The sequence below is a fragment of the Tranquillimonas rosea genome, assembly GCF_900111315.1.
Lineage (GTDB): Bacteria > Pseudomonadota > Alphaproteobacteria > Rhodobacterales > Rhodobacteraceae > Tranquillimonas > Tranquillimonas rosea.
In genome coordinates, this window is record NZ_FOGU01000007.1 from 172,179 (window position 1) to 227,743 (window position 55,565).

53 protein-coding genes, 1 tRNA gene and 1 pseudogene (2 of these 55 cut by a window edge) are annotated in these 55,565 nt (G+C 64.2%); 22 read left to right on the forward strand and 33 right to left on the reverse strand.

Going from position 1 to position 55,565, the window contains the following annotated elements; all coding sequences use genetic code 11:
* From BMZ25_RS13350 to BMZ25_RS13360, 3 genes are all read right to left on the reverse strand, one after another.
* On the reverse strand, nt 1–1,258 hold the 5' portion of the coding sequence (locus BMZ25_RS13350) for a relaxase/mobilization nuclease domain-containing protein (protein ID WP_092694391.1). Its footprint begins 47 nt before the window's first position; 1,258 of the gene's 1,305 nt are visible here — the first part of the coding sequence; its start codon is at nt 1,256–1,258; its stop codon lies off the left edge, out of view.
* Nucleotides 1,255–1,713 carry a plasmid mobilization relaxosome protein MobC gene (mobC, locus tag BMZ25_RS13355; protein ID WP_092694393.1) on the reverse strand — a complete coding sequence of 153 codons (459 nt, stop codon included), beginning with the start codon at nt 1,711–1,713 and terminating at the stop codon, nt 1,255–1,257. Before mobC ends, BMZ25_RS13350 begins: the two co-directional genes overlap by 4 nt.
* A gap of 305 nt (nt 1,714–2,018) precedes the next feature.
* Nucleotides 2,019–2,585, reverse strand: a complete 567-nt coding sequence (locus tag BMZ25_RS13360) for a peptidoglycan L,D-endopeptidase MepK (RefSeq protein ID WP_092694395.1) — start codon at nt 2,583–2,585, stop codon at nt 2,019–2,021.
* 311 nt (nt 2,586–2,896) lie between these two features.
* On the opposite strand from BMZ25_RS13360, the gene BMZ25_RS13365 reads away from it, so the two are divergent.
* From BMZ25_RS13365 to BMZ25_RS13380, 4 genes are read left to right on the forward strand one after another with little or no spacing between them, the layout of a single operon-like run.
* Nucleotides 2,897–4,507 (forward strand): L,D-transpeptidase family protein, encoded by a 1,611-nt coding sequence (locus BMZ25_RS13365; protein WP_092694396.1) that lies wholly within the window; start codon nt 2,897–2,899, stop codon nt 4,505–4,507.
* A 29-nt stretch (nt 4,508–4,536) separates the two neighbouring features.
* The gene (lpxD, locus tag BMZ25_RS13370; protein ID WP_092694398.1) at nt 4,537–5,628 is read left to right on the forward strand and encodes a UDP-3-O-(3-hydroxymyristoyl)glucosamine N-acyltransferase; all 1,092 of its coding nucleotides are present in this window, start codon (nt 4,537–4,539) and stop codon (nt 5,626–5,628) included.
* Between the two features lie 32 nt (nt 5,629–5,660).
* On the forward strand, nt 5,661–5,930 hold the full coding sequence (locus BMZ25_RS13375; protein ID WP_092694400.1) for an acyl carrier protein: 270 nt from the start codon (nt 5,661–5,663) through the stop codon (nt 5,928–5,930).
* Entirely contained in the window at nt 5,927–7,135 is a 1,209-nt protein-coding gene (locus tag BMZ25_RS13380) for a beta-ketoacyl-[acyl-carrier-protein] synthase family protein (RefSeq protein WP_092694402.1), read from the forward strand. The genes BMZ25_RS13375 and BMZ25_RS13380 overlap by 4 nt, the downstream gene beginning before the upstream one ends.
* Before the next feature lie 98 nt (nt 7,136–7,233).
* Here BMZ25_RS13380 and BMZ25_RS13385 read toward each other — a convergent pair whose 3' ends face one another.
* Entirely contained in the window at nt 7,234–7,893 is a 660-nt protein-coding gene (locus BMZ25_RS13385) for an invasion associated locus B family protein (RefSeq protein ID WP_092694404.1), read from the reverse strand.
* A gap of 328 nt (nt 7,894–8,221) precedes the next feature.
* Between BMZ25_RS13385 and BMZ25_RS13390 the strand changes: the two genes are divergently transcribed.
* A complete protein-coding gene (locus tag BMZ25_RS13390; RefSeq protein ID WP_092694406.1) occupies nt 8,222–8,644 on the forward strand; it encodes a PaaI family thioesterase in 423 nt (140 codons plus the stop codon).
* On the opposite strand, the gene BMZ25_RS13395 is transcribed toward BMZ25_RS13390, so the two are convergent.
* On the reverse strand, nt 8,641–9,108 hold the full coding sequence (locus BMZ25_RS13395; RefSeq protein ID WP_092694408.1) for a disulfide bond formation protein B: 468 nt from the start codon (nt 9,106–9,108) through the stop codon (nt 8,641–8,643). The two genes, BMZ25_RS13390 and BMZ25_RS13395, sit on opposite strands and share 4 nt — an antisense overlap.
* On the reverse strand, nt 9,105–9,683 hold the full coding sequence (locus tag BMZ25_RS13400) for a YqaA family protein (protein ID WP_092694410.1): 579 nt from the start codon (nt 9,681–9,683) through the stop codon (nt 9,105–9,107). Before BMZ25_RS13400 ends, BMZ25_RS13395 begins: the two co-directional genes overlap by 4 nt.
* Nucleotides 9,684–9,809: 126 nt before the next feature.
* Here BMZ25_RS13400 and BMZ25_RS13405 point away from each other — a divergent pair.
* A tRNA-Leu gene (locus tag BMZ25_RS13405) sits at nt 9,810–9,895 on the forward strand.
* A gap of 79 nt (nt 9,896–9,974) precedes the next feature.
* On the opposite strand, the gene BMZ25_RS13410 is transcribed toward BMZ25_RS13405, so the two are convergent.
* The 4 genes from BMZ25_RS13410 to BMZ25_RS13430 form a co-directional block, all read right to left on the reverse strand.
* A complete protein-coding gene (locus tag BMZ25_RS13410) occupies nt 9,975–11,069 on the reverse strand; it encodes a tyrosine-type recombinase/integrase (protein ID WP_092694412.1) in 1,095 nt (364 codons plus the stop codon).
* A 634-nt stretch (nt 11,070–11,703) separates the two neighbouring features.
* On the reverse strand, nt 11,704–12,114 hold the full coding sequence (locus tag BMZ25_RS13420; RefSeq protein WP_143071537.1) for a hypothetical protein: 411 nt from the start codon (nt 12,112–12,114) through the stop codon (nt 11,704–11,706).
* A 53-nt stretch (nt 12,115–12,167) separates the two neighbouring features.
* Nucleotides 12,168–12,578 carry a hypothetical protein gene (locus tag BMZ25_RS13425; protein ID WP_092694416.1) on the reverse strand — a complete coding sequence of 137 codons (411 nt, stop codon included), beginning with the start codon at nt 12,576–12,578 and terminating at the stop codon, nt 12,168–12,170.
* 222 nt (nt 12,579–12,800) lie between these two features.
* Nucleotides 12,801–13,085, reverse strand: coding sequence for a hypothetical protein (locus BMZ25_RS13430; protein WP_092694418.1), 285 nt, complete (start codon nt 13,083–13,085; stop codon nt 12,801–12,803).
* Nucleotides 13,086–13,740: 655 nt separating this feature from the next.
* On the opposite strand from BMZ25_RS13430, the gene BMZ25_RS13435 reads away from it, so the two are divergent.
* A complete protein-coding gene (locus BMZ25_RS13435) occupies nt 13,741–15,441 on the forward strand; it encodes a plasmid recombination protein (RefSeq protein ID WP_092694420.1) in 1,701 nt (566 codons plus the stop codon).
* 117 nt (nt 15,442–15,558) lie between these two features.
* Here BMZ25_RS13435 and BMZ25_RS13440 read toward each other — a convergent pair whose 3' ends face one another.
* The 5 genes from BMZ25_RS13440 to BMZ25_RS13455 all read right to left on the reverse strand — a co-directional run bounded on the left by BMZ25_RS13440 (nt 15,559) and on the right by BMZ25_RS13455 (nt 19,530).
* Complete coding sequence (locus tag BMZ25_RS13440) at nt 15,559–16,248, reverse strand: DNA-binding protein (protein ID WP_092694422.1); 690 nt, start codon at nt 16,246–16,248, stop codon at nt 15,559–15,561.
* 147 nt (nt 16,249–16,395) lie between these two features.
* Complete coding sequence (locus tag BMZ25_RS13445; RefSeq protein WP_143071538.1) at nt 16,396–16,653, reverse strand: hypothetical protein; 258 nt, start codon at nt 16,651–16,653, stop codon at nt 16,396–16,398.
* A 385-nt stretch (nt 16,654–17,038) separates the two neighbouring features.
* On the reverse strand, nt 17,039–17,581 hold the full coding sequence (locus BMZ25_RS20505) for a hypothetical protein (RefSeq protein ID WP_143071539.1): 543 nt from the start codon (nt 17,579–17,581) through the stop codon (nt 17,039–17,041).
* A 110-nt stretch (nt 17,582–17,691) separates the two neighbouring features.
* On the reverse strand, nt 17,692–18,633 hold the full coding sequence (locus BMZ25_RS13450) for a hypothetical protein (RefSeq protein WP_092694426.1): 942 nt from the start codon (nt 18,631–18,633) through the stop codon (nt 17,692–17,694).
* A 264-nt stretch (nt 18,634–18,897) separates the two neighbouring features.
* The gene (locus BMZ25_RS13455; protein WP_092694428.1) at nt 18,898–19,530 is read right to left on the reverse strand and encodes a tyrosine-type recombinase/integrase; all 633 of its coding nucleotides are present in this window, start codon (nt 19,528–19,530) and stop codon (nt 18,898–18,900) included.
* Nucleotides 19,531–19,731: 201 nt separating this feature from the next.
* On the opposite strand from BMZ25_RS13455, the gene BMZ25_RS13460 reads away from it, so the two are divergent.
* The gene (locus BMZ25_RS13460) at nt 19,732–20,145 is read left to right on the forward strand and encodes a DUF1801 domain-containing protein (RefSeq protein WP_235859872.1); all 414 of its coding nucleotides are present in this window, start codon (nt 19,732–19,734) and stop codon (nt 20,143–20,145) included.
* A 256-nt stretch (nt 20,146–20,401) separates the two neighbouring features.
* On the opposite strand, the gene BMZ25_RS13465 is transcribed toward BMZ25_RS13460, so the two are convergent.
* From BMZ25_RS13465 to BMZ25_RS13490, 5 genes are all read right to left on the reverse strand, one after another.
* Nucleotides 20,402–20,905 (reverse strand): anthrone oxygenase family protein, encoded by a 504-nt coding sequence (locus tag BMZ25_RS13465; protein WP_092694430.1) that lies wholly within the window; start codon nt 20,903–20,905, stop codon nt 20,402–20,404.
* An 87-nt stretch (nt 20,906–20,992) separates the two neighbouring features.
* Complete coding sequence (locus BMZ25_RS13470; RefSeq protein WP_092694432.1) at nt 20,993–21,421, reverse strand: DUF4345 domain-containing protein; 429 nt, start codon at nt 21,419–21,421, stop codon at nt 20,993–20,995.
* Nucleotides 21,422–21,445: 24 nt separating this feature from the next.
* The gene (locus BMZ25_RS13475) at nt 21,446–22,273 is read right to left on the reverse strand and encodes an NAD(P)H-binding protein (RefSeq protein ID WP_092694434.1); all 828 of its coding nucleotides are present in this window, start codon (nt 22,271–22,273) and stop codon (nt 21,446–21,448) included.
* A gap of 110 nt (nt 22,274–22,383) precedes the next feature.
* Nucleotides 22,384–23,424 carry an AraC family transcriptional regulator gene (locus BMZ25_RS13480; RefSeq protein ID WP_235859873.1) on the reverse strand — a complete coding sequence of 347 codons (1,041 nt, stop codon included), beginning with the start codon at nt 23,422–23,424 and terminating at the stop codon, nt 22,384–22,386.
* Between the two features lie 485 nt (nt 23,425–23,909).
* A complete protein-coding gene (locus BMZ25_RS13490) occupies nt 23,910–24,815 on the reverse strand; it encodes a LysR family transcriptional regulator (protein WP_092694440.1) in 906 nt (301 codons plus the stop codon).
* A 94-nt stretch (nt 24,816–24,909) separates the two neighbouring features.
* Here BMZ25_RS13490 and BMZ25_RS13495 point away from each other — a divergent pair, with 94 nt between their 5' ends.
* Genes BMZ25_RS13495 through BMZ25_RS13510 form a run of 4 tightly spaced genes read left to right on the forward strand, consistent with a single transcriptional unit; the run spans nt 24,910 to nt 29,380 of the window.
* Nucleotides 24,910–25,872, forward strand: a complete 963-nt coding sequence (locus tag BMZ25_RS13495; protein WP_092694442.1) for a TAXI family TRAP transporter solute-binding subunit — start codon at nt 24,910–24,912, stop codon at nt 25,870–25,872.
* Between the two features lie 4 nt (nt 25,873–25,876).
* Nucleotides 25,877–27,736, forward strand: coding sequence for a TRAP transporter permease (locus BMZ25_RS13500; protein ID WP_092694444.1), 1,860 nt, complete (start codon nt 25,877–25,879; stop codon nt 27,734–27,736).
* Nucleotides 27,733–29,061: an acyclic terpene utilization AtuA family protein gene (locus BMZ25_RS13505; RefSeq protein ID WP_092694446.1), complete on the forward strand. Its 1,329-nt coding sequence runs from the start codon at nt 27,733–27,735 to the stop codon at nt 29,059–29,061. Before BMZ25_RS13500 ends, BMZ25_RS13505 begins: the two co-directional genes overlap by 4 nt.
* Before the next feature lies 1 nt (nt 29,062).
* Entirely contained in the window at nt 29,063–29,380 is a 318-nt protein-coding gene (locus BMZ25_RS13510) for an AtuA-related protein (RefSeq protein ID WP_092694448.1), read from the forward strand.
* A gap of 231 nt (nt 29,381–29,611) precedes the next feature.
* Here the strand turns inward: BMZ25_RS13510 and BMZ25_RS13515 are convergent, their stop codons facing one another.
* The 9 genes from BMZ25_RS13515 to BMZ25_RS13555 form a co-directional block, all read right to left on the reverse strand.
* Nucleotides 29,612–29,935 carry a hypothetical protein gene (locus BMZ25_RS13515; protein WP_092694450.1) on the reverse strand — a complete coding sequence of 108 codons (324 nt, stop codon included), beginning with the start codon at nt 29,933–29,935 and terminating at the stop codon, nt 29,612–29,614.
* A gap of 186 nt (nt 29,936–30,121) precedes the next feature.
* A complete protein-coding gene (gene iolB, locus BMZ25_RS13520; protein ID WP_092694452.1) occupies nt 30,122–30,931 on the reverse strand; it encodes a 5-deoxy-glucuronate isomerase in 810 nt (269 codons plus the stop codon).
* Between the two features lie 231 nt (nt 30,932–31,162).
* Nucleotides 31,163–32,089, reverse strand: a complete 927-nt coding sequence (gene iolE, locus BMZ25_RS13525) for a myo-inosose-2 dehydratase (protein WP_092694454.1) — start codon at nt 32,087–32,089, stop codon at nt 31,163–31,165.
* 101 nt (nt 32,090–32,190) lie between these two features.
* Complete coding sequence (gene iolD, locus BMZ25_RS13530) at nt 32,191–34,023, reverse strand: 3D-(3,5/4)-trihydroxycyclohexane-1,2-dione acylhydrolase (decyclizing) (RefSeq protein WP_092694456.1); 1,833 nt, start codon at nt 34,021–34,023, stop codon at nt 32,191–32,193.
* Nucleotides 34,020–35,933: a bifunctional 5-dehydro-2-deoxygluconokinase/5-dehydro-2-deoxyphosphogluconate aldolase gene (locus BMZ25_RS13535; protein WP_092694458.1), complete on the reverse strand. Its 1,914-nt coding sequence runs from the start codon at nt 35,931–35,933 to the stop codon at nt 34,020–34,022. Before BMZ25_RS13535 ends, iolD begins: the two co-directional genes overlap by 4 nt.
* A complete protein-coding gene (locus BMZ25_RS13540) occupies nt 35,933–36,754 on the reverse strand; it encodes an ATP-binding cassette domain-containing protein (protein WP_092694460.1) in 822 nt (273 codons plus the stop codon). Before BMZ25_RS13540 ends, BMZ25_RS13535 begins: the two co-directional genes overlap by 1 nt.
* Nucleotide 36,755: 1 nt before the next feature.
* Nucleotides 36,756–37,862, reverse strand: coding sequence for an ABC transporter permease (locus BMZ25_RS13545; protein ID WP_092694461.1), 1,107 nt, complete (start codon nt 37,860–37,862; stop codon nt 36,756–36,758).
* 80 nt (nt 37,863–37,942) lie between these two features.
* On the reverse strand, nt 37,943–38,869 hold the full coding sequence (locus BMZ25_RS13550; protein ID WP_092694463.1) for a sugar ABC transporter substrate-binding protein: 927 nt from the start codon (nt 38,867–38,869) through the stop codon (nt 37,943–37,945).
* Between the two features lie 133 nt (nt 38,870–39,002).
* Nucleotides 39,003–39,833: a MurR/RpiR family transcriptional regulator gene (locus tag BMZ25_RS13555; protein WP_092694465.1), complete on the reverse strand. Its 831-nt coding sequence runs from the start codon at nt 39,831–39,833 to the stop codon at nt 39,003–39,005.
* Nucleotides 39,834–39,915: 82 nt separating this feature from the next.
* Between BMZ25_RS13555 and BMZ25_RS13560 the strand changes: the two genes are divergently transcribed.
* The 5 genes and pseudogenes from BMZ25_RS13560 to BMZ25_RS21400 form a co-directional block, all read left to right on the forward strand.
* Nucleotides 39,916–41,031, forward strand: a complete 1,116-nt coding sequence (locus tag BMZ25_RS13560; RefSeq protein ID WP_092694467.1) for a Gfo/Idh/MocA family protein — start codon at nt 39,916–39,918, stop codon at nt 41,029–41,031.
* Nucleotides 41,032–41,057: 26 nt separating this feature from the next.
* A complete protein-coding gene (gene iolG / locus BMZ25_RS13565) occupies nt 41,058–42,059 on the forward strand; it encodes an inositol 2-dehydrogenase (protein WP_092694469.1) in 1,002 nt (333 codons plus the stop codon).
* Between the two features lie 3 nt (nt 42,060–42,062).
* Nucleotides 42,063–42,836, forward strand: a complete 774-nt coding sequence (locus BMZ25_RS13570; RefSeq protein ID WP_092694471.1) for a TIM barrel protein — start codon at nt 42,063–42,065, stop codon at nt 42,834–42,836.
* Nucleotides 42,837–43,342: 506 nt separating this feature from the next.
* The gene (locus BMZ25_RS20900) at nt 43,343–43,486 is read left to right on the forward strand and encodes a hypothetical protein (protein ID WP_177190464.1); all 144 of its coding nucleotides are present in this window, start codon (nt 43,343–43,345) and stop codon (nt 43,484–43,486) included.
* A pseudogene (locus tag BMZ25_RS21400) lies at nt 43,486–43,956 on the forward strand (IS3 family transposase); the annotation flags it as partial. The gene BMZ25_RS20900 and the pseudogene BMZ25_RS21400, both read left to right, overlap by 1 nt.
* Before the next feature lie 386 nt (nt 43,957–44,342).
* On the opposite strand, the gene BMZ25_RS13580 reads toward BMZ25_RS21400, so the two are convergent.
* From BMZ25_RS13580 to BMZ25_RS13590, 3 genes are all read right to left on the reverse strand, one after another.
* Nucleotides 44,343–46,544, reverse strand: coding sequence for a TRAP transporter permease (locus BMZ25_RS13580; protein WP_092694475.1), 2,202 nt, complete (start codon nt 46,542–46,544; stop codon nt 44,343–44,345).
* 81 nt (nt 46,545–46,625) lie between these two features.
* The gene (locus BMZ25_RS13585) at nt 46,626–47,600 is read right to left on the reverse strand and encodes a TAXI family TRAP transporter solute-binding subunit (RefSeq protein WP_092694477.1); all 975 of its coding nucleotides are present in this window, start codon (nt 47,598–47,600) and stop codon (nt 46,626–46,628) included.
* A gap of 122 nt (nt 47,601–47,722) precedes the next feature.
* Nucleotides 47,723–48,658 (reverse strand): LysR family transcriptional regulator, encoded by a 936-nt coding sequence (locus BMZ25_RS13590; RefSeq protein WP_235859874.1) that lies wholly within the window; start codon nt 48,656–48,658, stop codon nt 47,723–47,725.
* 176 nt (nt 48,659–48,834) lie between these two features.
* Between BMZ25_RS13590 and BMZ25_RS13595 the strand changes: the two genes are divergently transcribed.
* The 4 genes from BMZ25_RS13595 (at nt 48,835) to BMZ25_RS13610 (ending at nt 54,192) form a co-directional block, all read left to right on the forward strand.
* Nucleotides 48,835–49,911 carry a tartrate dehydrogenase gene (locus tag BMZ25_RS13595; protein ID WP_092694479.1) on the forward strand — a complete coding sequence of 359 codons (1,077 nt, stop codon included), beginning with the start codon at nt 48,835–48,837 and terminating at the stop codon, nt 49,909–49,911.
* Between the two features lie 41 nt (nt 49,912–49,952).
* Entirely contained in the window at nt 49,953–51,173 is a 1,221-nt protein-coding gene (locus tag BMZ25_RS13600; protein WP_235859875.1) for a glycerate kinase type-2 family protein, read from the forward strand.
* 27 nt (nt 51,174–51,200) lie between these two features.
* On the forward strand, nt 51,201–52,628 hold the full coding sequence (gene pyk / locus BMZ25_RS13605; protein WP_092694483.1) for a pyruvate kinase: 1,428 nt from the start codon (nt 51,201–51,203) through the stop codon (nt 52,626–52,628).
* 448 nt (nt 52,629–53,076) lie between these two features.
* On the forward strand, nt 53,077–54,192 hold the full coding sequence (locus tag BMZ25_RS13610) for a TauD/TfdA family dioxygenase (protein WP_092694486.1): 1,116 nt from the start codon (nt 53,077–53,079) through the stop codon (nt 54,190–54,192).
* Between the two features lie 501 nt (nt 54,193–54,693).
* Here the strand turns inward: BMZ25_RS13610 and BMZ25_RS13615 are convergent.
* Nucleotides 54,694–55,263 (reverse strand): helix-turn-helix domain-containing protein, encoded by a 570-nt coding sequence (locus BMZ25_RS13615; RefSeq protein WP_092694488.1) that lies wholly within the window; start codon nt 55,261–55,263, stop codon nt 54,694–54,696.
* A 69-nt stretch (nt 55,264–55,332) separates the two neighbouring features.
* Between BMZ25_RS13615 and BMZ25_RS13620 the strand changes: the two genes are divergently transcribed.
* A protein-coding gene (locus BMZ25_RS13620) for an MFS transporter (RefSeq protein ID WP_092694490.1) crosses the window boundary here: on the forward strand, nt 55,333–55,565 show its beginning. Its footprint extends 916 nt past the window's final position; 233 of the gene's 1,149 nt are visible here — the first part of the coding sequence; its start codon is at nt 55,333–55,335; its stop codon lies beyond the right edge, outside the window.

Genomic DNA, 55,565 nt, shown 5'->3' on the forward strand with positions numbered 1-55,565 from the left:
GGTCGTGATCTCGTCCCTTGTCACGCGACGGGCTTGCATCCTTGCGCTCCTGCATGTCCTGATAGCGGGCCACATCTGCACGGAGCTGCATCAACTCGGCTTGCTGGTGGTCCCGCTGTGCTTTTATCTCAAGCTGTAGCGCGCGGCGCTCTTCGACTTGTTCCAGGATCAACGCGTCCTTTTCCGTCTGGTCGCGCAGATGCGCTTGCCAGGTTTCGCTCTCGTTCAACTGTCTGATCTCGGCATAGCGGCCCGTAATCCGGTGCCAGATGCCTTTCATACCTTTGGGCAAGCGGGCAGCCCGCTCATTTGTCTCGGCGACCCAGCGCTTTTGCTGGTGCTGGTTGAGCTGCGCCCGTTCTTCGCGATGGCGTCCGCTCAGCTCGCTGCGCCGGAATTCCAGTGACGCGCTGCGCTTGCGCGCGTCGGCGTCTACCTCCTTAATGAATTTCAGAAGCGCTGTTGTCATTCGTCCTGCGAGGCGGTCTTTGATCTGATCGACTGAGGGCAGGGCGTCAGGATTGGCGATCCGCTCCTTCACGTCTTTCGCCCGAACACCCGACCAACGGGCAAGTGCGTAAACCTCGCCACGATAGTCGACGGCAACCACGCCGCGACGGTCACCCCGTGCGAGCCAGAAGCCGCGCTCTTGTAAGGCTGTCCCGAGCGCGGGGGCTGTATCGGAGCGCTCCCAGCATTCCTTGAAAAGCGCCCTCAGTTCGCGCGGATCGAGCTTTGTCCGCTTGGCCTGTTGCCACTCAGCGCGTGAGAAATTCAGGGGATCACGCAGCGCCGGATCGTGAAGCCCGCGCGGCATCTGCCATCCATGTTCCAGGTAGAGGTCTCTGGCGACTTCGGAGAGCTTACGCTTGTAGAATGGCAAGTTGATCGCGGTCATCCGGTTCGTGTCGATCCGCGACCAAACGCAGTGCGCATGTCGCCGTCCTTCCTTCTCGTGGAAGATCACAGCGCGAGGTTGGCCCTTCAGACCCAGCTTGCCTTCGATCTCGGTGATTGCGGCCTCGAACGCCTGTGTCGAGACAGGTTCTGCCTCGGGCGGGTTGAGGCTCAGCGAGAACAGATATTGACGGCAGCGCGTGCCCTTGCTGACGGCCTCGATCTCGCGAAGCGCCTGCATCACATCGTCCGACGCAAACCCACGCAGTTCGTGGACTGTGACGTGTTCGTTCTGATCACGCCGGAGAAGGTGCCGCGCGAGGTTCGCGGCACCGCCTCTCTGGTTTCCTTTCAGGATCACGGCTTGAGCTGCGGGCCGGTGCCCGCGTTCGTGCCGGACTCGTGCAGACCTAGCGCAAGCAGCAAGTCGCGGCGCATGGCGTTCACGTCGCTGCAAGCCTGTTTGATTTCTTCCTCCGTTTCCGGCGTCACTGGCAGCGAGCCGGTGTTCACGGCCCTGGCGATCTGGTTCAGGTTGTTCGCGAGCCGCGACTGACCGAGCGCACCGAGCACGCGTCCAAGGGCTGCGTGGTCCTTCACCGGAAACTTGCCGCGTGTCTGGCGCGGGGTTTCCTTGTCGCGAAACAGTCGTTGCCGGATATAGGCACCTACAGGAAGACCGGCGGCCTCGTTTTCGAGTCGTGCTCGCTCTTCAAAGCTCAGACGCAGCGAGAACGGCACCGGAAAGGTCGGTTCCCGCTCCGGCGGCTTCTGTGGGTTGGTTATCTTGTTGAAATCATCGGTTGGGTTCTTCATCGACGCACCTCCGACCTTCACGGTCTAGTTGCGTGAGATGCCGTTCCCATTCCTCAAGCACCTCGAAAAGAGTGTTCGAAGTTTCTCCTTCGAGGCGCGCCAACTCTCCAAGTCCCAAGCAGCCGGCGATCAGGTCGGGGCGACCGCAGCGTGTGCGCGACCCGTCCCGGCAAGGCGTGTGGGCACCAGGCTCACATCAGGCGCCAGACCCTCGGAAAAATCTCATAAAAAACGGCGCCCGGGCGGAACCGCGGGCGCCGATGAAGCATTTCCGAGGTGCAATTCGCGACCCGTATCGAGCCGTCTCAGCTTCCCCAGCTGCGCACAGGACCACAATCCATATGCACGAAGTTCGAGCTCGTATAAGTTCCGACGCCACCGCCTTTGCAGGCGCTGGCAGCGCGGGCCATCTGCGAGACCGAGCGGCTGCTGAGCCGCAGGTCCGCGGCCTCACCGCGCAGGTGACGCGACTTCTTCGCAACGCCGCTGGAGCGGCTGCGGAGCATCGCGTTGGTCTCGGGCGAACGGTAGCCGGAGATGAGCATGTAGGGCTCGCTCGTCTCCATCAGCTTGTGGGCGGCAGTGGCGATATCGATCGTCCGCGTGTCGATATCCTTCACCTGGCCGTTGCGCCAGTCGCGCATGAAGAGAGAGATCTCGTCGACGGCTTCCTTGATGTATTCGCCCTCGATCCAGTAGATCGTGTCGATGCTCTCGCCCGTGCGGCCGTTGTACATCTTGATGCGGCGTACGTCGCCGGCCCCGCGAAGGAAGCCGAAGGCGTTGGCGTAGGTCGGTGCGGCCACCACCGGAGTTGCTGCAAAAGCGCGCAAAAGCGCACGCCGTGAAAGGCCTGAGTGCTGTTCAGTCATCCTGCGTCCCGTTTCGTTACCTGTCACCGCGTTGATCGCGGCTTTTCTGCCATCTCATCCCCAGATGCATGACTCGTATCCCACAGACTGGCGGCTCGACCAAGGGGGCTAAGCCATCCGGTTCCCAGATTGTGGTAAACGAGCAAAAAATTGCTTAACGGTGTCAATTTACATACATCGTCCGATGCCGCGGCTTCCGTGCAACAGGCGACCCCCTTGCCGGCTTGTGATTGGACTTGGGAGCGGAAGTGGGAAACATTTCCGGACGCAAGTGCATTGATCGCAACATTTAACAATTGCCGGACTGTCCAATGTTTCTCCGCACGACCAGAATCGTCCCCCTGCGCCATGCCGCGGCGCTCTGCGTGGCGGCATGCCTCGCGCTGCCGGCGGCGGCGACCGCCCAGGTAACGGCCTTCAAGCAAGCCATTGCCGAGACCGCGTCGCGCGATGGCGAACTGGCGGAATTTTACCGGTCGGCGGAATACGCGCCGCTCTGGGTCGGCGGTGACGAGGCCAGCCGTGCGCGGCGCGAGGCGCTTCTGGGCGCGGTCTCGACGGCGGCGGCCCATGGCCTGCCGTCGCGCGACTACAGCCCCGACCGCGTACTGCGCCTGCTGCGCGAGGCCGAAAGCGAACGCGACCGCGGCCGGGTCGAGGTCGAGATGAGCCGCATGTTCCTGAAATATGCGCGCGACCTGCAATCCGGCATCCTGGCCCCGAACCGCGTCGTCAGCCACATCAAGCGCGAGGCGCCGCGCCGCGAGGCGGACGAACTGCTGCGCAAGCTGGCGGACGAGCGGCCGAACGCGCTGTTCCGCAGCCTGGCACCCACCTCGCCGGAATACCGCCGGCTCGTGCGTGAGCGTCTGACGCTGGAAGAGCAGCGTCGCATGGGCGGCTGGGGCCCCCGTGTGCCCGGCGGCCGGCTGGAGCAGGGCGATTCCGGCGAGCGTGTCGTGGCGCTGCGCAACCGGCTGATCGCGATGGACTATCTTCGCCGGTCGCCCACCGCGCAGTACGACGCCCGCATGGCCGAGGCCGTGCAGGCGTTCCAGCGCGACCACGGGCTCAAGGTCGACGGTATCGCGGGCGAGTCCACGCTGGCCGAGATCAACCGTCCGATCGACGATCGGATCGGCCAGATCCTCGTCGCCATGGAGCGGGAGCGGTGGCTGAACTCTCCCGACCGGGGCAAGCGGCACGTTCTCGTGAACCTCACCGATTTCAAGGCGCGGATCGTCGACGGGGGCGAGGTCACGTTCGAGACCAAGTCGATCATCGGCAAGGACGTGCCCGACCGCGAGACGCCCGAGTTCTCGGACACGATGGACCACATGGTCGTCAATCCCAGCTGGTACGTCCCCCGCTCGATCGTCGTGAACGAGTACCTGCCGCAGCTCAGGCGCAACCCTTACGCGCTGAGCCACATGAAGATCGTCGATCGCAACGGCCGCTCGGCCAACCGTAATCGCGGTTTCGCACAGTACAACAAGAGCAACTTCCCGTTCTCCATGCGCCAGCCGCCGGGGCCGAAGAACGCGCTGGGGCAGGTCAAGTTCATGTTCCCCAACCGCTACAACATCTACCTGCACGACACGCCCGCGCAGAGCCTCTTCACCCGTGACCGCCGCGCCTTCAGCCACGGCTGCATCCGGCTCGACGATCCCTACGAGTTCGCCTACGCGCTGCTCGAACGCCAGGAGAGCGATCCGCAGGGCTATTTCCAGAACATCCTCAACACCCGCTCCGAGCGCCGCGTGAACCTGGACCAGCCGGTGCCGGTCCACCTGATCTACCGCACCGCATTCTCCAAGACGACGGGCGGCATGGAATACCGCAACGACATCTACGGCCGTGACGCGAAGATTCTCGCCGCGCTGCGGTCCGCCGGGGTGGCGGTCGACGGGAAGGCCAGCTAAGTCTCGGCCCCGAACGAAGGGGGCCTGCGATGATGCATCGACTGGACGAGGTGGCCACCGCGCTCAGCGCGCGACTGGAAGGCGACGGCAGCCTGAAGATCGGTGGCGCGGCCGAGCCCGCGACCGCCGGGGCGCAGGACCTCGCCCTCGCCATGTCGCCTAAATTCGCCGAGGGCCTGTCCCAGGGGCAGGCCCGCGCGGCGATCCTCTGGGAAGGGGCCGACTGGCGGGCGCTGGGGCTCGAGGCCGCGCTGTTCGTGCCGCGCCCGCGCTACGCGCTGGCCGGCGTGACCGCGATGCTCGATCCCGGCCCCGAGATCCCCGCCGGCGTCCATTCCACCGCCGTCATCGACCCCTCGGCTCAGATCGGCGCGAACGCCTCGATCGGGCCGTTCTGCGTGATCGGCCGCGACGTGCGGATCGGGGCGAATGCCCGCATCGCCGCCCATTGTTCCATCGGGTCCGAGGCGCGGATCGGCGACGATGTCCTTCTTCATGCCGGTACCCGCATCGGCGCGCGCGTGGCGATCGGGGACCGCTTCATCGCCCAGCCCTCGGCGGTGATCGGGGCCGACGGTCTGTCCTTCGTCACGCCCGAAACCTCGGCGGTAGAGCAGGCCCGCGCCACCTTGGGCGACACCGGCGACGCCAAGGGGCAGGCCTGGACCCGCATCCACAGCCTCGGCGCGGTGGTGATCGGGGACGATGTCGAACTCGGTGCCAATGCCTGCGTCGATTCCGGAACCATCCGCCCCACGCGGATCGCCGACGGCTGCAAGATCGACAACCTCGTGCACATCGCCCACAACGTCGAGCTGGGCGAGCACTGCCTGCTGGCCGCGCTGGTGGGCATCGCCGGATCCACGCGGGTCGGCAACCGCTGCGTGTTCGGCGGACAGGTGGGTGTGTCCGACAACATCTTCGTCGGCGATGACGTCATCGCCTCGGGCGGGACCAAGGTGCTGTCGAACGTGCCGGCGGGACGTGTGCTCATGGGCTATCCGGCCGTGAAGATGGACACGCATGTCGAAATCTACAAGGCGTTGCGCCGGTTGCCGCGACTCCTCGGTGAGGTCCGGGCACTTCAGAAAGCGGTTTCAAAGCCCGGCGCGAGCGACTAAATCGCCAATGAAGCGAACAGGTTGAGGCGGACATGGCCGACGAGACGATCAAGACCAGGGTAATCGACATCCTCGCCCGCCAGGCGGTGCTCGAGCCGGATGACGTGACCATGGATCAGTCGCTGGACGACCTCGGCATCGACTCGCTGGGTCTGGTGGAGTCGATCTTCGCCATCGAAGAGGCGTTCGACATCCAGGTCCCCTACAACGCGAACGAGCCCGAGGCGTCGGATTTCGACATCTCGTCCGTGCGCGCCATCGTCGAGGCCGTCGAACAGCTGGTGAGAGACCAGAAGGGATGAGACGTGTCGTCGTCACAGGCGCCGGCACGATCAACGCGATCGGCCACACGGTGCCCGCGACGCTCGAGTCGATGCGCGAGGGGCGCTGCGGGATCGGCCCGCTGGACTTCCGCGACGTCGACCGGCTGTCGATCCGCATCGGTGGGCAGGTGCGCGACTACGATCCCGAGCAAGAGTTCAATCGTCAGCAGATCGCGCTCTACGACAGGTTCACCCAGTTCACCCTGATCGCCGCGCGCGAGGCACTGGCCCAGTCGGGGCTGACCTTCGCCGGCGACCTCTCGGCGCAGACGGGGGTCGTGCTGGGCACCGCCGGCGGCGGTCTGAACACCCACGACGAGAATTACCGCGCCGTCTACGAAGAGGGAAAGAACCGGGTACATCCCTTCGTCGTGCCCAAGCTGATGAACAACGCGGCGGCCAGCCATGTCAGCATGGAATACAACCTCAAGGGCCCGTCTTATACCGTCGCCACCGCCTGCGCGAGCTCGAACCACGCGATGGGCCAGGCGTTCCACATGGTCCGCTCGGGCATGTCCGACGTGATGATCACCGGCGGCTCGGAATCGATGATGTGCTTCGGCGGCGTGAAGGCGTGGGAAGGGCTGCGCGTGATGTCCAAGGACGCCTGCCGGCCCTTCAGCCTGGGCCGGACGGGGATGGTTCAGGGCGAGGGTGCCGGCATCTTCGTGTTCGAGGAATACGAGCATGCGCGCGCGCGCGGCGCCGACATCCTGGCCGAGGTGATCGGCTTCGCCATGACTTCCGACGCCGCCGACATCGTCATGCCGTCGAAACACGGCGCGGCCCGCGCGATGGAGGGGGCACTGCGCGATGCCCGGCTCGATGCGTCCGAGGTGGGCTACATCAACGCCCACGGCACGGGCACCGCCGCCAACGACAAGACGGAATGTGCGGCTGTGGCCGACGTGTTCGGGCATCACGCGGACAACCTGCTGATGTCGTCGACCAAGTCGATGCACGGTCACGTCATCGGCGGCACGGGCGCGATCGAGCTGCTGGCCTGCATCATGGCGCTGCGCGACGGCGTGGTCGCCCCGACGATCGGCTACGAAGAGCCCGATCCCGAATGTGCGCTCGACGTCGTCCCGAACGAGGCGCGCGAGGCCGACATCTCGGTCGCCGTCTCGAACGCCTTCGCCTTCGGCGGGTTCAACGCCGTACTGGCCCTGCGCCGCGTCTGAGGCGCGGATCGGCGACGTTCAAAATGTGGGGAAGATCGTCCGGCGTCACGGCGCCGGGGCAGGGCGCGCCGCCAGGGGCGCGCCCGAGAGGCCACCGGTTACTGGCGGACCTCCTCGTTGTGGGCCTTCACGGCCTCGTAGCCGTCGGTGAAGCCGATCAGCGACACGGTCAGGTCGACGGTGTCGTCGGGTGCGGCCGCCGGCACGATAGACACGGTCGCGTCGGCGCCGCGCTTGAGCTGCGTGACCTCCTGCGGGGTGAAGCCGATCCGCGCAAAGCATCCGACCTGCGAGCAGAAGGTATAGGGATAGCGCCGCGCCTGGCTGTCATCGACGCTGATCGTCAGCTGCTGGGTCAGCAGCGTCTCGAGCGGGGTGATGATCGTGGCGCCCGCCGCGGCCTGCTGGCCGTCGGGCAGGGCAAAGACGCTGATCTCGGCGACCGAGTTGCCGTTGCCGTCCTCCAGAAGCTGATACAGCTGGCAGGGGTCGTTGCCGTCCTCGGTCCGCACGCAGCGCTGCTGCCAGTCGCCGTGCTCGGTCTCGATATAGGTCGAACCGACGCCGCCTTCGCCGCTGCCGTCGGCGCTCTGGCCCATGGACAGCTCGCCGGCCTGCGGCTGCATCTCCTCGACAGGGGATTGCTCTTGCTGCTGCGGCGCTGCGCCGTCCTCGGCCTGATCCTCGTCCTGCGCAAGCGCCGGAGCGGCGAGGGCGAGGCTGGCGGCAAGAGCGAGCGATAGCGGTCGGTGGAACATGTTCGGTCCCTTTCTCGGTGCGTTCTGTCGGCTGGACGCCTAGCACGCAGGTTCGGGCATGTCAGGCCCGATTTCACGGGCGGGGGCGCATCAAAAAAAGGGCCCCGCATGGGGGCCCTTCCAGAGTTTCGCATCTCTCCCTGCCGGACTGGCCGACTTATTGAAACAGGACGCTACGGTCTTTCCCCGATGGGGTCAACAGCGTATTTTTCAAGCCTGTCAACCAGTTCGCCGGCGGAGTTCGGCAGTACGTTGCCGATATGCCGGCGGCTTGCCACCGTCGGCAATTGCGGCAACATCTCGGGCGGAGGATCGGGAAGGAGACGGGATGGACATCAAGCTGGACGCCGCCGCGCTCGAGGCGTTCCTGCGGGCGGAGTTTCCGCAGGTCGCGGGCGAGTATACCGTCGACCGGCTCACCGAGGACGGGCTGGTGCTTCGGATGGACGTGGCCGAGCGGCATCTCAGGCCGGGGGGCACCGTGTCGGGGCCGGCGATGTTCTCGCTCGCCGACGTGGCGCTGTATCTCGCCATCCTGTCGCGGATCGGGCCGCAGGCGCTGGCCGTGACCACCAATTGCGCCATAGACTTCATGCGCAAGCCGGCGGCCGAGGGGTCGATGACGGCCGAGGCGCGGCTGTTGAAACTGGGCCGCGTGCTGGCGGTGGGCGATGTACTGCTGCGCTCGGACGGGCAGGCGGCGCCGGTGGCGCGGGCCAGCCTGACCTACTCGATCCCGCCGGCGGCCTAGCGGCTGGCGCGGCGCAGCGCCAGCACCCAGACCATTACCAGCAGGGCCGAGAGGATCGCGTTCCAGCTGGCCATCGACAGGCCGGCGAACGCCCACGCGACCTCGTCGCACATGATCACACCCGACGCGCCCTCGGTCGACAACAAATCGGCCCCGGACATGCCCGACAATCCGCCACCATCGCCGGTGCACGAGGTGGGGCCTTCCCACCAGCCGCGCTCGACCCCGGTGTGATAGACGCCGAACAGGGACGTGGTCGCGGCGGCCAGACCGCCCAGACCGGCCACCCATCGGGCCGGCACGAACGTGCCGACGAGTCCCAGCAGGATCGCCGCGGCATGGGGCCAGCGCTGCCACAGGCACAGCTTGCACGGCGGATAACCCAGCGCCTGGAACACGAACGCACCGCCGAGCAAGAGCGCGGAGCCAAGCGCGGCAAGCTGGATCAGGCGTTTGGCGGTCATACGTACCTCACGACGGCGACGCCGCCGACCAGCAGCGCGATGAACACGGTAAAGACGAGTCCCAGCCGCCTCTCGATGAACTCGCGGATCGGCGGGCCGAACCTCCACAGAAGCGCGGCAACGATGAAGAAGCGCAGCCCGCGGGCGATGATGCTCGACAGCACGAAGATCGGCAGCGACAGCCCCGTCGTGCCCGACAGGATGGTGATGACCTTGAACGGGAACGGCGTCACCCCGGCGATCAGCACCGCCCAGGCGCCCCAGGCGTTGTAGCGGACCGCGAACTCGTCGAAATAGGCGTCCTTGCCGTAGAACTCCAGCACCGGCCGCCCGACGCTCTCGTACAGCGCGGCGCCGATCCAGTACCCGAAGAGCCCGCCCAGCACCGAAGCGACCGTGGTGATCAGCGCGATCCGCCAGGCCTTGTGCGGCGCGGCCAGGATCATCGGGATCATCAGCACGTCGGGCGGAATCGGAAAGACCGAGGACTCGATGAACGAGACGGCGGCAAGCACCCATAAGGCGTGCGGATGGTCCGCCAGCGTCAAGGTCCAGTCGTAGAGCCTGCGGATCATGTATGCCGTCCCGTGTACGTTCGGTGCACCCCCGGTGCACGCCATGCATCACGCCCCCGACGGCCCGTCAAGCCGCGCTTTCCCTCTTTTCCCCTCCGCCCGGAGCCGCTAAACGAGGCGCCACAGGCCCGAGTGGCGGAATGGTAGACGCAGGGGATTCAAAATCCCCCGGTGGCAACATCGTGTCGGTTCGAGTCCGACCTCGGGCACCAATGATATCAATGGCTTGCAGGGTGCGCAGCGGTTCTCCGCTGCTCGGTCGCGTCGGGACTCCCACAGACGACTCCCACATCAGTGTTCGGCACGCCTTTTTTGCGCGGAACGAGAGAGCTTCTTCCTGTCCGCCTCTCTCCGATACTTGGCGACCGTTTGAAGGCTCTGACCGGTCACAGCCTGGATCTCGGAGTCTGAGCAGCCAGCCTCGGCAAGTTCGACACATGCGCGTTTACGTAGGCCATGCAGGGAATAGCGCGTGATGTCATCGTCGTTCTCGTTGGCCCGATCTGAAAGCGACGCGCGCCATGCCCTGAATGCTTTCTCAACATCATCATAAGAGAGATGTTCGAGTTCGTTTTTCGCAAGAACATGACGCTTGCCGGGGGGCAGGTTTTCGATGAGGACACGCAGTCTCTCAGGACAGTAGATATCGAAGGTGGAATCACCTTTTTCGTCTACCACAGTGATCCATTCGTCTTGCAGGGCAGAGCGCGGCGTCTGGATTGCCGCTGAGGGTCGCTGCCCTGTTCCTTGGATCAATTCTGCGGCTATTCTCACGTCATCGGGAGCGAATTCCACTTCTTCGAGGAGCCAATTGGGCCATGTCGGAAATTCGCGTTGGGGGCCGTATTTTTCTATTCCTCGCGTTGGGTTCTCACCGAGATTCCAGTCGAGGGTGTCGTTCGCGTAGTTCCAGAGAATGGAAACGACTTGCAGCATCCAATCAGCAGCGCGAGGGGTCGCCGACATCGCATTGTGCTTCTTCCTTATTGCCGCCTTCGAAGTGGAACTCATCCTTTTTTCTGCGTTCTTTTCGAGAATTTTATTGAACTCTCGACTGTAGGATTTCTTCGTTCCAGAAGATAGGTTCATCTGCTTTTTGGCGTCCCCCTGCCATTCGCGGATGCACTCACCCCAAGTGTGTTTTATAGGCTTGCGTTGCGCTGGATGCCTTCCGGCCTCTGCCGCCCAGTATTCTGTATCCAGTTTCTCGAGATCTCCCTGCCAGTCCAGCTTGATGCTTCGCTCCTTTCTTTTGCCGGAACTGTCGGTCCACGTAACTCGATGGTAGGGCACCCATCCACTACCGTTGCGGGGCCATACCCATTTAAGGCGCTCGCGTTTGATTTTGGGCTTTTTGGGTTTCTTTTTATTCGAAGTCGTCGTCATCTTCTGGCGTTCTTTCGTTACCGTTCAAAATCGCCTCCAGATCCGCCACACGCCAACGAGACACTCCGCCGATCTTGCACGGGGGAGGCAGAGCGCCACTCCCGACGAGCCGACGAAACTGCGCCGCCGTCATGTCGAGCATGACGGCCGCAGTTCCTTCCTTGACGGCGATCGGTCGGTGGTGGGCAGGCATTCTGAAGCTCCAAGCCTTGGAGATCAGGAGATCGGATCGCATCGCGGGGATCGGAAATGATGCGACGTCGACCGTGCGAGCGAGCGAATCCGAGACCGATGGCAGCGCCTCCGCCGAGTGTCGCAGTGGTCCACCAGGCCGGTGAGGACTGCGCGAAAGATGTCGACCATCTGCCGGTCGCCACTCAGGCAGCTCTACATCCTTGGGAAGGATGAGGTTGGTTCGTTGCGAGGGTCCCGGAAAATCCGTCAGTCGGTGGGCTGATCTTGCGGTGGATGGGGGCATGCGCCCACTGGCGCTGTGCCGTTTTTCGTCAAGGGCGTGCCGATGGGGCAGCAGTCGGAGCGGGTCCGGCACGCCTGCCCGCGGTGATCCAGCCGCGGGCGTGGGTCTTGCGACCCTCAAGCTGACGGCGCCCGAGGGGGCGGGCGCCGTCTCTTCTCAGCTCTCGATCAACGCGCCGGTTTCTCTTACTGCGCGGGCGGCCGAGAGAGTCGCGAGGATGATGTCGGCGAGCAGCGCCAGCTCAGCCGCCGAGTTCGCGAGTTCGCGGGCCTCGGATTCGCGGTGAACGGCTTCGTAGCCACCCCGCACGTGATTGTCGTCGCCCTGCCAGTAGACGTGTGTTCCAGCGTCGATTTGCTGGGCGAGAATGTCGCTGAACGTCTCGAGGTCGCGAAGGGCTTCCTCCTCCAGCACCGTCCCGCGCTCTATGCGTCGCGCAAGGCTGGCGGCGAAGCTCCTCTTGGCGGCAGGCAGAAGTGGGATGACGACGTCGTGGAGTTCGTCTGCCACGATATGCGCTTGCATGAGCGCAAGAGCCGCGAGCCGAGCAACGAGGTCCGGGGTCATCTCGGCCCCTTCAACCAAGTCCGAAAGGCGGGGCAGGGTGCGGAGTTGTTCTCTCATGCCGCCGCCCTCCGACCGCTGCATTCGTCGACGGCGTCTGCCTCGCGGTAGGTATCGAGCAAATCGCTCAATTGATCGGCCAGCAGACAGATCTCCTCGACGCAGGTGCTGGAGGGATCGATCGCCGCGAACAGCTCGGCCTCGATGCTGGATGGGTCATGGACGTGATCGAGCCTCAGCAGCTCGAGAAGTTCGTCGAGTGCCCGCATCGTCCGCCGCGACGGCTTCGCGGGCTGCGCCAGCCCGTCGAGGACGATATGAGCGATCCGGAGGCCGGCGCTGCCACCAAGTAGGCCTGCCGAGTCGAGCAGCGCGTCCTGGCATGCGCCGGAGAACGACCGCAGCTCGCCGAGCGGGGTCGAAGGAACGACGCCGAAAGCAGTGACGTCTGGAGTGGTGTCGAACATGGTATCTCCCGGGTTCGGGGGTTTCCGGATCGATGTCCGGGTCAAGGTTGGGTGTTCGAACACCTTTGATTTCGTTTGGAGCGCTCCGGTGCGTCCCTCGGCGGCGGCTTTCACGAAGAAGAGCCGATCCCGAGGGATGCCGCTGGGCGAGCCATCACTGTCCTTATCTTCCCCTGCCGGCCGTCGAAGGGAGGGGCAGCTTGCCGCCAGGTCCCTCGACAGTCAGTCAGATCGGAAATGACCGAGGACGCTGACAGTCGAAGCGTCACTTGAAGCGGCGTTGGATGCGACCGCCATTGCAAGAAGGTCCATGCGCTCGTGCGCGGACATGCCTTCCACGACCTCGAGAAGGCGGACCAGGGTCATCGCGAAGAACCCGGCGACCTCGTCGGCGCTGCCGGGTTCCGTCGGCACGGTCGACCAGAGGTGCGCTCCGCCGAGCCAGGCCTCCAGTTCTCGGGTCTCGAGGTTCGAAACGATGCTGACGCCTCTTCTGCCATTATGCATCTCGCTGATTCCTCCCTGACCATTGTTTCTGCGAGGCGACCATCGGATGTGCTGCCCGCCCGCTGACCGAGAGGAGCACAGGTGTTGGGTCGATGCTCTCCCGCGACCTCGGCGCGACGCGTCACTTCGCGCGCACCGCGACAGCTCCACCATCGCCAAGCCGTCCATGCCTCTCATGATCGTTCAGCCTTCCCTTCAGGCTCGGCGCTTATCCAGAGGCGTCGGATCTGAAGGGAGGGCTGTCGGCGACTGGCAGCGATCCATCCCCGCCGGAGGCTCTTGAATGATCGAGCGGCGGTGAAGTCGTCGGCTCAATGGGAGAGGTCGAGGAGAGGGCTGGCCCACTCCTCGCCGGGGCCGGGGAGGCCCGAGCAGGTGGGGTTCGGGGAGGAGTGCGGAACGACGCTCCCCGGGCCGCCGGAGGCGCAGGAGCGCGCGATGTGGGCTCCTGTCGGCCGTCCGCCCAGGACCGCCCGCCGCGCAGGCGCCCCGCCGGCGGCGCGGGGTCCCGGGGCAGCGCCCTGGGCGAAGGAGGAAACTCGAACGCAGGCGCAGCCGCAGTGCGAGTTTCCTACTGAGTATCGAACCCGCCCCTTCAGGAGCGGACGCAGGTTCGAGGCGCGATCTCCCCACCGGATGGTGAGGAGATAGGTCCATGTCAGAGAAGAAGAAGCACCCGATCGTGTTCCGGTTCGCGAGCGTCTATCCTGCCGCGCTTGCGCGCATCGAGATGCATGCCAAGCGCAGTGGCGGCCCGCTCGAAAATATCGAGCTCCAGTTCATGCACCGCAACAAGGTCTATGTCGGCCCGACGTTCGCGGAAGAAATGCGGGCGGAGATCCGCGCGATGAAGCAGCAGAACTTCGACGAAGAGGTTGCGGCGTGTCGCGCTCGAAAGCGGAAGAAGGAGGCCGCGGCGCGCGAGGAGGCCGGGCTGATCGATCCCTGGCATGGCAATTCTCAAGGTCCGATCCGCGAGGCGATCGTCACCGCCCACTGGGAGTATTTCGAGGCCGAAGACCGATCAGACCCCAACGACCTGTTGACCACATACGGGGTCGACAAGAACGGCGAGGAGGTCGTGCACGTCCTGAGCAAGGCAAAGATCGAGGCGTTTGAGAAGGCGACCTTGGCGTTCTTCGATGAGTATTTCCCGGGGTCGGTGCGGCACCTGCGCATGGACCTCGACGAGGAGACACCGCATTTTCATGCGGTCATCTTCGAGACCGCCGAGAAGACCAACAAGACGCGCGGAACGCAGCGGCTCATTCAACCATCGGCGCACCCGCTGCTGGCCGACTACGAATTGTTGCAGGACGTCGCCGGAGAGCACTACGCCTCGATCGGCCTCGCGCGCGGACAGAAGCGCGCACAGGAGGTGCGTGAGGCGAAGGAGTCCGAGCTTCCGCTGCCAGACGCTGTCCGTCATGTTTCGCCGCGCGAATATCGCAACGGGCGCGCCCGCGCGATCCGCGCGAAGGAGTTGGGCGTCAAGCAGCAGGAACGCGACCTGGACCTGCGTGAAGCGAACGTGTTCCTCGACGAGGTTACTGCCGATGCAAAACGCGCTGGAGCGGCAGCCGCCGAGCGAGAGGCTGCCGAGACGAAGGATGCGGCAGAGGTGCACCTGAAGCACGCCGTGGGAAAGATGGCCGAGGCCAATGCCTACGTGGATGCGGTGAGCGAGGGGCTGGAGGCGATCATCGGGCATGAAGTCGACTACGAACCGGCGGAACAAGACCGCCCCGAGCGCCTCGGAGATGGACCCAAGGCGCGGAACGGCGAGGAACAGGAAGGCCTCTGGTCGCGCATCCAGCCGGCCTACGAGCGCCTTGTCACCTTTGCGAGACATGCGTTCCGGCTGAGGCATAGGGTATTTGCCGCCCGACGCTTGGAAGCCGACATCGCACGTCGCGCCAAGGCAATGGCCGAGGCGGAACGCGCCGCAGGCAGGCCCGTCGGAGTCGAGTTGTCCGCCGTGCTGGGGGCGACCGAGGAGCTCGCCTACGAGGTCGACGATTTCCCTGGAGCCTGGGCAATCCCGAAGAAATCCGATCACGAAGCGGTAGGGACGCGGCTCGACGAAATGTCCAACAAGGCCTTGCGAAGCTGCTACCTCGCCACCCGGGATGCGGCGGACATCTCTGAGGAGCAGCTGGAGGTGCACGATCCTTTCGATCGGGGCCGGCGCGTGTTGGAACTCGAGGCAGGACGGCGCGGGCTCAATCTCGAGACTGGCCGGCATGATCCGAAGTCTGCATCGGACCCGAAGAGGGCGACGCTGCACACGGATCAGGATACTCAGACGATCAAGGTCATGCGGCGGGACGACCAGCAACAGCGCGTTCGACGCTGATCAATCGGGGCCGGGATGTATCGCATGAAGGACTGGAAGGCGTGCGCGGTCCGCACAAGAAGCTGAGTGTGGAAGAAGAGAAGAGCCGAGGCGAGTCCGCGCCTCGGCTCTGACTGCTCATGCCGCCTCGTCGTCGAGATCGCTGTCGTCTTCATGCTCTCGCTCAAGGGCGCCGTCCTCAGCGCGGCCGATATCGTCGGAAAGAGGAAGGCCCTCGTCGCCCGCTGGATCGTCGAAAAGTGGCATCTGGCGCGCATCCTCGGCGTCGGACGACGCCTTCTTGTCCCCCTTGGCCTCTGCCGGCGCGGCATCCTGGCGGCCGAGAAGTCGGCCTTCCAGGCCGGCGATGACGACTCGCAGATCGGCGATTTGCCCCTCGAGCTCCGCTTTCGCTGCCTCGGCCACCTGGGCCCGGGACGTCATCGACTCCAGCTCGTCCTCGACGGTGCCGACGTCCTTCTCCCATTCTTCCAACTGACTTCGGAGATCGGCCACCTCTTCTGCGTGCGCACGCCGGCTGGCCGCGGCCGCCTCATCAGCGGCGCGGAACGCGGCCTCCCAGAGCGCGGTCGTAAGTTCCGCGACCTCTTCGGGCATGTCTGGAACCGCGCTCTCCGCCTTGGCGCGCGCCTCCCTCTCGGCCTTGATCGCCTTGACGATCGGAGTGAGATCGCGGAACGAACAAGGTCCGATCTGTTCGCGAACATTCGAGTTCGTGATGGGTTTGCCGAGCTTGTCGAGCTCGATCGCTGCCGCCTTGGCCTTCTTCTCGAGGGCGGCATTCGTCTTCTGGGTTTTGGTCGCCATCTCCGGCTCCTACCTCTGGTAATGGTAAGCGCCGGTATTACCGTTACCCGCGCTACCACCCCGGCGGGGTGGCAGAAAGGAATTGGGTTCAAGTGCGAGGCGCGAAAAAGAAATCGGCATCGGCTGCAAGAATTCTTCTCTCGTAGGTCAGACGCATTCGAACCAGGCACCGTCGATGCGCACGCGCTCGACCATTTCGGTTCTGACGCCGAGACCGTTCTCGTTGAGAAGCTCGCACATCCTGTCACCGTCGATTAGATCGATGGCGACGTCCCGGGTTGGCTCCTCCTCTGTCGGGCGGCTATCCGTGTCCCCGGTGCCCACTTCGGCGCTGCCGAGCACCTCCTGCGCCGGTTCCCTTAGGTTGTGCTTCTTCCTCGCCTTCTCATGCTCCCCTGCCTGCACGGCTACTACTATGGCAGTGATAGGCGCGCGGTTACGGATCGCGCTACCCGCCTCGGCGATGGTCCAGACGCCGGGCGCCGCATTCTCGACCGTTCCGCCATGCCGGACTTAGGTGCGCTCCGAGGCGAGACAGCAGTTTATCTTCAGGCGCCGCTCGTTTTCGCATCGGGATCGTCTGCCAGAATTCCGAAGAGACGTCGAACCCGACAACTGTTTCGTCGATCTCTTGGACCGACGGGCTGCCAGATCGCGTCGACGGTGGCTCCCATCGTTTCCGGCAGGGCCGGCAATCCATCTGGCTCGGCGATGAAGCGGCGATCAGATATCACAGCGGCCCTTGTCGATCATCTCGGCCATGCCGCGGCCATCAATCGGAACTCGTATTTCACTCCGGCCGGACGCGCTCCAGCGGATAAAAAATTTGTCGACGTGCAAAATCGATCTCTCCCTGCTGGTGCGCAGGTTGCACGTAAGGGTTGGTTTCGACGACGATTTCGTTCAGTCGACTACCGATCGGTGGCCTGATCCTCTCCACCTGCGTCGCCCGCGCCGGCCGGGTGTGGCTGCTGGGGCTCTGGATGGGGGTGGGGGCATTGGCGGAGGGGCTTTGCCCCTCCGCCGGCGCCTTCGGCAGGGCAGAGCCCCCTTGTAGCGGGCACGGACCAGTCTCATTGTCTTCGGTCGTTGCAGGCTTCGTCGGCTCGATGATTTGGCCTGCTCTTAGTTTGCGGTAATAGGTGCTGCGCGACATGCCGAGTTCGACCCACGGCTGTCGTCGTTCCCGGCTGTTTTCTTGGAGCCATGCCTCGCGCGGCACCGATCCGGCAGCCCGACGTCGCATGCGCTCACGCTCTGCTTTGCGTCTCGCGCGTTCCTCCCTCGGCATGATCTGCTCGAGCCGGAGTGTCCGTGCCCCCTTGTCAGTCACTCCGAGCAGCTCTGCGACGGTGGCCCCAGAGTAGTGGTATCGGCCATCAGAGATGGGTGCGCCAATACGAGGCAGAGCCGCATGGCGGGCGGCGGTCTTCGCGATCCCGTTTATTCAGAAGGCGACAGGCCGGGCGTGGCTTCGGTGGCCATGCTCCGGACGAGGTCGGGGATCTCTCTTTCGTTAGATGTGTGGGACAAACAGGTCGCATAGAGGTGCAGCCAGATGTTTCGGACGCCCTTTGGCACCCGTCCGCCCCAGGACAGACGCAGCCGTTCGAGGTCCTGCATCACCACCTTGAAGCGAACCGCTGTTGCCAGGCCGCCGGAATGCTTCCTGGCCGTGGCCTTCTTTCGCCGCTTCTTCTGGAGGCTCAGCTGCTCGCGCGTCGGGCGCCCGGCAGCAATGTAGATGTCGTCGGCAAACCGATCGAAATCGTAGCGCTCGAGGCTGCCGCCGATGATTGACGCGATGGTCTGGCTCTTGGTGTTGAGTGATCCCGGCAAGCGCGTCACGCGCGCAGCATCGCAGCAGGCGGGATCGGCACCGAGAGGCTTGAACATTTCAATCAGAGCATTCTGGGCGCTCTGCCATCGCGGCAGAGCCTGAGGAGGCAGCGGATTGATGAGCCAGATCGCGGCAAGGCCGCGCCCCGTCGAAAGAATTACGGAAGGTTCAGGCAGGTTCAGTGACACAAGGCGCATCAGGAAATCGAGCGACCACGGCCCTGGAGACTTTGTGGCGCCCACAGGCAGCCTATCGGTGTCGAGGTCAAGAAACAGGCCGTTCAGGGCGGCCAGACGGCCTACGCAGCGTGGCCCGTGAAACCGGTGCAGGGACATGTAGCCGTCGCTGTCCAGAAAATTGTTGGCCCATAGCTGTGCGTCACGCAGCCGGTATGTCTTCGAGTGCATCGCGTCGGACCGATCCCTTGCCATGAGGGTCGTCTTGCCGATTGCGTCCGTCGGATGCAGCAACCGAACATAGTCCTCCGTGGTGAGCAGCGACGCTTCGGAGGGCGTCTCGAAATGGGATTGGCCGTAGTGTTTCATTTCGAGGAACTGGTGCGGAACGCACCCGCCTCAAAACGCGGTCACTCTTCCAAATTCCTGGCTGACGAGCCTTCGTGAGAATTTCTCCGCGGTGACGTAAGGGCACGGCGTATTGCCGGAATCCATGTGAACCCAATTCCCGTTCAGACCGGGCGTCCCGTCCAGTCGGAAACACAGGATGAACACATGATCTCGAAGAACGACAAACTGCCCAGCCCCCTGAACGAGCCGTACGGGCCGGGCGCTACCGTCCGGCCCGCCTTGTCAGAGTTCCACCGCTTCCGCGATGGCGAGTGCATCTTCGAGCTCGACGCCGAGATAGCGCACCGTGCTATCCATCTTCGTGTGGCCGAGCAGGAGCTGTACCGCGCGGAGGTTGCCAGTCTTGCGATATATCTGCGCCACCTTGGTACGCCGCATGGAGTGGGTGCCGTAGGCGCTCGGTTCGAGACCAATCGAGGTCACCCAGTCACGAACAAGGCGGGCGTATTGCCTTGTCGAGATGTAGCGGCGTTCGTGAAAGCGCCCCGGCCAGAGATGCTCTGACCCGACCATCAGCGGGGCATCGAGCCAGGTCGCGATGGCTATTCGCGTCCCCTCGGTGATCTCGAAGCTGACCGGCGCCCGGGTCTTGCTCTGTACGATTGATGCGCGGTGCTTAACCTGTCCGGCCGCATAGACGTCGGCGACCTTCAGCTTCACCAAGTCGCATCCGCGCAACTTGCTGTCGATGGCGAGATTGAAGAGCGCCAGCTCACGCGTCCGCTGAGCAATCTCGAGGCGGACCCGGATCGCCCATACATGCTTCGGCTCAAGCGGACGCTTCTGGCCGACGATGCGGCCCTTGTTCCAAGCGGGACGGCAGGCGCGGATGGCCGGTAGGTTTGTAGTCGGCATGGTGGTTCCTCCGATCCACCGCATCCGCCTCGTCTTCGGCACCACGCCGACGGTAGAGCATAGCAAATTTACCGCGCTACCACGCGATTCCGACTGGGCGAGCCTGCCGCGCTGCCGCATGTCCGCTTCGAGCCCAGACCTACCAAGATGCCGCGAGATGATCGATCTCGGCTTTGGTAGGCCTTCATGCTAAGGTCCGGCATGAACGATGCCGGGAAGCCCACGCATTCATCGAGTACGAACCCCTACATCCCCAAGGGTGACGGCGACAAAGCCGTGCAGGCGTACATCTCCGCAATGCCCGGCTGGAAAAGCGCCCTCGGCAAGGAGATCGGCGCAACCGTCGAAAAGGCCTTCCCCGAGGTGCGCAAACAGGTGCGATGGAACACGCCGTTCTATGGCAAAGACGACGGCTGGTTTCTCGCGATGTACTGTTTCAAGAACTACGTTCAGATCACCTTCATGACCGGGTCGTCGCTCGATCCGGTGCCGCCTAAGGCGTCCAAGGTAGAAGGCACTCGGTATCTGGACATTCTCGCGGATGAGGCCCTCGACAGAGAACAGCTTGCAAGCTGGGTTCGCCAAGCGCTGGAGCTTCCGGGGCGGCAGATCTGAAGCCGTCATGCGAGCTGGTATGACGAACTACGGCTTTGTCCGCGTAGTGTGAGTTAGTCTCGGCATCGATCTCGCGTACACGGCGAACGGCCGGTCCGGTGAACCGCATTGCAGTGGGCAGCCCTCGCGCGAAGGTCCGGTTAGGTGAAGGTTTTCTGATGCGGGTCGCGATGGAACGCTGCGCACTGGCGCGACCAAGACCCGCGTTGGAAAACCTCCCAAGGAGGAAGGTCGGCCACGTTGTGCGTCCTTTTCGTTACGGCTGCTGGGCCTGGGACAGCGCGGTCAGCCCGAAGAGCAGCAGCGCCGCCGCCAGTCCGCAGGCGATGGTTCGGACTGTGTTCCAGAAGGTCCAGCGCGGCAGGTAGGTGCCGGTCCAGTAGCTTTGCGTGGACGTCTCGGCCAGGTCCAACCCGGCCAGCGCCTCGTTCATCGGCACGTTGAAGACGACCGTGACCGCAAAGCAGCCGAGCAGGTAGACGAGGCCGGCCGTTGCGATCAGCATGGCCGGCGCGCCGTCGAGCCAGATCGCGGCATGGAGGACCAAAACCAGCGACACCGCCGCCAGGCCGAGGAAGAGGGTCATGAAGACCCAGCGGAAGACCTCACGGTTGATCACCTGCATGGCCTCGGCGCCGCCGTGCCCGCTGATGAGCGACAACGAACGCATGATGAAGTCGGAGAAGGCGAGGAAGACGCCACCGACCAGCGCATAGGCGAGAACGGCGACGTGAGCGAGATAGTAGACGAGGGGCGACATTGGGCAGGCTCCTTTGTACGTGAGGGCCGGCGCGGCCGGGGGGACCGCGCCGCGGGAGTGGTCATCGCGCGGGACGCGCGTCAGCGATCAGCGCGCGGGATGCGCGGCGGGGACCGGCGAGGCCGGCTGCCAGAGCCGATGGCGGAACGCGGCGATGAGAAGTGCCGCGATCGCGAGTTCGACGGCAAGGGCGGCGATCACGCTTCCGGATGGCAGGCCGTCGAGGGCCAGCCCGATCAGTCGCCCCGTCGGGAAGGAAACGAAGACCGTAAGGGACATGGCCACCGAGACGGACAAGAGTGCGCGTCGCCGGATGCCGAGCAGGATGAGGCCGCCGGAGGCGGCGAGGCCTGCGCCGGGCGCGCGCAATTCGCTCAGTAGGTTGGCGTCATCGCCGAGCGTGATGCCGTAGCTGGCGTAGAAGGCGTTCGGCGCGAACAGGATGGATGCGCCGATGGTGAGCGCAGTGAGGCCGGAGAGACCGAGCGCGATCTTCTCGAGCAAGGTGAGTTTCATGTCACGTTCCTCTCATGGGTGGTGTCAGGCGGCGCTCGTCCAGGCTCCGGCGCGTGCAACGGCGTGCGCGAAGTCGGCGAAATCACGGGGCGGACGTCCGAGTGCCCGCATCACGCCGTCGGTGATGTGGGCGTTCCGGCCGTCGAGCGTCTCCCGGGCGATGCTGGTGAAGACATCGGCGACGAAGTCCCCGCCGGCTTGCGCGACATTGGCATGGAAGTCCTCGAAGCTGATCGGCAGGTGCCGGATCTCCCGCCCCGTGGCCTGCGAGAGTGCGGCGGCCATCTCTGCGAAGGTCATCAGGCGCGGGCCCGTCACCTCGTAAAGCTCGCCACTGTGGCCGTCCTCGGTCAGCGCCGCGACCGCGACGTCGGCGATATCCTCGATGTCGATGATCGGCTCCGCGATGTCCCCGCCCGGCATCGGCAGGACGCCCGCAAGGATCGGGTCGCGCAGGTAGCCTTCGGAGAAGTTCTGCGCGAACCAGGCCGCGCGGACGATCGTGAAATCGACGCCCGAGGCGCGGACCACGTCCTCGCCCAGCCGGGCATGGTGCTCGCCCCGGCCGGAAAGCAGCACGAGGTGCTCCACTCCGACGTCCCGTGCCGTCTCGCAGAGCGACTCAAGCTTGTTGACCGCGCCAGGGAAAGCGAGGTCGGGGAAGTATGTGACGTAGGCGGCGCGCACGCCGGTCAGGGCTGGCCCCAAAGTGTCAGGCGCCTCCCAGTCGAAAGGAATGTCGGAATTGCGTGAGCCTCGGCGGACGGCGATGTCGCGGGCCTCGAGGCGGCTGGCGACGCGGCGGCCGGTCTTTCCGGTGGCGCCGATGACGAGGATGGGTCGGTTTTGCATGGGGTCACTCCCTGGGTGTCCGTTTCGGTAGCCATGGGAATAGCCGGACGAGTCCCGCCCGATCTTGACCGCGCCCGCCAGGTTTTTGACCCTCATCGCCAAGGGGGATCTCAGGCTCCCGCGCGCGCCTTGCGGTAGCTCGCGGGTGTCGTGCCCAGCCAGCGCTTGAAGGCCCGGGTAAATGCGCTTTGCTCGGAAAAGCCGGTGAGGAAGGCGATTTCGGCCAAGGAATGCCGGTTTTCGCGCAGGAGCCCCTCGGCGAGATCGCGGCGCGTTTCCTCGGTCAGGGCGTGGTAGCTCATCCCGTGTTCGGATAGGCGCCGATGGAACGATCGCGCGCTGAGGCCCAGACGACGCGCGATCTCCGCCATCTTCGGAGTTCCTTCGCTGAGCGCCTGCGCAATGGCATCCTTTGCCTGGCTCACGACCGCCGGGGCGTCCGAGATGCGAGACAGCTCCGCGTCGAGATGCGAGATCAGGTAGCGGGATATCCCCTCGTCGCCGAGGATGTTCGGCTGGGCGAGCGCCTCGTTCGCGAAGAGAAGCGCGTCGAGATCTGCGCCAAAGCGGACGGGACAGCCGAACCACTCCTCGTGAGCCGCGACGAAGCGCGGCGCGGCATGCCGGACCAGCACTCTGACGGGTGAGACCGGCACCGGACTGACCTGCCGTGCAATCGACACGGCGCTCGCAAGAGTCGCCTCGTTCGACAGCCGCATCCCGAGGCGCCGTTCGCCCGCCCGATGCAGGATGAAGAATGTGCCCCCAGTCGCCGGTCGCAACTCGTATTCGACGACACTGGTCCAGAGCCGAGCATATCGCTCGGTCCGCGCGTAGGAAGCGCCCAGGGTCGTCGCCGCCTTGAAGGCCAGCCCCAGCGCACCGTATTCGTCGAGCCGCATCGACGCGCCGCACCGCACGGGAAGATCAGTTACGTCGGTCCGCTCTGCCATGCGTTCGAGCATGTCGTAGTAGCGCTCCGCCGGAATCATCTGTCCAGTGTCCCAAGGTCCCGCGGGGTCGATCCCGACCGAGGTCAACATTTCGTCCGCATCGACGCCGTTCCCAGCCGCGGCCGCCATCTTGCGAGCAAAGAGCGACGTCACGTAACCCATGCTCGGCAGTTTATGCTGCGGCTCGTGAGCGGCCAAGTTCGACGCGTTGCGAAGCCTGCTGACGATCTCGCTCTGATCCTTGCAGCCCTATGCCCCGATGAAGTCGGATCGGCGTTCGATCAACGGGTCACACAGGTAGTCCACGAACAACCTGACCCGGCGGACCCGCCGCAGATCGGAATGCAGCAGGACTCCGCGCGCCAGCGAAGAGAGCCTTGGCGCGTAAGGGGCGCTATGTCTAACCGGTGCTGAGCCTGGGCCTGCTCGGGGCCGCGCGCCGCACCGCACTCTTCGGCACGCGCGCAGCCCGGTTCGCAGCGACCGGCATGGTCAAGCCCGAAAAGATGCCTCGCATCTTCTGCAAGCCGCGAAGGTCCGCTTCCGAGAGGCGTCGCCGCAGCAAACGCAGCGACGCGCGTGGCAGCTCTGAGCCGCCAGCGTCTACCGCACGTAGCTACCGGCGCACGTCAGACCTTCTGGCCTGAAATACACTCCTCACGAATAGGCTTCGTCAGGACCCTCTATCGCACAAGTCGACTGCGCTTCACGAGTTCGGTGAATGCCGCCGCGGGTGGGGAAAGCGTCCTGCCGGTGCGGCGCACAAGACCGATCCGCCTCTTTGCGCCGAAATCGGTGATCGGCCGCTGGATGAGGCTCGCCATGTTGAGCACCGGGAGCGTCATCGTGGGAAGCGCCGTGACCCCAAGCGCCGCAGAGACAAGCGCGCCTGCGGTCGCAAGGTGGGCGACCTCGAAGCGGGGCGAAAGCGAGGTTCCGTGGCGCAGGCAGGCGCCATCGATGAGTTCGCGCACGCTGGTTCCCTCGGCCATGGCGATTATTGGCATCTCGAGGATCTCGGCCCAGGCATAGCCCCGGTTTTCGGCCAGCGGGCCGTCCGGATGACCGATGGCCACGAACTCGTCGTCGAAGAGCGGTTCGAAATGCATGCGGCTGCGCGTCGAGACGGTACCGGCCGCGAAGCCCAAGTCGGCGATACCGCTTTCGACAGCCTCCAGCACGCTCCCGGACAGGGCATCGAGGATGCGCAGGTCGATGCCGGGGTGCTCCACCGAGAAGGCGCCGATCAGTCGCGGTAGCAGGCCGGCGGTGACGGAGGGCAGCCCCGCGATCGTGAGGCGTCCCTGGCGGCTCGACACGTAAGCCTCGAACTCTGCCATGCCGTCTTCGACGGTATAGAGCATCCGCCGGGCCACCCGCCCGAAGGCCTCGCCAGAGGCCGTCGTGTGCACATTCCGCGTGTCCCGGTCGAAAAGCCTGACGCCAAGGCGCGTTTCCAGGCCGGTGATCTGGCGCGATAGCGCAGAAGGAGAGAGGCCGAGCCTCTCCGCTGCGCCACGAAAGGTGCCCGCGTCGATCAGAGCCATCACGGCCCGGAAATCCGACAGGGTTGTATTGGTGAGTTCCATGCATCGATAATCAACAAAAGTGCACTTCACGCAACAACGACTTTTCCTTCACCCTTGTCTCGGGTCCGACGGGCCCGCGACTTTGGGAGGAATCATGAAAACCATTCTCGGCGCCCTGACGGGCGCAACTCTTCTGGCCGGGCCGGCGCTCGCGCAGGATCAGGAACTGCTGATCGGCTCCACCTCGGCCTCGTCGAGCCACTACGGCTACTTTGTCGCAGTGGGACAGCTCATTAACGAGAACGCGGAAGGGCTTTCGGCCTCCGTGGTCGAAACGGGCGCCACCCTTGACAACATCAAGCGCATGTCGCGCGACCAGGTTGACCTCGGCCTCGTCACCACCAACACGGCCCAGCACGCCTATGCGGGGACCGACGATTTCGAGGGAAACCAGCAGGACCTTCGGATGCTTTGGGTCTACACCAACGCGCCCCAGAACGCGATCGTCCGTGCCGATGCGGGTGTCGAGGACCTCGAAGGGCTCGAAGGGGTGCGCTTCAATCCCGGTATCCGCGGCTCCTCCACCGAGGCCACGACCGAGGCGGTCTTCGACACTCTCGGCCTGAGCGCCGACTTCGCACGGGGCTCGACCACGGACATCGTCAGCGCCATCAAGGACAACCGCGTCTCGGGCTACGTGAAGTCCGGCTCCGGGCAGAAGCTCGACGGCTCCACCATGGACATTGCCACCGCCACCGACATCGAAGTGCTGGGGCTCAGCGACGAACAGGCCGAGACCCTGCGCGACGAGATGCCGGACCTGTCGGTCGTCGATATTCCCGAGGGCGCGGCCGAAGGCGTCCCGGCCTACAAGACCTGGGCCTTCGGCGTCGGCGTGGCCGCTCCGGCTTCGATGGACGAGGAGGCGGCCTACAAGATCGTATCCGCAATCATGGCCGACGAGAGCGCGCAGTCGAATGCCATGGCGAGCATCGGTGACGCCAACCTTGCCCAGATGACCCTCGACTACGGCACGATCCCGCTGCATCCGGGCGCCGCACGCTGGTTCGAGGAGAACGGCTACGACATCCCCGAGAAGCTCCAGCCGGAAGAGTGATCCCGTGAGCCTCGAGCGCCTCCAGAAGGCACTGGCCGTTCTCGTCGGTGCCTTCGTGTTTTACACCGCTGCGACCGGTCCCTTCGAGGGGCTGGTCCAGCGGGCCATCTTCCTGGCCCTGACTTCCTGTCTCGGCTTCGCCCTCTATCCGCTCGGACGTGGTACGGCGTGGCGGCCCATCGGCGTGGCCGTCGATCTCGGGCTGGCAGCGGTCACGATAGTCGCCTGTGGCTACGTGGTCTGGAACTACGAGACCATCATGGGCTCGCTTCCCTGGGCCACGCGGCTCGACATGGCGCTGACCATCGGGCTCGTGGCGGCGGTGCTCGAACTCGGGCGACGCACGGTCGGCCTCATCTTTCCGGTGCTCGTGCTGCTGGGGCTCGGCTATGCGCTCTTCGGCGACATGCTTCCAGGGGCCTTGGGCCATCGCGGGTTCGACGCGGCCTTCGTGACCGAGACGATCTTCCTCGGTGATCTCGGCATCTGGGGTATGTTGACGGGCGTGGCGGCCACGGTGATTGCGGCCTTCGTGCTCTTCGGTGCGCTGCTGCTGCACACGGGCGGCGGCCAGGCCTTCATGGATTTCGCCATGCGCGTGGGCGGGCGCCAGCCCGGCGGCGCCGCCAAGATCGCGACGATCGCCAGCGGCCTCTTCGGGATGATCTCTGGCTCCGCGGTGGCCAACGTGGCGACCACCGGCAATTTCACCATCCCGATGATGGTCCGGCTCGGCTATCCGCGCGCCTTCGCCGCCGCGGTTGAGGCCGTGGCCTCCACCGGTGGCCAGATTGCGCCGCCGATCATGGGGGCAGCCGCCTTCGTCATGGCCGAGATCCTGGGCATGTCTTACTGGACGATCATCCTGGGCGCGGTCCTGCCCGCTATCCTGTTCTACGTCTCGGTCTTCATGACCGTCCATTTCGTCGCCCTGCGCCGCAACCTCGCGCTGCTGCCCGAGGATGAGATGCCGAGTTGGCGGACCGTTGGCGCGCCGCGCCGGGTCCTGCCGATCCTGCTGGCCCTCGGCGGGCTGGGCGTTGGGATCTACCTCGGCCGCTCGATCGCGACCTCTGCCTTCTACGGGGTGGTCGGCCTTCTGATCGCCTTCTTCGCCACCCAGACCGGGCGCCTCAGCGCCCGCGACATGGCGGGGCGGCTGCTCTCCGGGCTCGAGGACGCGGGCCGCGGTATGGTCATCATCGGCGTGCTTCTCGCCGGCGCGCAGGTGCTGGTCTCGATGATCAACCTGACCGGCATCGGGGTGACGCTCTCCTCCTTCATCGTGAGCTGGGCGGGGGACTCCACGGTGCTCGTCGCGCTGATCGTGGGGGTCGTCTGCCTGATCATGGGCATGGGCCTGCCGACGACGGCGGCCTATGTCCTCGTCGCGGCGGTCCTTGCGCCGGCGTTGACGGCGGTGGGCGTCGCTCCGCTCTCGGCGCATCTCTTCGTCTTCTACTTCGCCACGATCTCGGTGATCACGCCACCCGTTTGTGTGGCGGTCTTCGTGGGCTCGGGAATCGCCGATACCAACTGGCTGCCGGCGGCGGGTGAAGCCGTGCGACTTGCGGCGGTCACCTATGTCGTCCCCTTCCTGCTGCTGCTCTATCCCGGCATGACGATGCAGGGCGGAGCTTTCGCAATCGGGGAGGCTGTCTTTGCCGGCATCGCGCTCGTCATCGCCATACCGGCGCTGCTGTCGGGGGCGCGTCTGACGGGCCATCGGCTGGCCGACACGCTCCTCCTCATCCTGGTAATCGCTCTGGCGATCTGGCCGCAGCCGGTCACGCCCTTCCTGGCGCTGGCGATCCTGGTCGGGGCCCGGGCCTTCGGCCGTTCGAAAGGGGAGGCGCTGGCATGACCGTGCGTATCGGAGCAGGGGCCGGCTTTGCCGGAGACCGGATCGAACCGGCGGCGGATCTCGCCGAACGCGGGAAACTCGACTTCCTCGTCTTCGAGTGCCTGGCGGAGCGGACCATCGCGCTCGCACAGCAGGCCAAGCTCGCCGATCCCGCGGCTGGCTACGACAGGATGCTTGAGCGCCGCATGCGCGCGGTGCTGGAGCCCTGCTGGCGCAATGGCACGCGGATCGTGACCAACATGGGCGCGGCGAACCCCGAGGCCGCCGCTCGTGCCGTGAGGGAGGTGGCCCGCGACCTCGGCCTCTCCGGCCTGAAGGTGGCGGCGGTGACGGGGGACGACGTTCTCGACTGCGTGGCGGACCTGCCGCTGGCGGAAACCGGCGGGACGGCAGGCGAGCTCGGCGAGAGACTGGTCTCGGCGAACGCCTACATCGGCGCCGGCGCGATCGTCGAGGCGCTCGACGCGGGGGCCGATGTCGTGATCTGCGGCCGCGCCTCCGACCCCTCCCTGTTCCTCGCGCCGCTCGTGCACAGCTTCGGTTGGGCGATGGACGACTGGACCCACATGGGGCGCGGCACGCTCGTCGGGCACCTTCTCGAATGCGCCGCGCAGATCACCGGCGGGTACTTTGCGGACCCCGGCTACAAGGAGGTCCCCGACCTTGCGCGCATCGGATTCCCGCTGGGCGAGGTCGAGGCTGATGGAAACGCGGTCATCACCAAGCTCGAGGGAACCGGCGGCGCCGTGACCCGGTCGACCTGCATCGAGCAGCTCCTCTACGAGATCCACGATCCGAGCGCCTACATCCAGCCCGACGTGGTTGCTGATTTCTCAGGGGTCAGTTTCGAGGAGATCGGCTCGGATCGCGTTGCGGTGAGGGGCGGCGACGGCCATCCCGCCACCGGTAAGCTCAAGGTCTCGGCCGGATACCGCGACGGCTGGATCGGCGAGGGGCAGATCTCTTATGCCGGACCCGGCTGCGTGGCGCGGGCACGGCTGGCCATCGACATCGTCGCCGAGAGGCTGGCGCCCCTTGGGGACGAGATCGACGAGCACCGGGGCGACCTGATCGGCTATGACGCCGTGACCGGCCTTCCCGAGCAGCAGGCCCCGGAGCCTCCGGAGATCCGCATGCGATATGCCGCCCGCTGCCGCTCGTGCGAGGGGGCGGGCCAGGTCGGCGAGGAGGTCGAGGGTCTCTACCTCTGCGGGCCCTCCGGAGGGGGTGGCGTGACGGCTCGGGTCCGCGAGGTTATCGGCGTCGCATCGGGCCTTCTGATCGCGACCGAGGTCCGTACTTCCATCCAAATATTCGAGGCCTGAGATGAAGCTGCGCGAGATTGCCCACGCCCGGACCGGCGACAAGGGCGATATCACCAATATCGCCGTGATCGCCTATCGCGCCGAGGACTGGGCCCTGCTCGAAGCTGCGCTGACCGAGGAAGCGGTCGGCGATTTTCTTGGGGCCGGGGCAGGGAAGGTGCGCCGCTACGCCCTGCCACAACTGCATGCCCTCAACTTCGTCATTGGGGACGCCCTCACGGGCGGTGTCACTCGGTCTCTCGCTCTCGACGCGCATGGCAAGTGTCGAGGCGCGTCGCTTCTCGATATGCAGGTGCAGGTTGATCCGACCGCGCGGTAGTCATGCCGGCAAGGGGACAAGCGCAAAACGGGGAGCTTTGCGGGGGCGGCGGAACGAACCTGCCTCCCGCCCAGAGCCGCAAGCCTTCGAAGGCCGCCGCCGAGAAGGGGCCCTGGAGATGGGGTCCCGCCGGTCAGTCGACAGACCCCATCTCGCCTTCGGCTCCGGATGAGCGACTTCAACCCAAGGTCGTCTGGGCAAGCGGGCGATCCGCCGCGGCGACCCGAGTGCTCACTTCGTCAGCCGGACCGCGTCCGGGGCGACCTCGCTCAGGACGTCGCCGCTGAAGTGGTCGGCGAGAGACTGGGCGGTCGGTGCCTCCGCGTTGATCACCCCCTGGTCGACGATCCATGCGCCCTCCGAGACCAGCAGGTCGCGCAGGCCGTCGTCGAGCTTCAGGCCCAGGTCGACGTCCTCCCACATGGTCGCCAGGGCCTGCTTGGACATGGCGCCCTGCATCGAGGTCGTGACCGCGTCCATCGCTGCCTCGGGCGCCTGTGCCACCTGCGCATCCGCCTCGGCGAGCGCGCCGAGGCGCGCGCATTCGTCTGCCATCGATTTCTGCGCTCGCGAACGGGGGTTTTTCCACAGAAGGGCGGATTCCGGACTTTCGCTGCAAACGAACGGAGGCCCCAGAATTCTGCCAAAACCCGACGCTCAGCACCAAGCCAAGTCTATGTCGCGGACGGAATTGCCAAGGCCAATTAGCTTGACAGCATACTAATAAGACACGGAGAGCATTCAGCTATCTCGCTCCATGATCCACTCGACCTCCGGCGCCGGGAGGAAACGCCACTTGCGCAGCGGGCCGGCCATGACGTTGAGGTAATACATCTCGATCCCGTAGAGTGCGCCGCAGGGATGGTGACCGCGCGGGACGAGCACAACGTCGCCGTCGGCCACCGCCATGGTTTCGTCGAGTGTTCCGTCGTCGGTGTAGACTCGCTGGATGCCGAAGCCCGAGGCCGGGTTCAGGCGGTGGTAATACGTTTCCTCGAGGTAGGTGATACGCGGGAAGTCGTCCTCGTCGTGGCGATGACTTGGGTAGGACGACCAATGGCCAGCCGGCGTGAACACCTCGGTCACGAGGAGGCTGTCGCAATAGTCCTCGTTCTCCATGGCGATATTGTTGATGTGCCGGGTGTTGGTGCCGCGGCCGCGCTCGGTCAGGACAATGCCATCAGGGCCGATCCGTCGGGCGTCGTGGCCGCCTTGCCCCGGTGCCGAGCACACCGCGATGGTGCAGTCCGTCTCGGCCACGGCCTCCCAGTCGCTGTCGTTCGGCACGTAGATGCAATGCGGTGGGGTCATCTCGAATACGTTCATGCGCTCGCCGAGCACACCCCAGTCCCGGCCCGCACCGTTGAGCGCGGCCTTGCCCTCGACCATCACCAATATGACCTCGCGGTTGCCGGTGGTCTCGGCCACCCGGTCGCCGGCCCGCAGGCGGTGCAGCGCGAAGCCGACATAGCGCCAGCCGGCGCTCTCGGGTGTAATGCGATGCACTTCTCCGTGAGTGCCGAAGGGTCTGCGGTGCAGGGGGGATGTCATCTCGGGTCGTCCTCATTTTCGTTGTGCTTGGCCGCGCGTGTGGCGACGGTTGTGGCGTCCCAGACCACGAGGAACTGGTAAGCGCACCAAAGGCCCGAGGCTCCGAACAGCGCGGCTCACAAGTGTGCTCCGTTAGACAGCTCCACGAGCGCCTAACCGAGTGCCACGACGGTAATGGCGATGCGCCGCCAGAGCGGCGCGAGCCATAGACTTTGCAGATCGAACACCCGCTCAGCCCTGCGACGCCGGCACGCGATCTTTGACCTCGAGACCCGCTCGCGCGCAGAGGTCCCGGATCGTGTCGTAGCCCAGCTTGGATGCGTCGTAGGGTGTGACCTTGGCCGGGTCCTGTTCGGCTTCGACCACGATCCAGCCGGTGTAACCCATCTTCGCGAGACGGTCGGTCACTGCGGCGAAATCGATCGAGCCCTCAGCATCACCTGGGACGGTGAAGGCGCCGGCGATCACAGCGTCGAGGAACGACCAATCCTCAGCCCGGGCCCGCACCGCGACGTCCGCACGCACGTCCTTGTAGTGCACGTGATGAACCCTGTCGCCCCAGCGATCAAGCGTGGCAAGCGGATCGCCACCGCCAAAGACCAGGTGGCCGGTGTCATAGAGAAGCGTGACCTCGGGGCTGGAGCCCTCCATCAGCCAGTCGATCTCGTCCGGGTGTTCAATGATCGCGCCCATGTGGTGGTGGTAGGCCAGCGGCACACCTTGGCCTGCCGACCATTTGGCGATCTCCGTGAGCTTGCGCCCGTAGGCCATCACCTCCTCGCGGCTGAGCCTCGGCCGGGCATTCACCGGCGTGCTTCGATCGCCCTGCACGGTGTTGGAGCATTCGGCGTAAACAATGCACGGCGCTCCCAGCGCCGCGAACTGCTCAACTTGTTCGGTGATCGCCGCCTTCTCTGTCTCGATGTCGTTCGCCAGAAGATTGCCCGAGCACCACCCACCACATAGAGCCATGTCGTGGGACCCGAGGAAGCGTTTCAGCCCGGCCGTATCGGCCGGCATCCGGCGGCCGCGCTCGGCGCCAGTGTAGCCGATCTGGCGCGCTTCACGCAGCGCCTGCTCCATCGTGTAGCTGGCGGTTAGGTCCGGCAGGTCGTCGTTCTGCCAGGCGATAGGGGAAATGCCGATCTGGACGCTCATGAACGACTCCTCGCTGTTGGGCGCTGCCGCGCGGAATGGGATCAGGGACGGGGCCCCGCATGCAAGGGAGGGTGCATGCGGGGCGCGCGGGTGCAGGCGCGTCAGTTGAGCGCGCGCGCCTGGACCTGCGCCTCGTAGGCGCGCCGCTTGTCGCGCACCTCTTCGCGGGTCGAAACCTCCGGGACGGCGACGTCCCACCAGTGACCACCCTCGGGTGTCGACGGATACGGGTCGGTGTCGATTACTACGACGAACGGCCCGGCGGTGTCGCGACGGCGAGCAAGGGCCGCTTCCAGCTCGGCGATTGAGGACACGTCCACGGCGCCGGCACCCATCGAGGCCGCGTGGGCGGCGAAGTCAATGTTCGACGGGTTCACATGATGCGAGAGGTCGAGGAGGTTGTTGAACTCCGCGCCGCCGGTGCCGATCTGGAGCCGATTGATGCAGCCGTAACCCCGATTGTCGAGGATCACGACGGTGAGGTCGATGCCGAGCATGGCGGCCGTCGCGAGCTCGGAATTGGCCATCATGTAGGAGCCGTCGCCGACCATGCAGATCACGTCGCGGTCCGGATGGGCCATCTTGATGCCCATCGCGCCCGCCACCTCGTAACCCATGCAGGAATAGCCGTATTCCATGTGGTAGGCGCCCGGGCGCGGAGCTTTCCAGAGCTTGTGCAGCTCGCCCGGCATGGTGCCGGCGGCGCACATGACGACGGTATCCTCACCGGAGGCCCGCTGCACCGCGCCGATGACTTGCTGGTCGGTGGGGAGCGTGTTGCCGTCCTCCTCGGGCGCGACTGTCAGCGGGTCAACTGCACCGAACCAGTCGGCCTTGAGCCCCGGATCGGGTGCCGTGAACGCATGCTCGCCGAGCGCGGCGGATATCGCCTCGACTCCGACGCGGGCGTCGCAGCAGAGCGGTTCTGCCCCGTGCTTCATCGCGTCGTAAGCCGCCACGTTCAGCGAGACAAGCCGCCGTGCGGGGTTCTCGAAGAGGCTCCAAGATCCTGTTGTGAAATCCTGAAAGCGGGTTCCGACGCCGAGGACAAGGTCCGCCTCCGCACAAATGATGTTGGCGGAGGAGGCGCCCGTGACCCCAACCGGCCCGAAGTTCATCGGGTGATCCCAAGCCAGAGCGGATTTGCCAGCTTGGCTCTCGACCACGGGAATCCGATGCGCCTCGGCGAAGGAGGCGAGGGCATCGCATGCGCCCGAGTAGTGAACGCCGCCACCCGCAACGATTACCGGTCGTTCGGCTTTCTTCAGCATCTCCGACACCGACTGCACTTCCTCGGGGTCCGGATACGGACGGCGCAGGCGCCACACCTTCGGCGCAAAGAAGCTCTCCGGCCAGTCATACGCTTCGGCCTGAACGTCCTGGCAGAACGACAAGCAGACGGGACCGCACTCGGCTGGATCGGTCATCACCCGGAAGGCGCGTGGCAGCGCGGTGAGCAGTTGCTCGGGCCGCGTGATGCGGTCGAAATAACGTGTCACCGGTCGGAAGCAGTCGTTGACCGAGACCGTGCCGTCACCCCAATCCTCAACCTGCTGGAGCACCGGGTCCGGTCCGCGATTAGCGAACACGTCGCCCGGGATCAGCAGCAGCGGGAGCCGGTTCACATGCGCCAGCGCCGCGGCGGTCACCATGTTGGTGGCACCCGGCCCGATCGACGACGTCACGGCCATTGCACGGCGACGTCCGGACTGCTTGGCATAGGCGATGGCGGCGTGCGCCATGGTCTGCTCGTTGTGGCCGCGATAGGTCCGAAAGCTCTCGCGTTCGGCGTAAAGCGCCTCGCCTATGCCCGCGACGTTGCCGTGGCCGAAGATCGCCCAGATCCCCGAAAGGAAAGGTTCTCCGTCTTCCGTCATCTGCGCAGCGAGATACTTCACCATCGCCTGTGCGGCGGTCAGTCGGATTACACTCATGCCGCATCCTCCCGTTCAATGCCGCGCACTTCGTCCCAGACCCGGCAAAGCCGCGCGTAAGTTTCGCTCATCTCCTGCACCGCCTCGGCGTCGCTCAGCTCGCCCGTCATCCAGGCCTCGGCCGGGGCGCCGAAGATCGTGCGCCCGACGGCAAAGCCCTTCACCAGCGGGAAGCGCGCCGCGATACGGAAACTCTCAGAAAGCGCCGCCTCGTCGGCGGCGAGCCCCAGCACGACGATGCCGCGCGTGTGGCGATCGTGCTTCTCTATCGCCGCGCAGGCAGCCCGCCACGCGGCATCGCTGCGCATCGGCTCCAGCTTCCACCAGTCAGGGTAGACACCGATTTCATAGAAGCGCTCGATCACACGGGCCGTGGTGTCGGCGCTCACCTCCGCCACCTTCGACGGAATAACCTCGAGCAAGAATTCCAGCCGGTTGCGCCGGGCCGCGTGGAAAAGCCGCCTGACGGTGTCCTCTTGCGACGCGCGAGTTTCTGCATCGTCGTCAGGATGATAGAAGCACAGACACTTGACCACATGGTCGGTGGGCCATTCTAACAGCCCCCCCAAATCGGGGCCGAGCTCGGGTTCGAGCGTGAGCGGACGGGATCCCGGCCATTCGACCGGGCGGCCGATCCAAAGTCCTTGCCCTGCGGCGCGGTAGAGCGCGTCGCGGCCCAGCCGTCCATCGCAGAGCAAACCGTATCCGGGCCGCCCGCCTGACACATCGAGACAGGCGTCGAGGCACAACTCCTTGAAGCGGCCGATCCGCTCGGGTGACGCGCCGGGGAGTTCCTCGATCTGCATTCGATGATCGAAGGCAAAGACGCGCATCGTGCTCCAGTCGCCCTTGCGATTGGTCGACCAGTGCACCTGTTCGAGCGCGGCATCCTTGCGAAGGGCCGGCTCGCGCACGCCCCGTTCGAGAAAGACGTTCAGCTCCGTCAGGGAGGGATAGGCTGGCGTGCAGCCGTGCCGCGAGACCGCGAAGGCCCCGCAGGCATTGGCGTATTCGAGCGCGCGCGGCCAGGCCTCGCCATCGAGCCAGCCTTTCAGCAGCCCGGACATAAAACCGTCGCCTGCGCCGAGCACATTGAACACCTCGATCGGGAAACCGGGACCGGACTGGCCGTCGTCGAGGTTTTCCGGGATATCGCCTTCGAAGGCGACGGCTCCGGCCGCACCGCGCTTGCAGACGAGCGTCGCGGCAGAGACCGCACGCACGGCGCGAAGAGCCGCGATCGTGTCGGTCGTCCCGCCGGCGATATGAAACTCTTCCTCGGTGCCTACGATCAGGTCGAAGAGGTGAAGCGTCGATTGCAGCTTGGTCGTGACCTTTTCGGAGGCGACGAACCGACTTTCGCCCTCGCCGTGCCCGGCGACGCCCCAGAGGTTCGGCCGATAGTCGATATCAAGTGCGGTCTGCGCGGCCGAAGACCGCGCGATCTCGAGCGCCTTCAGCACTGCCGCCTCGGTGCGCGGATGCGACAGGTGGGTCCCGGTCGCAACGACGGCCTGGGCGCGGGAGATAAACTTCTCGTCTACGTCCTCGACCGACAGTGCCATGTCGGCGCAGTTCTCGCGGTAGAAGATCAGCGGAAAGCTGTCCTGATCGCGGATACCCAAGAGCACCAGCGCGGTCAGTCGCTCGGGATCGGTAATAACGCCCGTGGTGTCGACGCCTTCACGCGCCAGCTCCTCGCGGATGAAGCGCCCCATATGCTCGTCGCCGACACGGGTCAGGAGGGCCGATTTCAGACCGAGTCGCGCGGTCCCCGCCGCCATGTTGGTTGGCGATCCCCCGAGATACTTCTCGAAGGACCGCATGTCCTCGAGCCGTCCGCCCACCTGCGCCCCGTAAAGGTCCACGGACGAGCGCCCGATCGTGATTAGGTCGAGATCCTTGACCATCAGACCGTGCCCTCGAGCGAGCCCTCGAGCTGCGCCATTTCCTGGCCGCCAGCCATCATGTCCTGCAACTCTTCGGGGGTAATCTCTCCGCGCGTCGCCGTGCCGAGCGTCTTGCCGCGATTGAGCACGGTGAAGCGGTCGCCTACGGCAAGGGCGTGCCGCACGTTGTGACTGATGAACACGACTCCCACGCCCTGCTTACGGACTCGGTCGATCGTGGCGAGCACGTTGGAGGTCTGGCGCACCCCGAGCGCGGAGGTCGGCTCGTCGAGGATCAGCACCCGCGCGCCGAAATAGACCGCCCGGGCGATCGCGACGGTCTGCCGCTCCCCGCCAGAGAGGGTTCCAACCGCCTGATCGGGACCACGAAGGTTGATGCCCATCTTGTGCATCTCCTCAACCGCGGCTTCATTCATCGTCTGGATGTCCATCCGCTTGAACGGTCCCGAGCCGATCACCGGTTCACGTCCCATGAAGAAGTTGCGCGTGACCGACATCAGCGGGATCATGGCAAGATCCTGGAACACTGTTGCGATGCCCGCCTCCATGGCGTCGCGCGGGCTCGAGAAGTCCATAGCCTGTCCGTCGATGGTGATGGTGCCTTTGGTCGGCTTGTGAACGCCCGACATGGTCTTGATGAAGGTCGACTTGCCGGCGCCGTTGTCGCCGAGAAGGCAGTGGCACTCTCCGGGGCGAACGTCGAAGCTGACGCCCGCAAGCGCGATGATGTTGCCGAAGTGCTTCTCGATGTCGTGCATCTCGATAATCGGCTTGGCGTCCGCAGCAGGCGTGCCGTGGTGGAATTTGGTTTCCTGGTCCATGTTACCGCTCCCCCGTCACGCGCTTGCGGATGTAGTTGTTGAAGAGGACTGCGATCAGCAGCATGCCCCCGAGGAACACCTGGAACCAGTCCTGGTCAAAGTTGGTGTAGGTCAGGCCGATGGTGACCATGCCGAAAATGATCGCGCCGAAGAAAGCACCGATCGCGGAGCCGTAACCGCCGGTCAGAAGGCATCCCCCGATCACCGCGGCGATGATTGCCTCGAATTCCTTCATGAAGCCCCGGCGCGCGTCGGTTGAGCCCGAGTCCATCACCGTGATGATCGCCACCAGCGCGCCGCAGATCGCGGCGAACATGAACAGCGAGATCTTGACCTTCCGCACCGGCACACCCGAGTTGGATGCCGCGTTTCGGTCGCCGCCGGAGGCGAAAATCCAGTTCCCCTGCGGAGTGCGCAGCAGAACGAAGGTCGCGATCAGCGCCAGCAGGATGAACCAGAGGATCTCGACCGGAATACCGGGGACCTTGGGCGTGCCGTTGTTGAAGGTCTCCACGACCCCCACCTGTGCGAGCCACGCGAAGATCGGACCGAAGGCGTCCCCCGAAAAAAACGGAGCCAGCCAGTCCCCCTCAACGGCATCCCGAACGCCACGCAGCTGGGTCGACCCACCCGAGGCGAGTTTCAGCCCCACGAGAGATGCACCGCGCAGGATGAAAAGAAAAGCGAGCGTCACGATGAAGGACGGCAATCCGGTCTTGAGCACAATGGTGCCGTTGACCGCGCCGATCCCCGCCGCGACAGCGAGCGTCAGCGGGATCGCGAGGAGGAGCGGTAGGCCGAGCGTGACCGTGCAGGCCCCGAAGATGAGCCCAGCAAAGGCCACCATCGATCCTATCGACAGGTCGAACTCGCCGCCGATCATCAGCATCGCCGCGCCGATCGCCAGGATGCCGAGCTGAGCGGCAGGGGTCATGAAGTTCATGATGCCGGACAGCGTGAACATCGCGCCGTCGGCTGTGATCAGGAAGAACAGTGTTACGAGAACCACGCCGGCGATGGCGCCAAGCTCGGGGCGCTTAATGAGCCGCGCGCCGATCCCCTCTTTCTTCAGCCGTTCGTCCAGCACTATTTGAGGCGTGTCCGCCATGGTCTCCTCCCGTTTGGAAATGGGGGCCGGACGCTCTTTTGCACGCCGCGGCCCCTCGCGGTCCGATCAATCGGATCAGGTCAGCGGATGCCTTGAGCCGACAGCTCTACGACCTGGGCAGCCTTGTCCTGGGTGATCAGGTTCGGGCCCGAGGGCACGTTTCCGCCAGGAACGAGGCCGTAATTGGCGTTGAGGGCCAGAAATGCTACCGGCAGGTAACCTTGCAGAAATTGCTGCTGGTCTATGGCGAACGCCGCGTTGCCCTCTGCAACCGATTCAAGGAAATTCGCCGACAGGTCGAAAGTCGCGACGTTGACCTCTCCCGTCCGGCCCACGGCTTCGACCGCAGCGACGGCCGGCTCTCCTACGAGCGACGCGCCAAGGCCCATCACGGTGTCGATGTCGGGGTTTGACTCGAGCGCCGCCTGCACCTTGGATTGCACCTCGGCGGGATCGTTGCGGGTCGGGATCACCTCGACCTCGCCTCCGAAGCCCTCGGCGAAACCCTCGCAACGCTGATCGAGCGCGACGTTGCCGACCTCCTGATTGACGCAGATGCCAACTTGGCCGCCCATTTCGGCCAGCCTTTCGCCGGCGACCTTACCGGCGGTGAACTCGTCCTGACCGACATGCAGCAGCGCCCCGAGCTCCTTGGACACGTCTGAACCGGAGTTCATGGAGATGACAGGGATGCCGGCCTGGACCGCGCGCTCGATCGACGGCCCGAGCGCGTCCGCGTCAGGGATCGAGACCACGAGCCCGTCCGGCTCCTGGTTCACAGCCGCGTCGATGAGCTGGCTCATCTGCACCATGTCGAAGGTCTCGGGCGAGCGGAAATCGACGTTGGCGCCGGTATCCTCGGCCGCTTTGTCGACACCGTTCTTGACCACAGACCAGAACGGGTCGTTGGCCTGCCCGTGGACCACCACGAGAATATCCTGCGCCAGCGCGGGTGCTGCCACGGTCATGCCGGCGACAAGCGCAGCGGTGTAAGTGAATTTGGTCATGAGTCCTCCCCTTTGACCGATCCGGCCGGGACCTCCCGTCCCGGCGATATCCGGCTGAGCCGAATGTCAATGCCCCGAGGCCTCGCCTCATTTTGGAACATTTATTCTATAAAGGTCGAATCGGCACCGTGAGTCAATGTTTTTCACGCAGGGCGCCGATCGCGACGGCGAGCGTGGTGGTCAGCGTGATCGAGGCGTTCAACGCTCGCAGCGCACCCACCTCATCCTCCCGCGCCAAAAGCAGTTCGTCCGCCACGCTGACCAGCGGGCACTCTCCGGTATCGGTCATGCCAAAAACGGGAACGCCCCTCTCCGAGGCATCGGATGCGAGGGACACTGTCTCAGGGGAAAACGGTGCATAAGTTATCGCGAAGACTGCGTCTCCAGGCTGGATCACAGCACTCCCATCGAGAAGACCGCTGCCGCCGTGCAACACGGACGCGACACCCATCTTGCCGAACAGATAGGACATCGAACTGGCCACAGCGAAAGCGCGTCGCAGTCCGATGACGTGGATAATGCGCGCACGCGATAACCCCTGCGCAGTTGCCTCAAGGGCGTCACTTGTCACCGTATTAGCGAGCGAAAGTAGTGATTTGTGCCCGGACTCTGCAAAATCCGCCAAGAGCCGGCCGACGCTCTCAGAACCCGCATCTACAGCCGCGAGCCTTTCCTCATAGCCTGGGCGAAATTCCGTGAACTGCGTGCGAAACAGCGCCTGCATCTCGGAGTAGCCCTTGAACCCGAGAGCCTGACAGAACCGCATGTAAGCCGAAGCCGCGACCCCGGAGGCTTCCGCCATCTCCGCCACGGTCGAGACCGCGATGAGATGCAGGTGCCGACGGGTGAACGTCGCGCATTGCCGCAACCGCTTGGGAAGCTTCTCCGCGTCGGCATCGAGCCGCTCCAGCAACTCCGTCACGCTCGTCGGCGCGGTCGCGCCTTGGCTCTCGATTTCGGTCATCCTTTAGCTCCTGTCTTGACAGCTTCACGCTAACCACTCATCACAAGATATGGAATAGAAATTCCATTATGGGAGGAGAATCATGGCGATCGGTATTGGCCTGATCGGAACCGGCTTCATGGGCAAGGCACACGCGTTGGCCTATCGCTCGGCGCGCGCAATCATGGCGGACGTGCCAGAGGCTCGCCTTTCCGTGCTGTGCGACATGCCCATGGATCGCGCCGATGCGATGGCCTCCCAGCTCGGCTTTGATCGCGCGACCGATGACTGGACTGCACTCGTCGCCGATCCTGATGTCGATATTGTATGCATCACCACACCGAACGGTTTGCATCGCGAGATGGCACTCGCCGCCATCGCTGCGGGGAAGAATGTGCATTGTGAGAAACCGCTGGCGCTGAGCCTCGAGGACGCCGAGGTGATGGCGGCTGCGGCCCGCGAGGCCGGCTCCTCCACGCTCGTCGGCTACAACTACATTCACAACCCGGCGGTCACCCACGCACAGAGGCTGATCGCGGACGGGAGGATCGGACGCCCTGTGCATTTCCGCGGCTGGGTCGACGAGGACTACCAGGCCGATCCCGAGTTCGCCTGGACATGGCGCTCGACCCGGTCCGAGGCGGGCCTCGGCGCGCTCGGCGATCTCGGCTGCCACCTGGTGTCGATGTCGCACCTTCTGATGGGCCCCATCGAAAGCGTCCTGGCCGACACCCAGATCGCCCACGCGACGCGCCCCCTGCCAGATGGGTCTGGCCGCGGCACCGTCGAGAACGAGGACACAGCCTCAGCGTTAGTTCGTTACGCCTCCGGGGCGCAGGGCACGCTTTGCACCTCTCGTTCAGCTTGGGGTCGCAAGAATAAGCTCGACTGGGAAGTGCACGGCACGCGCGGCATGATCACCTTCAGCCAAGAGCGGCTGAACGAGCTACGCCTCTACGTGAACGACGGACCCAAGGCAGAGCAGGGCTTCTGCACGATCCTGACAGGCCCAGATCACCCGCCTTATGGCGCATTCTGTCCAGCGCCGGGGCATCAGCTCGGTTTTGGCGATCTCAAGACCATCGAGGCCACCGCCTTCTTACGCGCGATCTCCACGGAGACGTCAGCCTATCCCGACTTCACCGACGCGCTCGCGTTCGAACAGGTCATCCACGCCATCGACACCTCGGCCCGCGAAGGCCGGCGCGTGTCCCTCTAACGCTTTATCCGGAAAGGACATGAACCATGAAAGTCGCACTCTTCGGCGCCGGCCGTATCGGCAAGGTGCATGCCGCCTCGATCAAAATGGACCCGCGCTCCGAGCTCGTCGCCGTCGCGGACGTGATGACCGAGGCTGCGGAAGCCTTGGCCAAAGAGCACGGGATTCCCGCCCGTGGCGCAGACGAGATCCTCGCGGACGCGTCTGTCGACGCAATTCTCATCGCGTCATCGACCAACACCCATGCTGACCTGATCGCCGCCGGCGTGAAAGCCGGAAAGGCCGTTTTCTGTGAAAAACCCATTGATCTCGATCTCTCTCGCGCGCTCGAGATCCGCAAGATCACGGCCAACCACGACAAGCCGATCATGATGGGCTTCAATCGCCGCTTCGACCCGAACTTCGCCCAGGTGAAGGCCGCGCTCGAAGGTGGTGAAATCGGCAAACCGACGATGCTGTCTGTGACCTCCTTCGATCCCGCCCCGCCCCCAGTGAGCTACATCAAGGTCTCGGGCGGGCTCTTCCGCGACATGATGATCCACGACTTCGACATGTGCTCCTTCCTCTTCGGTCTGCCGGAAACGGTGATGGCGCACGGGTCATGCCTGATCGATCCGGAGATTGGCGCCGCGGGCGATATCGATACAGGCGTCGTCGTGCTGACCTATTCTGACGGGCGGATCGCGACCATCTGTAATTCGCGGCAGGCGCCGTACGGCTACGACCAACGCGTAGAGGTGCTCGGCGCGGACGGAACGCTCGCAGCTGAGAACGAGATTGAGAACACCGTGGTCAAGTCTACCGCTGCGGGCGTCGTCTCGGCCAAGCCCGTGTTCTTCTTTCTCGAGCGCTACACGCGTGCCTACGCAATAGAGTGGTCGGCCTTTGTCGACGCCGTGATCGAGGGCGCGCCGGTTCCCGCCGGCGTGCAGGACGGCGTCAACGCACTCGCACTCGCCGAAGCCGCGAACCGCTCTCTCGCTGAGGGCCGTCCCGTGGCCGTGACGACCGACATGACGGGGGGCTGAGCGATGGCGTTTACCCTTGCCGCCTGCGCCGAGATGCTGTGGCGCGACCGCCCCATCGAATGGCGCTGCGCCCAGCTTGACGAGATGGGCTTCGAGGTCGGGCTCTGGAACTGGGTCGATCACGACCTCGCAAAGCTCGAGGCGTCCGGCGCGAGGTTCTCGATCATGAACGGGTATCTCGAGGGCCGGCTCGCCGACGACGCTGGAGCGGAGGCCTTGCTGGCCTCGGCACGCGAAACTGCCGAGGTCGGAAAGCGCCTCGGCGTGGCGCGGCTGAACCTCCACGGAACCGGCCTTGGCGACGGTGGTCGACCGAAGCTGGCCGAGGTCGCGACGCCGCTGAAATGGGTGAAGGCCCGCGACACACTCCACCGCATATGCGATCTCGGGGAAGAGCTGGGCGTGACTTTCACGCTCGAGAACCTGAACCTGCCCGCAGATCACGCCGGCGTTCCTTTCGCCCGGGCGGAAGAGACGCTTGCCCTGGTCGCTGCGGTCGATCGGCCGCAGCTCCGCCTCAACCTCGACCTTTACCATGCGCAGATCGGCGAGGGTAACTTGATCGAACTCTGCCGTGCCTGTCTCCCCTGGATTGGCGAGATCCAGGTCGCCGATGTGCCAGGTCGTTGCGAGCCCGGCACGGGCGAGATCAACTATTCGAGCATCGCGCGGGCCCTCTCCAAGATGGGGTATGACGGGCCAGTTGGCCTCGAAGCGTTTGCTTCCGGCGACGATATCGCCGCCTTGACCGCGTTTCGCGAAGCCTTCCAGCAATAAATCGGACAGAGTGCCAGAAACACCGATACTTCGCTGAAGGATCTGCTCGACCGTGGCCTTCTGGATCGGTGCGCCACGCGCATCGAGCCCGACGACGTGAAACACGGTCTTGCCGATGTCGATCCCGAACACGGCACAGTCTCTCGGTTGGTTGCGGTTCATGTCATGATCCTCCTTTACTGACCGCCCGTATCATCGGGCTTGGAGGCAGGGCGGATCATCTCATTAACGGTGACGCCCGCCGCGAGTCGGCTCGCAGTCGCCTGTCTCATGGACCGCCATAGGATGAGCGAGCGGCGGGCGTGTCACCTCATCGGCGCTGACCTGTCGATGAACCAGTATTGCGCCGAGCCTCCGGATGATGATCTATTCCGGGAAAGGATGCGCGAACTTGCCGGGGAACGGCAGCGGTTCGGTTATCGGCGGTTGCACGTCCTGCTGCGCCAAGAACGGCGAGTGAGAACCCCAAGAACACCGAGCGTCTCCACCGCGAAAAAGCGCTGTCGGTGAAGCGCAGGCGGGGGCGCAAGAAGGCCACCGGCACGCAGGCGCCCCTCGTCGCGGGAGCGGTGCCGAACGCCCGCTGGTCGGTCGATTTCTTGCAGGACCAGCTCGTCTCCGGCCGGCGCCTGCGCATCCTGAATGTGTGACCTGCTGGAACCAAGACGTGGTGCGCGGCACCTTCCTCATCGACGCCCACGACCGCGAGATCATCTCTTGGCGGGCAGTGGCAAACGACGGGATCAGCGGCTCGGACCGGGGAAAATGCTCCTGAAAGCCGTCGAGCAGCGCTTTGGGACCTGCCTGGCGCCAGCCCCCATCGAGCTTCTGACGGACAACGGGGCATATACCGCCGAGGAGACGCGCATCTTCGCGCAACATCTCTGCCTGCGACCTTGGTTCACCCTCGGTAAAGAGCCCGCAGAGCAATCAGATGTCCGAGAGATTCTGAACACGCTCAAGCGCGATTCCGTGCCGGTAACGCCGCTTCGACGATTCCGCAACCGAGCTCCGATTGATGCGCAATTGGTTCTCCGGTAACAACGACAACCACTCGCACTCAGGGCTGAAGCAGCGCTGGCTTCGCGATTTCATTTCTGCTCAAACCGAAACCACCTGAGCGTGTCCGGTGAAATGGGATCATAACACCACCCGCTCCGCCACGACGCCGCCACCATGCCGACATTTGCCCCACAGCACGGCGACCGGCCTTCGCGAGGCATTGGATGTGATCGACGTCCCGCCCTACGTGCGACACCGTCGGTGTGCGGCAATCGGACTTTCGCTGCGTTTTCGCGATCCAGCGTATCCCTCTTGCTATTGGATACTAAACGCTGGAGTCCGATGACCCTCAAGCACGCACCTACTCAAGCGACGATTTGCAGCACTTCTCAAAAGCGGAGGTATCCGGTGGATTGAGGCCTCCGAACCGCCATGGCTGCAACTCTTGAACGCGTCGCCTCAGGAGAATGGCGACTGAGCTGCATTGCATTCAAGCACATATGATCACTCGGTTTGAGGTTCTCGAATCTTCTTTTCGGACTTCCTCCGTTGAAACAAGGCGAGCGCCACCCCGAGCAAAACGCCAATCGTGTCCGTGAGCCAACTGCCTTCCAGCATGGTCAGGCCGGCGACCAGGAGGCCGATACGCACCACCGGGGGAGCTGACGTCAGGAAGTAGCCCTGCACGGCGCAGGAGAGGAAGTAGACACCGATCACGGCGGTGATCGTGATGTGGATGATCTCAGGCCACGTGCCTTGCATCAGCATCGCGGGGTCGAGGAAGAACATGTAGGGCACGACAAATGCCGCGAGACCAATTACGAAGCTTTCCATGCTGGTCTTCATCGGGTCTGACCCCGCAAGAGCCGAGCCTGCGTAGGCGGCCAGTGCGACCGGCGGCGTGATCGCCGACATCACAGCAAAGTAGAAGATGAAGAAATGCGCGGTCAGAGGCTCGACACCGAGCCCGATCACGCCGGGTGCGATCACACTCGCCGCAACCGCGTAGGCCGCTGTCGTGGGCATCCCCATTCCAAGGATCACCGATACGACCATGGCAAAGAAAAGCGCCAGGAACTGGCTCTGATCGGCCACCGCCAACAGCACGGAAGAGAAACGCGACCCGATGCCGGTCAGGGCGATGACACCAACGATGATCCCAGCAGTAGCGCAAACCGCTACGAGTTGGAGCACCATGCGCGCGCCGAGTTCAAGAGCGTGAAAGAGTTGCCGGGGTCCCATCTTGTGTGGCGTCAGCCACGATACGACGGCAGCAGCAATCATCGCGAGCGTGCCACATCGGATCACCGAGTACCCGGCGAAAAGGGCGTAGATAAGCACCACGATGGGAGTAAAGAGGTAGATCTGCCGCAGGAGAGCACCGAGTTGGGGCAGCTCGGAACGCGGCAAGCCCTTCATATTCTTTTTCTGAGCCGCCAAGTCGACCATGAAGTAGACGGAGGCGAAATAAACGATCGCCGGAATGACGGCGGCCCAAACGATTTCCATGTATGGAATACCGGTGATCTCGGCCATTATGAACGCGCCCGCGCCCATGATCGGCGGCATGATCTGTCCGCCGGATGAGGCCGCCGCCTCGACGGACGCTGCCGTCTGGGAGCGATAGCCGACCTTCTTCATCAGCGGTATCGTCAAGCTACCCGTTGCGACGACGTTGCCTGCGCTGGTGCCGTTGATCATTCCCATGAGCCCTGAGGCGAAGATTGCAACCTTCGCCGGTCCGCCGCGTTTGTGACCGGCCGCGGCGAAGGCGAGGTTCACGAAATATTCGCCTACCCGGCTTGCCTGTAGGAACGCCGCGAAGACTACGAAGAGGATGATGTAGGTCGAGGAAATCGCGATCGGAGCGGCAAGGACGCCGTTGTCGCTCACGATGTAGGAGAAAAACCGCAGCGGGCCGTAGCCTCGGTGCTCGAAGATGCCTGGAAGCCATGGTCCGAGGAATGCGTAGCCAACGAAGATCGTTGCGATGATCACGAGCGCGAGGCCTGCCATGCGGCGCGTAAGTTCGATGATCAGCACCACAAGTGCGATCGCCGACCACATATCGGCGGGTAGCGCCATTGGCATACCTGCCCGGAGCTGAAGCTGCGGGGCAAAGTGGATCAGGTAAGCGGTTGCAGTCAGTGCCGAGAGTGCGAGGAGCACGTCGACCGGCGCAAAGCGGTCCCTACGAAGGTGTGGGAACACCCAGGAATGGACGACAGCGAGGGTGGTGCCGACAACCAGGGGCACACCGAGCGTGCTCATCGCCCAGGATGGCGCGGCGGCCGAGCTCGAAGTGACCCCGTTGATCCAGATAACGGCCACGGCGGCGAAAGCGTAGAGAATGCCAGCCCCGGCCAAGGCAAGGAGGCCTTTCGAAAGCAATGATTTTGGCTCGGGCCCGGAATTGATGACCTCACGAACGCTGAAGAGAAGAAAGCCCAGCATCAAGCCACCGCCGACGTGAACGAGACGGTATGTCCATGTCTCCAGCGGGAACACGTTCATGACCAGAAGGTGGAAGACCGTGTAGGCCACGCAAAGGCCAGCGATTAGCCAGTGACGCGAACCGGAAAAGACACGCTGATTGAGTGCCATCGCGTCGGTGTCAACGCTGGCCTTGGCGGTCTGTTCTTCGATCAAGGATGCACTGGAGGTAGCCGAGGCGCGGGCCTCGGTCCTGCCGCTGTTGTCGGACATGAGAGATCTCGCGAAGTCGGAAGCCAGAAAGATAGACGGCGGCCGCGGAAGTACGGCCGCCGTCCCGAGGAGATACCGTAGTTACTCGGGCGTCTCCGGCAGGTCGAAACCATTTTCTTCGAACCAGCGCGCGGCACCTTCGTGGAACGGAATGAGAGTGTTCGTTCCAACGTTTTCAGGCACCGTTTCCTTCGCCGCAGCATGCACCTGCGTCATCCGCTCGGGATTCTCCATGGCGAGCTTGGTGATTTCGTAGGCAAGTGAGTCCGGCATGGATTCGTGGGCGATGGCGAAGTTCCAGAGCGCGACCGACTGGACGTCCTCGGGCTGATCCTCGTAGGTGTTGGCGGGGATCGTGAATTCCGACATCGCCGGGACGGCATCGACGAATGTCGACAGTGTCTCCTCGTCCATCGACAGGAAGCGCACATCGTTCTCGACGGCGAGCTGGCTGTAGGCGCCCGTCGGCAGACCGGCGGCGTAGACAAAAGCGTCGATCAGACCGTCCTTGAGCTGTCCGGCCGTGTCCGAACCACCGGCATGGGACAGCGTCACGTCCATGCCGGCTTCTTCGAAGAACCGCGGCCAGTAAGTCGCCGAGGTGCCCCCTTTGGGTCCGACGCCGACGCGCTTGCCATCGAGATCCGCAAAGCTCTCGATGTCGGAGCTTGCGAGGACCGCGGCCTGAAGAGGCGTCTGATACATCGGGAAGAGCGCGCGAACGGCCTCGTGCGGAACGTCAGGCATCAGCGCGCTCTCGCCGCGGCGGGCTTCGTCCGCGGGACCGAGCGTCACGAACCCCATGTTGTGGTCCTGCGTTTCGACGAGGGTGACGTTTTGAACCGGCCCGCCGGTGATCTCCACACCGGCATTGATGCCCAGCTCGTCGCTGATCATGGAGCCGAAACCACTGCCATAGGTGAAGTAGGTGCCACCCTGGCTGCCGGTTCCGATTGTCATGGTGTCGGGCCAGCCTTCTCTGTCCTGCGCCACCGCGGGCACCGACAGCGCGCTAACAGCCGCGATTGAGACAATGAAGTTCTTGGTGAAACTCATGGCTTCCTCCTCCCAAGTATTTCGTTCACGCAAACGGAGCGATCCGATTGGTGAAAGGAGCGTAGGTCTGCCGGCCCGCCGAGAGCAATCTGCGCAGAATTATATATACTTTCGCAATAATGTCAGGCTGACTCGGCGATGTCGGAAAGGCGGCCATCGAGGCAATCGAGAAGCGCGTCGCGGGCCGGGTCTCGTGTGCCCCGCATCCAAGCTGCCGCGAGGGACAGCTTGTTCAAGGCGAGGCCCTCTTTGACTTCGATTGGGACGAAGTTCACGCCCGACACGGCCAGACGCGCGGTCCACTTTGGGACAATTGCCAGGCCGAGCCCGGTACTGACGATATTGACGATGGTCTGCTTCTCTTCCGCGATTTGGGCGACGCGCGCGGTCAGTCCGGCTTCGAGAAAGAGCTTCATCGTCAGATCGTGGCTGTGCGGGCGCGACCGACGGTCCGGCACGATCAGCGGCTCGTCCGCGAGCTCGGGGATGGTAATGCTGTTGCGCTCCGACAGGCGGTGATCCGACGGCATCGCCACCACGGCAGTTTCGTGGAACAGGGATCGGAACACGATCTCAGGGGGGCGAACCTCCGGCGGACGAACGAAGGCGATGTCGATCCGGCCGGACGAAAGCCGCGGCAGGAGCCGGATCGTTTTCTGCTCGTAGAGCGTGACTTGGATGTCCGGGCGGATTTCTCGGAAATAGGTCAGGAGTTGGGGCACAAGACCTGCCGCCGCGCTATCAATCGCGCCAAGTCTCAGCACGTTGGAGGATTTCACCTCCATCGAGCGAGCCATTTCTTCAAACCGGTCTGCACGATCAACGAGATCGCGCGCCTCTTCGACCAGTTCCTCGCCGGCAGGTGTCAGCGAGACATGGCGCGTCGTGCGCGCGACAAGCTTGAGGCCGAGCCCTTCTTCGAGTTTCTTCAAGTGACGCCCCAGAGAGGCCGGCAACATGTCGAGGCTGTGGGCCGCCTTGCCGAAATGCAACGTCTCGGCGACAGCCAGAAAACAGCGCAGCTGAGTAAGTTCCACGAGCTTCTCCTTGAACTTCACTCAACATTATTCCCGTAATTTGTATAATCCAAGAGAGCTTGAGTGCGATCACCGCTTCCCCATACCGTCCCGACATCGCGTCCGCGGCGGTGCATCAGGGAGGCTATCCGTACCGGACATTCTTGACATGGCGTCTCTGTCCGCCGCCGTACAAACCATCAGAACCAGGTAAGTCTATGAAAACCTATAAGATTGCCGCTATTCCAGCAGACGGGATCGGCCCGGAGGTCATCGATGCTGGCTTGCAGGCGCTCGAGGCTCTTGCCACACGTGACGGCAGCTTTCAGTTCGACGTAGAGACCTTCGACTGGGGGTCCGACTACTACAAGAAGCACGGCGTCATGATGCCCGACGACGGCACCGAGCAGCTGAAGCCGTTCAACGCGATCTTCTTCGGTGCGGTCGGTGCGCCCGATGTCCCGGACCATATCACCCTTTGGGGCCTGCGCCTCCCGATCTGTCAGGGCTTCGATCAATACGCTAACGTACGGCCGACGAAGATACTGCCGGGGATCACCTCGCCGCTCACGGGTGTCGGACCGGGCGACCTCGACTGGGTCATTGTTCGCGAAAACTCCGAGGGCGAGTATTCCGGCAATGGCGGGCGCACGCATCGCGGCCTGCCCGAAGAAGTCGGCACCGAGGTGTCGATTTTCACTCGGACGGGCGTGACACGGATCATGCGCTACGCCTTCAAGCTGGCGCAGTCGCGGCCGCGCAAACTCCTGACTGTCGTTACCAAATCGAACGCACAGCGCTACGGCATGGTCATGTGGGACGAGATCGCCGCCGAGGTCGCGCAGGAATTCCCGGACGTTACGTGGGACAAGATGCTCGTCGACGCCATGACGGTGCGGATGGCTCTAAAACCCCAGTCGCTCGATACGATCGTGGCGACCAACTTGCACGCCGACATCCTCTCAGATCTCGCAGGCGCATTGGCGGGAAGCCTCGGTGTCGCCCCGACCGGCAACATTGACCCCGAGCGCCGCAGCCCTTCCATGTTCGAACCCATCCACGGCTCCGCGTTCGACATCACCGGGAAAGGTATCGCGAACCCCGTCGCGACGTTCTGGACTGCCTCGCAAATGCTCGAGCATCTCGGTGAGGAAGCCGCCGGCGCGCGATTGATGGAGGCGGTGGAGAAGGTCTGCGAAGCCGGAATCATGACGCCAGACATCGGCGGCACGGCGACGACGCAGGACGTGACGGATGCGGTCTGCGAGGCGATCCGTGGCTCCAATATCCTCTGATCGAGATGTCCGAGGCGTCTGAAAGAGAGCTCCTGCTGGCGATGGTCGATGCGGCCATCGCGGCCGCCAATCCAGCGACGGTTCTGGCGGATTACTTGCCTCCGAAACCTACGGGTAGGTGCATCGTGGTCGGAGCCGGCAAGTCCTCAGCCGCGATGGCACACGCCCTCGAAACGGCCTGGCCTGACGTGGATATGTCCGGCGTGGTCGTGACCCGGTATGGACATTCGGTTGCGACGAGCCGGATCGTGGTTCGTGAAGCGGCGCACCCCGTCCCGGATGTGGCCGGTGCGGAAGCTACGAAGGAAATCATGACCCTGGCCGAGGCAGCGGGGCCCGAAGACCTTGTACTCGCATTGATCTCGGGCGGCGGTTCCGCTTTGCTGGCTGCGCCTCGACCCCCATTGATCCTCAGCGACGAAATCGAGGTCAACAGACGCCTTCTGGCCTCGGGCCTTCCGATCTCCGACATGAACAGCGTGCGACGCCGGTTGTCCTCGGTCAAAGGTGGCGGACTCGCGCGTGCCGTTCTTCCGGCAAAGCTTGTGACACTCGCGATATCAGACGTGCCGGGCGATGACCCGGCGGCGATTGCTTCAGGACCGACCGTGCCCGACCCCGATCCGACCGTCGATCTTACACACGTCGTTGGTCGGATGGGGAGCGATCTGCCCATGCACATCCGAGAAGCTCTTGTGGAGCCTGCCACCGTCCACGAAGCATTCGACCCGGATTACCGCCTCATCGCGACACCGCAGAAGTCCTTGGAAGCCGCAGCGCGCGCCGCCCGTTCGGCGGGCGTCACCCCCGTGCTGCTTGGGGACGCGATAGAGGGGGAGGCCCGAGAGCTCGGAACCATCATGGCTGGCATCGCCCGCTCCGTCAGAGCGCATGGCATGCCCGCTCCGCGGCCTTGTGTTTTATTGTCTGGGGGCGAGACTACTGTGTCGATCGGTGACGGTGCGCCCGGGCGTGGCGGCAGGAATACCGAGTTTCTCCTGAGCCTCGCTGTCGCGCTGGAAGGAGAAGCGGGCATCCATGCGGCCGCGGTCGATACCGACGGTATCGACGGGACTGAAGACGCGGCCGGGGCCTTCATCGATCCAGATACGCTGGAACGCGCCCGAATTGCAGGATTCGATCCCTTGGAGGCCCTTGCAGGCCATGACAGCTACAGCCTGCTCGACGCCACACATGACCTCATCCGCACCGGCCCAACGCTCACCAATGTCAATGACGTTCGCGCTGTGTTCATCGCGTAGCGCCAGATTACCAGGAAGAGCAAAGCCATGCGAAACAGACGCGCCAAGATCGTAGCCACGGTGGGGCCAGCGAGTTCGGCTCCACCAATGCTGCGAACGCTGTTTCACGCCGGCGTCGATACCTTCCGTTTGAACTTCAGCCACGGCGCTCATTCCGACCACGCCGCGGTCATTCGCTCCATCCGCGCATTGGAGCGTGAGGAAGACGTGCCCATCGGAATCCTGCAAGATCTCCAAGGTCCGAAGATTCGGCTCGGGCGCTTGCCGTCTGGACCCCGTCAGCTTGAGAACCGAGAAAAGATCTCGCTGGTGCTTGGAGAAACGACCAGCGATCATACTCAGCTGCCACTGCCCCACGCCGAGATATTCGCGTCGGTGAGGGCCGGGGACAGGATTTTCGTGGACGACGGCCGAATTCGACTCCGAGTGACGGAGCGCGGCCTGGAAAGCTTGGAAGTAGAAGTGCTCTCCGGTGGAACGGTCAGCGACCGCAAAGGTGTCAATCTTCCCGATACGAAGCTGGATCTGCCGGTGATGACAGACAAAGATCGCGAGGATTTGAAGTTCGGGCTCGAGTGCGGAGTCGACTGGGTCGCACTCTCGTTTGTCCAGACCGCCGAGGATCTCAGCGACATCAAGGCGCTCCTCGAAGGTCGCGCGGGGGTGATCGCGAAGATCGAAAAGCCCTCGGCCGTAGCCGACATCCAGAACATCGCCAGATCGGCTGACGCGATCATGATTGCGAGAGGCGACCTCGGCGTCGAAATCCCCGCCGAGAACGTGCCGAGCACCCAGAAGGAAATCATCGAAATCTGTCGCCGCGCAAATCGTCCGGTGATCGTGGCTACACAGATGCTGGAGTCCATGACAACATCGCCGACGCCCACCCGCGCAGAAGCCTCGGACGTCGCGACCGCGGTCTATGACGGGGCCGATGCTGTCATGCTTTCGGCGGAGAGCGCGACGGGCGCCTATCCAGCCGAGGCGGTCGAGGTGATGGACCGCATCCTCGCGCGGACCGAAGGCCACGTGGACTACGTCAAGCGCAGTGATAGGCCCCGTGCGACCGAACATCCCGAAGACTGCATTGCCCGGTCGGCAGCCCGTCTTGCGGACGAACTCTCTGCACCGGCGATCGTGACCTATTCGATGAGCGGAGCAACAGCACTACGGGTCTCAGCGAAACGCCCTTCTCAACCGCTACTCGCAATCACGCCGGACATGGCGATCGCCAGGCGCCTGGCGCTTGCATGGGGAACGCGCGCTCTGCTCGAGAAGAACGTGGTCGACTATGAAACAATGGTGCATTTCGCTCGCGAAAGCTGCCAACCTTTCGTCCCTTCGGGCCGGGATGATCGCCTCGTCGTAGTGGCCGGTTTTCCGTTCGGCCGTTCCGGCAGCACCAACAACATCCGGATCGTCAGGGCCTTCCCCAAAGCGGCGGGAAGCGCCTAAGATGCATCTGGCAGACACAAATGTTCCGTAACAAAATGCTCGCCATACGCGTTGAGCCTCCGCTTTGACATAGCTGCGTCGGAACGATTATCGCCTATCCAAAGTCCGGTTAAGGCCGAGACCCGTCGGTTTCTCATTCTGAGAGTGTCGGTTTATGGTGCTGGCGCAGGTCGGGTGCGAGCCCACATCGACCGAGTCCAAGCGGTTCAAGTTCATACCAGCGGCAACTGGCGCCCAATTGCGAACGGCTCGCACCGGCCGCTCGATCTGCTTGCCTTGCCGGGCGTATCCATGTTCCGTATAAATTAGCGAAGAACGATCGGAAACATGTGCACCGTCTTGGGAAGATGTCCGGGCCATCCGCATGCGAAGGCCCACGCGTGGTGGCCGCCCCCGCGGCTCGGCTGAGCCCAAACGCCTGACCACCTCATCTTCATTGGAGACACACATGCAACCGAGCCTCATTACCGGGGCCCACGGCCTGAAAATCCGTTGGTCCGACGGAACCGTGGGTGAATTCCCATACATCTGGCTGCGCGACACCGACCCGTCGGGGTTCCACCCGCATACCGGTGAGCGCACCTTTGAGCTGACCAAAGTTCGGCTCGACGTCACGCCTCACCATACGGAAGTGACCCCGGATACGCTCCTCGTCACTTGGAACGACGGGGAAACGCCAAGCCGTTTCGACCTTGACTGGATCAAGACGCATCGCCCCGGACAGCCCCGTCACGACCCCGCCGATCTCGCGCCCGTCGCATGGCGCGCCGACCTCGGTGGAGAGGGCGTGCCCCGTCACGATGCCAATGGCGTCCTCAATTCTGACTCCGACCTCGCGAAATGGCTGCGCGATACGAAGCGTTTCGGTCTGTCCATCGTGACGGGGCTGGACGACAGCACCGAGGCCGGCATGGAGGTCGCCCGCCGGGTCGGCCATCTCAGGGAGACCAACTTCGGACTGACCTTCGAAGTCGTCTCCAAGCCAAACCCCAACAACCTCGCCTACACCTCAGACGCACTGCCGCTGCATACGGACTTGACCAACCAGGAACTGCCGCCGGGCTATCAGTTCCTTCACTGTCTCGCCAACGAGGCCGAAGGCGGCGGCTCGACCTTCTGTGACGGGATGACCGTGGCCGAGGATCTGCGGGCCCGCGATCCCGAAGCCTTCGAGGTCCTGTCGACGGTGACCGTGCCCTTCCGATTCCAGGACGCCAGCACGGACATCCGCTCTCGCAAGACGGTAATCACTCTGGACACGCGCGGCGAGGTTTCCGAGCTCTGTTTCAACGCGCACCTCGCGGACATCCTCGATCTCGAGCCCGCCCGGATGAAGTCTTTCTACCGCGCTTACCGGGTTCTCATGGAGATGACGCGCGATCCCGCCTACGGCATCGCGCTGAAACTTGACGGCGGCGAAATGGTCGTCTTCGACAATCGCCGTGTCCTGCATGGTCGTGAGGCATTCGACCCATCAACCGGCTTCCGGCACCTTCACGGCTGCTACGTCGATCGAGGCGAATGGGATAGTCGCCTTCGCGTTCTCGATAGATCGCGGAACTAACAGACAACCATTCTTGGCGCGTCGCGCATTGGAGGCGCGCCAACCTGATCTGAGTTTCTCCTGTCACGCCGCACAACTTGCGCTCGCGAAAAGAGCATAGGTAGTCGACCTTTTGTTTGAAACTCGGAATGGTCCGTTCTGGGCCGCCATCGGATGGCTCGCGGTTACGATCCAGACCGTTAGGAGTCCGCGCCGATGAATGACTGGTTCGGTGAAGCTACTCCGCCGCAAGGCTATCGACTTGAATGTCGGTTCTGGGCCGTCCGCTCCCGCCTTCTGGGTCGGGCCAATCGCAGCTCGCCGCGCTGCCGCGGGTCCGTTTCGAGCCCGTTGCGGAGGTGTCAATTTCTCGCTGCGCGCGCCCGCAGCGGAATTTTCGCTTTGGCGCGGCAAATCTTCATGCCGCATCGCAGCTGTGGATCCGGTCATTCGTGCGTCGCGCAGCGAAATCCTGGGGAGCAGCGACCGCACCGCGGGACGAAGGGGGCGCTCGCCAACCTTTCAGTTGATGGTCTCCACAAGGCGTGCGTAGCGGCCGTCCGAAAGCCTGAAGCGAGTCCAAGTGAACCGACTCTCTGGGATCTCGAGCAGGTGGCTCCGATGGCCGGTTGTCTCAAGCTCGATGATCGGGGCTACCAAGTCGAACCACCCCAAAGTTTCCAGATTGCGCTCGGCTTCTATGATATCGGGGCTGGCACATTCCCAGAGGAGTGCTCCATCGAGCTCTTCGGGAACGCGCCGAAACTGTCGGGCTCGCGCCGACGAATAGGCCAGCAGCCGGTGGGTCATGTCGCAGATCAGATGCAGCGGTGAGACGCTGTCACCTACGAATTTTCCTAAGCGCCCATCCGCCCCACCCGCGAGCCGGGCCGAAAGCAGGTCAGCCAGGAGGCGGGCCTCATCTTGGCCCGGTTCCTGAGTTCCGCTTTCCCAGCGAGAAATCTGCGGCTGCGAGACCCCGAGCAGCTCCGCCGCATGGCTCTGCTTCACACGATGAAGCGCGCGCCAAGTGCGCAACCCGCGGCCAAGGTCGCTCCTACAGCGCGGTGGAAGGGAGGTGCCGTCCTGCATATCCCCTGAATATCTTATTCCTCGCCTATCTTCCAAGCGGCGCTTATCGCGAGACGCAGGAGGTGGCTCATGCCGATCGGACGCCGAGAACTCTGGATTTATCTGACAGGTCTTCTGGCCGCTGCGCAGATGGGTAAGATACCCCCGCTGATGCCGCTCATCTCTGACGAGCTGGGGCTTACCCTTTTCATAGGGGCCGTGGTGATTGCGCTCATCGAGCTCAGCGGGGCGCTCTTCGGGGCGCCGGCGGCCGGTCTCGCCGCACGCGCGGGGGAATGGCGAACATTGCTGGTCGGCCTCAC

Excerpts from the sequence above, each read along its gene's own strand:
- mobC (WP_092694393.1), bottom strand. The coding sequence starts at position 1,713 with ATGAAGAACCCAACCGATGATTTCAACAAGATAACCAACCCACAGAAG.
- BMZ25_RS13360 (WP_092694395.1), bottom strand. The coding sequence starts at position 2,585 with ATGACTGAACAGCACTCAGGCCTTTCACGGCGTGCGCTTTTGCGCGCT.
- BMZ25_RS13365 (WP_092694396.1), top strand. The coding sequence starts at position 2,897 with ATGTTTCTCCGCACGACCAGAATCGTCCCCCTGCGCCATGCCGCGGCG.
- lpxD (WP_092694398.1), top strand. The coding sequence starts at position 4,537 with ATGATGCATCGACTGGACGAGGTGGCCACCGCGCTCAGCGCGCGACTG.
- BMZ25_RS13375 (WP_092694400.1), top strand. The coding sequence starts at position 5,661 with ATGGCCGACGAGACGATCAAGACCAGGGTAATCGACATCCTCGCCCGC.
- BMZ25_RS13380 (WP_092694402.1), top strand. The coding sequence starts at position 5,927 with ATGAGACGTGTCGTCGTCACAGGCGCCGGCACGATCAACGCGATCGGC.
- BMZ25_RS13385 (WP_092694404.1), bottom strand. The coding sequence starts at position 7,893 with ATGTTCCACCGACCGCTATCGCTCGCTCTTGCCGCCAGCCTCGCCCTC.
- BMZ25_RS13390 (WP_092694406.1), top strand. The coding sequence starts at position 8,222 with ATGGACATCAAGCTGGACGCCGCCGCGCTCGAGGCGTTCCTGCGGGCG.
- BMZ25_RS13395 (WP_092694408.1), bottom strand. The coding sequence starts at position 9,108 with ATGACCGCCAAACGCCTGATCCAGCTTGCCGCGCTTGGCTCCGCGCTC.
- BMZ25_RS13400 (WP_092694410.1), bottom strand. The coding sequence starts at position 9,683 with ATGATCCGCAGGCTCTACGACTGGACCTTGACGCTGGCGGACCATCCG.
- BMZ25_RS13410 (WP_092694412.1), bottom strand. The coding sequence starts at position 11,069 with ATGACGACGACTTCGAATAAAAAGAAACCCAAAAAGCCCAAAATCAAA.
- BMZ25_RS13420 (WP_143071537.1), bottom strand. The coding sequence starts at position 12,114 with ATGACCCCGGACCTCGTTGCTCGGCTCGCGGCTCTTGCGCTCATGCAA.
- BMZ25_RS13425 (WP_092694416.1), bottom strand. The coding sequence starts at position 12,578 with ATGTTCGACACCACTCCAGACGTCACTGCTTTCGGCGTCGTTCCTTCG.
- BMZ25_RS13430 (WP_092694418.1), bottom strand. The coding sequence starts at position 13,085 with ATGCATAATGGCAGAAGAGGCGTCAGCATCGTTTCGAACCTCGAGACC.
- BMZ25_RS13435 (WP_092694420.1), top strand. The coding sequence starts at position 13,741 with ATGTCAGAGAAGAAGAAGCACCCGATCGTGTTCCGGTTCGCGAGCGTC.
- BMZ25_RS13440 (WP_092694422.1), bottom strand. The coding sequence starts at position 16,248 with ATGGCGACCAAAACCCAGAAGACGAATGCCGCCCTCGAGAAGAAGGCC.
- BMZ25_RS13450 (WP_092694426.1), bottom strand. The coding sequence starts at position 18,633 with ATGAAACACTACGGCCAATCCCATTTCGAGACGCCCTCCGAAGCGTCG.
- BMZ25_RS13455 (WP_092694428.1), bottom strand. The coding sequence starts at position 19,530 with ATGCCGACTACAAACCTACCGGCCATCCGCGCCTGCCGTCCCGCTTGG.
- BMZ25_RS13460 (WP_235859872.1), top strand. The coding sequence starts at position 19,732 with ATGAACGATGCCGGGAAGCCCACGCATTCATCGAGTACGAACCCCTAC.
- BMZ25_RS13465 (WP_092694430.1), bottom strand. The coding sequence starts at position 20,905 with ATGTCGCCCCTCGTCTACTATCTCGCTCACGTCGCCGTTCTCGCCTAT.
- BMZ25_RS13470 (WP_092694432.1), bottom strand. The coding sequence starts at position 21,421 with ATGAAACTCACCTTGCTCGAGAAGATCGCGCTCGGTCTCTCCGGCCTC.
- BMZ25_RS13475 (WP_092694434.1), bottom strand. The coding sequence starts at position 22,273 with ATGCAAAACCGACCCATCCTCGTCATCGGCGCCACCGGAAAGACCGGC.
- BMZ25_RS13490 (WP_092694440.1), bottom strand. The coding sequence starts at position 24,815 with ATGGAACTCACCAATACAACCCTGTCGGATTTCCGGGCCGTGATGGCT.
- BMZ25_RS13495 (WP_092694442.1), top strand. The coding sequence starts at position 24,910 with ATGAAAACCATTCTCGGCGCCCTGACGGGCGCAACTCTTCTGGCCGGG.
- BMZ25_RS13505 (WP_092694446.1), top strand. The coding sequence starts at position 27,733 with ATGACCGTGCGTATCGGAGCAGGGGCCGGCTTTGCCGGAGACCGGATC.
- BMZ25_RS13510 (WP_092694448.1), top strand. The coding sequence starts at position 29,063 with ATGAAGCTGCGCGAGATTGCCCACGCCCGGACCGGCGACAAGGGCGAT.
- BMZ25_RS13515 (WP_092694450.1), bottom strand. The coding sequence starts at position 29,935 with ATGGCAGACGAATGCGCGCGCCTCGGCGCGCTCGCCGAGGCGGATGCG.
- iolB (WP_092694452.1), bottom strand. The coding sequence starts at position 30,931 with ATGACATCCCCCCTGCACCGCAGACCCTTCGGCACTCACGGAGAAGTG.
- iolE (WP_092694454.1), bottom strand. The coding sequence starts at position 32,089 with ATGAGCGTCCAGATCGGCATTTCCCCTATCGCCTGGCAGAACGACGAC.
- iolD (WP_092694456.1), bottom strand. The coding sequence starts at position 34,023 with ATGAGTGTAATCCGACTGACCGCCGCACAGGCGATGGTGAAGTATCTC.
- BMZ25_RS13535 (WP_092694458.1), bottom strand. The coding sequence starts at position 35,933 with ATGGTCAAGGATCTCGACCTAATCACGATCGGGCGCTCGTCCGTGGAC.
- BMZ25_RS13540 (WP_092694460.1), bottom strand. The coding sequence starts at position 36,754 with ATGGACCAGGAAACCAAATTCCACCACGGCACGCCTGCTGCGGACGCC.
- BMZ25_RS13545 (WP_092694461.1), bottom strand. The coding sequence starts at position 37,862 with ATGGCGGACACGCCTCAAATAGTGCTGGACGAACGGCTGAAGAAAGAG.
- BMZ25_RS13550 (WP_092694463.1), bottom strand. The coding sequence starts at position 38,869 with ATGACCAAATTCACTTACACCGCTGCGCTTGTCGCCGGCATGACCGTG.
- BMZ25_RS13555 (WP_092694465.1), bottom strand. The coding sequence starts at position 39,833 with ATGACCGAAATCGAGAGCCAAGGCGCGACCGCGCCGACGAGCGTGACG.
- BMZ25_RS13560 (WP_092694467.1), top strand. The coding sequence starts at position 39,916 with ATGGCGATCGGTATTGGCCTGATCGGAACCGGCTTCATGGGCAAGGCA.
- iolG (WP_092694469.1), top strand. The coding sequence starts at position 41,058 with ATGAAAGTCGCACTCTTCGGCGCCGGCCGTATCGGCAAGGTGCATGCC.
- BMZ25_RS13570 (WP_092694471.1), top strand. The coding sequence starts at position 42,063 with ATGGCGTTTACCCTTGCCGCCTGCGCCGAGATGCTGTGGCGCGACCGC.
- BMZ25_RS13580 (WP_092694475.1), bottom strand. The coding sequence starts at position 46,544 with ATGTCCGACAACAGCGGCAGGACCGAGGCCCGCGCCTCGGCTACCTCC.
- BMZ25_RS13585 (WP_092694477.1), bottom strand. The coding sequence starts at position 47,600 with ATGAGTTTCACCAAGAACTTCATTGTCTCAATCGCGGCTGTTAGCGCG.
- BMZ25_RS13595 (WP_092694479.1), top strand. The coding sequence starts at position 48,835 with ATGAAAACCTATAAGATTGCCGCTATTCCAGCAGACGGGATCGGCCCG.
- BMZ25_RS13600 (WP_235859875.1), top strand. The coding sequence starts at position 49,953 with ATGGTCGATGCGGCCATCGCGGCCGCCAATCCAGCGACGGTTCTGGCG.
- pyk (WP_092694483.1), top strand. The coding sequence starts at position 51,201 with ATGCGAAACAGACGCGCCAAGATCGTAGCCACGGTGGGGCCAGCGAGT.
- BMZ25_RS13610 (WP_092694486.1), top strand. The coding sequence starts at position 53,077 with ATGCAACCGAGCCTCATTACCGGGGCCCACGGCCTGAAAATCCGTTGG.
- BMZ25_RS13615 (WP_092694488.1), bottom strand. The coding sequence starts at position 55,263 with ATGCAGGACGGCACCTCCCTTCCACCGCGCTGTAGGAGCGACCTTGGC.